This window comes from Acidiphilium sp. PA, assembly GCF_026191915.1.
Lineage (GTDB): Bacteria > Pseudomonadota > Alphaproteobacteria > Acetobacterales > Acetobacteraceae > Acidiphilium.
Window position 1 is genome coordinate 1 of record NZ_JAIMBY010000016.1, and the last position, 57,671, is coordinate 57,671.

The 57,671-nt window shown below is 63.4% G+C and carries 52 protein-coding genes and 2 pseudogenes (1 of these 54 running past the window's edge); 42 read left to right on the forward strand and 12 right to left on the reverse strand.

Annotated features, from left to right (window positions below; translation table 11 throughout):
- Positions 1-105: 105 nt before the first annotated feature.
- Entirely contained in the window at positions 106-465 is a 360-nt protein-coding gene (locus tag AruPA_RS15955; protein ID WP_265637760.1) for a hypothetical protein, read from the reverse strand.
- A gap of 808 nt (positions 466-1,273) precedes the next feature.
- Between AruPA_RS15955 and AruPA_RS15960 the strand changes: the two genes are divergently transcribed.
- The 34 genes from AruPA_RS15960 to AruPA_RS16125 all read left to right on the forward strand — a co-directional run bounded on the left by AruPA_RS15960 (position 1,274) and on the right by AruPA_RS16125 (position 30,611).
- Complete coding sequence (locus tag AruPA_RS15960) at positions 1,274-2,017, forward strand: hypothetical protein (RefSeq protein WP_265637761.1); 744 nt, start codon at positions 1,274-1,276, stop codon at positions 2,015-2,017.
- 112 nt (positions 2,018-2,129) lie between these two features.
- Positions 2,130-2,759, forward strand: a complete 630-nt coding sequence (locus tag AruPA_RS15965) for a DotI/IcmL/TraM family protein (RefSeq protein WP_265637762.1) — start codon at positions 2,130-2,132, stop codon at positions 2,757-2,759.
- Complete coding sequence (locus AruPA_RS15970; RefSeq protein ID WP_265637763.1) at positions 2,756-3,427, forward strand: DotI/IcmL family type IV secretion protein; 672 nt, start codon at positions 2,756-2,758, stop codon at positions 3,425-3,427. Before AruPA_RS15965 ends, AruPA_RS15970 begins: the two co-directional genes overlap by 4 nt.
- Position 3,428: 1 nt before the next feature.
- On the forward strand, positions 3,429-4,436 hold the full coding sequence (locus tag AruPA_RS15975) for a DotH/IcmK family type IV secretion protein (RefSeq protein ID WP_265637764.1): 1,008 nt from the start codon (positions 3,429-3,431) through the stop codon (positions 4,434-4,436).
- A gap of 2 nt (positions 4,437-4,438) precedes the next feature.
- Positions 4,439-5,620 (forward strand): DotG/IcmE/VirB10 family protein, encoded by a 1,182-nt coding sequence (locus AruPA_RS15980; protein ID WP_265637765.1) that lies wholly within the window; start codon positions 4,439-4,441, stop codon positions 5,618-5,620.
- A 57-nt stretch (positions 5,621-5,677) separates the two neighbouring features.
- Complete coding sequence (locus tag AruPA_RS15985; RefSeq protein ID WP_265637766.1) at positions 5,678-6,970, forward strand: hypothetical protein; 1,293 nt, start codon at positions 5,678-5,680, stop codon at positions 6,968-6,970.
- A gap of 24 nt (positions 6,971-6,994) precedes the next feature.
- Positions 6,995-7,534 carry a hypothetical protein gene (locus AruPA_RS15990; RefSeq protein ID WP_265637768.1) on the forward strand — a complete coding sequence of 180 codons (540 nt, stop codon included), beginning with the start codon at positions 6,995-6,997 and terminating at the stop codon, positions 7,532-7,534.
- Positions 7,531-7,983 (forward strand): hypothetical protein, encoded by a 453-nt coding sequence (locus AruPA_RS15995; protein WP_265637769.1) that lies wholly within the window; start codon positions 7,531-7,533, stop codon positions 7,981-7,983. Before AruPA_RS15990 ends, AruPA_RS15995 begins: the two co-directional genes overlap by 4 nt.
- Positions 7,984-8,094: 111 nt before the next feature.
- The gene (locus AruPA_RS16000; protein ID WP_265637770.1) at positions 8,095-8,553 is read left to right on the forward strand and encodes a hypothetical protein; all 459 of its coding nucleotides are present in this window, start codon (positions 8,095-8,097) and stop codon (positions 8,551-8,553) included.
- A gap of 6 nt (positions 8,554-8,559) precedes the next feature.
- Complete coding sequence (locus AruPA_RS16005; protein ID WP_265637771.1) at positions 8,560-9,285, forward strand: hypothetical protein; 726 nt, start codon at positions 8,560-8,562, stop codon at positions 9,283-9,285.
- A gap of 40 nt (positions 9,286-9,325) precedes the next feature.
- Positions 9,326-9,451 (forward strand): hypothetical protein, encoded by a 126-nt coding sequence (locus AruPA_RS16010; protein ID WP_265637772.1) that lies wholly within the window; start codon positions 9,326-9,328, stop codon positions 9,449-9,451.
- Positions 9,451-12,558, forward strand: coding sequence for an ATP-binding protein (locus AruPA_RS16015; protein WP_265637773.1), 3,108 nt, complete (start codon positions 9,451-9,453; stop codon positions 12,556-12,558). The genes AruPA_RS16010 and AruPA_RS16015 overlap by 1 nt, the downstream gene beginning before the upstream one ends.
- 13 nt (positions 12,559-12,571) lie before the next feature.
- On the forward strand, positions 12,572-13,288 hold the full coding sequence (locus tag AruPA_RS16020) for a hypothetical protein (RefSeq protein ID WP_265637774.1): 717 nt from the start codon (positions 12,572-12,574) through the stop codon (positions 13,286-13,288).
- Between the two features lie 70 nt (positions 13,289-13,358).
- Positions 13,359-13,985, forward strand: coding sequence for a DotD/TraH family lipoprotein (locus AruPA_RS16025; RefSeq protein WP_265637775.1), 627 nt, complete (start codon positions 13,359-13,361; stop codon positions 13,983-13,985).
- Between the two features lie 12 nt (positions 13,986-13,997).
- Positions 13,998-14,366 carry a hypothetical protein gene (locus tag AruPA_RS16030; protein WP_265637776.1) on the forward strand — a complete coding sequence of 123 codons (369 nt, stop codon included), beginning with the start codon at positions 13,998-14,000 and terminating at the stop codon, positions 14,364-14,366.
- 1 nt (position 14,367) lies between these two features.
- Positions 14,368-14,904: a hypothetical protein gene (locus tag AruPA_RS16035; protein ID WP_265637777.1), complete on the forward strand. Its 537-nt coding sequence runs from the start codon at positions 14,368-14,370 to the stop codon at positions 14,902-14,904.
- A gap of 14 nt (positions 14,905-14,918) precedes the next feature.
- Complete coding sequence (locus tag AruPA_RS16040; protein WP_265637778.1) at positions 14,919-15,917, forward strand: type IV secretory system conjugative DNA transfer family protein; 999 nt, start codon at positions 14,919-14,921, stop codon at positions 15,915-15,917.
- Positions 15,917-16,381: a hypothetical protein gene (locus tag AruPA_RS16045; RefSeq protein ID WP_265637779.1), complete on the forward strand. Its 465-nt coding sequence runs from the start codon at positions 15,917-15,919 to the stop codon at positions 16,379-16,381. Before AruPA_RS16040 ends, AruPA_RS16045 begins: the two co-directional genes overlap by 1 nt.
- Positions 16,378-17,544 carry an ATPase, T2SS/T4P/T4SS family gene (locus AruPA_RS16050; RefSeq protein ID WP_265637780.1) on the forward strand — a complete coding sequence of 389 codons (1,167 nt, stop codon included), beginning with the start codon at positions 16,378-16,380 and terminating at the stop codon, positions 17,542-17,544. The genes AruPA_RS16045 and AruPA_RS16050 overlap by 4 nt, the downstream gene beginning before the upstream one ends.
- 28 nt (positions 17,545-17,572) lie before the next feature.
- Positions 17,573-17,821 carry an IcmT/TraK family protein gene (gene icmT / locus AruPA_RS16055; RefSeq protein ID WP_265637781.1) on the forward strand — a complete coding sequence of 83 codons (249 nt, stop codon included), beginning with the start codon at positions 17,573-17,575 and terminating at the stop codon, positions 17,819-17,821.
- Positions 17,818-18,300, forward strand: coding sequence for a hypothetical protein (locus AruPA_RS16060; protein WP_265637782.1), 483 nt, complete (start codon positions 17,818-17,820; stop codon positions 18,298-18,300). The genes icmT and AruPA_RS16060 overlap by 4 nt, the downstream gene beginning before the upstream one ends.
- Positions 18,297-18,890, forward strand: coding sequence for a lytic transglycosylase domain-containing protein (locus AruPA_RS16065; RefSeq protein ID WP_265637783.1), 594 nt, complete (start codon positions 18,297-18,299; stop codon positions 18,888-18,890). Before AruPA_RS16060 ends, AruPA_RS16065 begins: the two co-directional genes overlap by 4 nt.
- A complete protein-coding gene (locus AruPA_RS16070) occupies positions 18,887-20,095 on the forward strand; it encodes a hypothetical protein (RefSeq protein WP_265637784.1) in 1,209 nt (402 codons plus the stop codon). The genes AruPA_RS16065 and AruPA_RS16070 overlap by 4 nt, the downstream gene beginning before the upstream one ends.
- On the forward strand, positions 20,095-20,655 hold the full coding sequence (locus tag AruPA_RS16075; protein ID WP_265637785.1) for a hypothetical protein: 561 nt from the start codon (positions 20,095-20,097) through the stop codon (positions 20,653-20,655). The genes AruPA_RS16070 and AruPA_RS16075 overlap by 1 nt, the downstream gene beginning before the upstream one ends.
- On the forward strand, positions 20,652-23,000 hold the full coding sequence (locus tag AruPA_RS16080) for a type IV secretory system conjugative DNA transfer family protein (RefSeq protein WP_265637786.1): 2,349 nt from the start codon (positions 20,652-20,654) through the stop codon (positions 22,998-23,000). The genes AruPA_RS16075 and AruPA_RS16080 overlap by 4 nt, the downstream gene beginning before the upstream one ends.
- Entirely contained in the window at positions 22,997-23,893 is an 897-nt protein-coding gene (locus AruPA_RS16085; protein WP_265637787.1) for a phosphatidylserine/phosphatidylglycerophosphate/cardiolipin synthase family protein, read from the forward strand. Before AruPA_RS16080 ends, AruPA_RS16085 begins: the two co-directional genes overlap by 4 nt.
- A 26-nt stretch (positions 23,894-23,919) precedes the next feature.
- On the forward strand, positions 23,920-24,096 hold the full coding sequence (locus AruPA_RS16090; protein WP_265637788.1) for a hypothetical protein: 177 nt from the start codon (positions 23,920-23,922) through the stop codon (positions 24,094-24,096).
- A 6-nt stretch (positions 24,097-24,102) separates the two neighbouring features.
- Positions 24,103-24,639, forward strand: a complete 537-nt coding sequence (locus AruPA_RS16095) for a hypothetical protein (protein ID WP_265637789.1) — start codon at positions 24,103-24,105, stop codon at positions 24,637-24,639.
- On the forward strand, positions 24,554-25,672 hold the full coding sequence (locus tag AruPA_RS16100; protein ID WP_265637790.1) for a hypothetical protein: 1,119 nt from the start codon (positions 24,554-24,556) through the stop codon (positions 25,670-25,672). Before AruPA_RS16095 ends, AruPA_RS16100 begins: the two co-directional genes overlap by 86 nt.
- Entirely contained in the window at positions 25,653-26,477 is an 825-nt protein-coding gene (locus tag AruPA_RS16105; RefSeq protein WP_265637791.1) for a hypothetical protein, read from the forward strand. Before AruPA_RS16100 ends, AruPA_RS16105 begins: the two co-directional genes overlap by 20 nt.
- Positions 26,474-27,175 carry a hypothetical protein gene (locus tag AruPA_RS16110; RefSeq protein WP_265637792.1) on the forward strand — a complete coding sequence of 234 codons (702 nt, stop codon included), beginning with the start codon at positions 26,474-26,476 and terminating at the stop codon, positions 27,173-27,175. The genes AruPA_RS16105 and AruPA_RS16110 overlap by 4 nt, the downstream gene beginning before the upstream one ends.
- 28 nt (positions 27,176-27,203) lie before the next feature.
- On the forward strand, positions 27,204-27,719 hold the full coding sequence (locus tag AruPA_RS16115; RefSeq protein ID WP_265637793.1) for a hypothetical protein: 516 nt from the start codon (positions 27,204-27,206) through the stop codon (positions 27,717-27,719).
- Entirely contained in the window at positions 27,716-28,483 is a 768-nt protein-coding gene (locus AruPA_RS16120) for a transglycosylase SLT domain-containing protein (protein ID WP_265637794.1), read from the forward strand. Before AruPA_RS16115 ends, AruPA_RS16120 begins: the two co-directional genes overlap by 4 nt.
- 25 nt (positions 28,484-28,508) lie before the next feature.
- The gene (locus AruPA_RS16125) at positions 28,509-30,611 is read left to right on the forward strand and encodes an ATP-dependent helicase (RefSeq protein ID WP_265637795.1); all 2,103 of its coding nucleotides are present in this window, start codon (positions 28,509-28,511) and stop codon (positions 30,609-30,611) included.
- A gap of 193 nt (positions 30,612-30,804) precedes the next feature.
- Here AruPA_RS16125 and AruPA_RS16130 read toward each other — a convergent pair whose 3' ends face one another.
- Positions 30,805-30,987, reverse strand: coding sequence for a hypothetical protein (locus tag AruPA_RS16130; RefSeq protein WP_265637796.1), 183 nt, complete (start codon positions 30,985-30,987; stop codon positions 30,805-30,807).
- Positions 30,988-31,147: 160 nt separating this feature from the next.
- Here AruPA_RS16130 and AruPA_RS16135 point away from each other — a divergent pair, with 160 nt between their 5' ends.
- From AruPA_RS16135 to AruPA_RS16145, 3 genes are read left to right on the forward strand one after another with little or no spacing between them, the layout of a single operon-like run.
- Positions 31,148-31,462 (forward strand): DUF1778 domain-containing protein, encoded by a 315-nt coding sequence (locus AruPA_RS16135; protein ID WP_265637797.1) that lies wholly within the window; start codon positions 31,148-31,150, stop codon positions 31,460-31,462.
- The gene (locus AruPA_RS16140; RefSeq protein WP_265637846.1) at positions 31,462-31,992 is read left to right on the forward strand and encodes a GNAT family N-acetyltransferase; all 531 of its coding nucleotides are present in this window, start codon (positions 31,462-31,464) and stop codon (positions 31,990-31,992) included. Before AruPA_RS16135 ends, AruPA_RS16140 begins: the two co-directional genes overlap by 1 nt.
- A 46-nt stretch (positions 31,993-32,038) precedes the next feature.
- Positions 32,039-32,755: a transposase gene (locus AruPA_RS16145; RefSeq protein ID WP_265637798.1), complete on the forward strand. Its 717-nt coding sequence runs from the start codon at positions 32,039-32,041 to the stop codon at positions 32,753-32,755.
- Between the two features lie 127 nt (positions 32,756-32,882).
- Here the strand turns inward: AruPA_RS16145 and AruPA_RS16150 are convergent, their stop codons facing one another.
- From AruPA_RS16150 to AruPA_RS21705, 3 genes and pseudogenes are all read right to left on the reverse strand, one after another.
- On the reverse strand, positions 32,883-33,479 hold the full coding sequence (locus AruPA_RS16150) for a UPF0149 family protein (RefSeq protein WP_322784408.1): 597 nt from the start codon (positions 33,477-33,479) through the stop codon (positions 32,883-32,885).
- Positions 33,476-33,631: pseudogene (locus tag AruPA_RS16155) on the reverse strand (transposase domain-containing protein); the annotation flags it as partial. The gene AruPA_RS16150 and the pseudogene AruPA_RS16155, both read right to left, overlap by 4 nt.
- Positions 33,632-33,686: 55 nt before the next feature.
- Positions 33,687-33,806: pseudogene (locus AruPA_RS21705) on the reverse strand (antirestriction protein ArdC); the annotation flags it as partial.
- Positions 33,807-34,152: 346 nt separating this feature from the next.
- Between AruPA_RS21705 and AruPA_RS16165 the strand changes: the two are divergent.
- From AruPA_RS16165 to AruPA_RS16185, 5 genes are all read left to right on the forward strand, one after another.
- Positions 34,153-34,755 carry a DUF433 domain-containing protein gene (locus AruPA_RS16165; protein WP_265637799.1) on the forward strand — a complete coding sequence of 201 codons (603 nt, stop codon included), beginning with the start codon at positions 34,153-34,155 and terminating at the stop codon, positions 34,753-34,755.
- Between the two features lie 15 nt (positions 34,756-34,770).
- Positions 34,771-35,187: a type II toxin-antitoxin system VapC family toxin gene (locus AruPA_RS16170; RefSeq protein ID WP_265637800.1), complete on the forward strand. Its 417-nt coding sequence runs from the start codon at positions 34,771-34,773 to the stop codon at positions 35,185-35,187.
- A 227-nt stretch (positions 35,188-35,414) separates the two neighbouring features.
- Positions 35,415-37,178 carry a hypothetical protein gene (locus AruPA_RS16175; protein WP_265637801.1) on the forward strand — a complete coding sequence of 588 codons (1,764 nt, stop codon included), beginning with the start codon at positions 35,415-35,417 and terminating at the stop codon, positions 37,176-37,178.
- The gene (locus AruPA_RS16180) at positions 37,175-38,725 is read left to right on the forward strand and encodes a hypothetical protein (RefSeq protein ID WP_265637802.1); all 1,551 of its coding nucleotides are present in this window, start codon (positions 37,175-37,177) and stop codon (positions 38,723-38,725) included. Before AruPA_RS16175 ends, AruPA_RS16180 begins: the two co-directional genes overlap by 4 nt.
- Entirely contained in the window at positions 38,722-44,124 is a 5,403-nt protein-coding gene (locus AruPA_RS16185; RefSeq protein WP_265637803.1) for an FtsK/SpoIIIE domain-containing protein, read from the forward strand. The genes AruPA_RS16180 and AruPA_RS16185 overlap by 4 nt, the downstream gene beginning before the upstream one ends.
- Positions 44,125-44,140: 16 nt before the next feature.
- Here the strand turns inward: AruPA_RS16185 and AruPA_RS16190 are convergent, their stop codons facing one another.
- From AruPA_RS16190 to mobF, 7 genes are all read right to left on the reverse strand, one after another.
- Positions 44,141-44,977, reverse strand: a complete 837-nt coding sequence (locus AruPA_RS16190) for a phosphoadenosine phosphosulfate reductase family protein (RefSeq protein ID WP_265637804.1) — start codon at positions 44,975-44,977, stop codon at positions 44,141-44,143.
- On the reverse strand, positions 44,974-48,276 hold the full coding sequence (locus tag AruPA_RS16195) for an ATP-binding protein (RefSeq protein ID WP_265637805.1): 3,303 nt from the start codon (positions 48,274-48,276) through the stop codon (positions 44,974-44,976). Before AruPA_RS16195 ends, AruPA_RS16190 begins: the two co-directional genes overlap by 4 nt.
- On the reverse strand, positions 48,273-49,193 hold the full coding sequence (locus AruPA_RS16200; RefSeq protein ID WP_265637806.1) for a DUF4007 family protein: 921 nt from the start codon (positions 49,191-49,193) through the stop codon (positions 48,273-48,275). The genes AruPA_RS16195 and AruPA_RS16200 overlap by 4 nt, the downstream gene beginning before the upstream one ends.
- A gap of 9 nt (positions 49,194-49,202) precedes the next feature.
- Complete coding sequence (locus AruPA_RS16205; RefSeq protein ID WP_265637808.1) at positions 49,203-50,477, reverse strand: cysteine desulfurase family protein; 1,275 nt, start codon at positions 50,475-50,477, stop codon at positions 49,203-49,205.
- 117 nt (positions 50,478-50,594) lie between these two features.
- Positions 50,595-52,601 (reverse strand): hypothetical protein, encoded by a 2,007-nt coding sequence (locus AruPA_RS16210; protein WP_265637809.1) that lies wholly within the window; start codon positions 52,599-52,601, stop codon positions 50,595-50,597.
- Positions 52,598-54,958, reverse strand: coding sequence for a sensor histidine kinase (locus AruPA_RS16215; protein WP_265637811.1), 2,361 nt, complete (start codon positions 54,956-54,958; stop codon positions 52,598-52,600). Before AruPA_RS16215 ends, AruPA_RS16210 begins: the two co-directional genes overlap by 4 nt.
- A 671-nt stretch (positions 54,959-55,629) precedes the next feature.
- Positions 55,630-57,671, reverse strand: partial view of a MobF family relaxase gene (mobF, locus tag AruPA_RS16220; protein WP_265637813.1) — the 3' portion only. 1,168 nt of this gene lie beyond the right edge of the window; the window shows 2,042 of its 3,210 coding nt (coding positions 1,169-3,210); its start codon lies off the right edge, out of view — the gene reads right to left on this strand; its stop codon occupies positions 55,630-55,632.

Consider the following 57,671-nt stretch of genomic DNA (forward strand, 5'->3'; position numbering starts at 1 on the left):
ATCGCGCAGTGACTTCGCCCAATATTCCAGCGTCGCTTCGATTGATGCACTCAAAATCCATGACCTCCGACTCATGGTCACCCATTGATTCAGAGTTCAACGCGTTTAGCAACTAAAAAATGCAACTGTAATGCTAACTTCGACGGGGGTGATCATCGCGCGCAGCCCGGCCGGGCCAAGAGCGCGCCGGAGCGCGATATCCCAGGGGACACCGCCATGCCACGATACGATCGTAGATCGGCTGACACCTTGGCGGACCACGACAAGGACACCGTGCGGGACGATTTGGCGGAGGGCGAAGGTCAGAGGAATCTCGTTTCCGTATCCGATGGCCAGCGGGTAGGCCGATCGCGCCCAAACGCTGCGATGGGACAGCGGCGTCGATGCTGGAGCCGTGTTCGTGGACATCGAGAAATCTGCGCGTGCTCCGATCGGCGTCAGCAGCAGTCCGATGATCGCGGCCACGCAAATCCTGCGCCATGAGTGACATATGACAATAGTATGAAGCATATCGGGCTCCTTGTACCAGGTTGTGCAGTATAGCGAGTTGGCACACTGCTGGATGCGAACAGCTAGCGCGCATTTTATTGCGTCCGGAATAGGCGCATCGCCTGGGCCGGTGACGCGATGGCAGCTGTAACATTCGCGTGAGGAGACCGTACCACGCGTAGGTGGACGGCAATGCGGTGCAGCCTCATCCAGGCTACTAATTAAACTGCCTGAAAGAATGCGGATTTATTCAATAATTACTGAGCGTGGTTTTCGCTGACTTAACAACGATTCGTAACGTATTGATTTCGAGTCTTTCCGCCGAAACCGGACGCATCGTAGGATCGCAATCCTAGGTAGCGTCGGCAATAAAACGATTTATTATTTGTACAGACAAACTGGCCCGATGGGTAGATAGATGAAAACGAGAAACGCTTTTTCTGCATGAAATCTGGTTGTGCAGGCGTGATTTTCCTCTTGCTCCATTTCGCAAGTGTGCAGCAAAACAGCCAGAGTTTGCGCGGTCGTGGGATCGGTATGGCCCGGTCATGGTGCTCCGCGCTTCGAGCGGGAGCTTGCTATGTCCTCATGCCTGGACGTGCGTGCTGATGTGCGTGGCGATGAACCGAAAGACAATTCTGGTCGCCTTTACTGGTTAAATGCTGATCCGTTACTGCCTGTGCAGCACTTTTCCCGGGGTAGGTCAACAGCGGTTCCCGCTGAGATCGCACCTGACAGATCGGGCAGCGGTTCGCCTTCGGTTACGGTCGATCCGGAGACGACAATGATCATGCGCCTGATGACCCTGCGGCAGTGCTCGGTGGCATTGATCGGGGCGACACTCGGGATGGCGGACGATGCGGTCCGAGACCTGGCCGCCTCGCTTGATCTTATGGCGCCCCAAAAGGGTATCGCACGGCTCGCTCCTGATAGAGTCCTCGAGCCTGGCACCCTTCGTACCACCACGCGGCTCTACACCCCGCGACAACTCGCCTTTCTGGCAAGAGCCTGGCTGAACCGTGTTCCCATACACGAAATGTCGTCCGAGCTGGCACGGAGCGAGAGCGCCATCAAGCGCAAGCTTCGGAAAATGGGTTTCTTGCAGCGAAAACGCGCAAAAGCCTGGACAGAGCTCGCGACCCTGACAGGAATCGCGACGCGGCAAGCCTCGGAGCGCGCCATCGACGACATGCTGTCCGCTCAAGGGTCACCGCCAGCCGAAACAAGGTCGATCTTTCGCTGGACGCTGGACCGTACAGCCACACTCTGCGCACGCTGGCTGGAGGGATGGACTCCCGCCGCGATCGCCCGCGACCTGGGGACGACGCCGGGATCGGTGTCGACACGAGCGACGCGGGCGTGTCTCCCTGGCCGGACCCGGGAAGCGGATGGACGCTTGCTGATGCGCGAGACGGGATATATCTGCCTGGATCGGGAGCGGGGGGAATATTTCTGGTCGCGCCGACAAACCGCGACCCAGTCGGCCTACCGGGCGGCTCAAGCATCCGCTTGCTTCGCGTTTTGCTAGCGTGAAGCTTGTTGCTCGGGCCCCGAAGATTTTTTGCCAGGCTCGATTTGCGATGCCTTCCCGTTTTCATCTTCCGGTCGTCGTCTGGCCGTGATGAGAAAGGATGGCCACCATGATGAACCGAAGCGAAGCGGTCTCGCGTAAGCTGGTCGACCCCAGTTTTCTTCTGCGTCTGATCAGGCTCCAGCAATATGGGAATCTAACGTTCGCGTCGACGCTTTTGTTGGTGGTTGCACTGTGGGGCTGGCAGCGGCTGCATCCACCCGCCATGATTCCGGTCGCCACCGGTCGTAACAGCCGTCCGGTCGCCATCGTGCCGCTCGATCGACCGCTGTTGTCGGATCGGCGGGTTCTGCAATGGACGGCGGATACGGTGCGCGGGGCCTATGCCATCAACTGGAAGAATTACGCGACCCATCTTGATCGGGTGGCACCGCGATTCACGACACCAGCGTGGAACTCTTTCGCTGCATCGCTGAAAAAGTCTGGAAATCTTGCGAAAATCCGGTCCGCGCGGATGGTCGGCTGGGTTGTGCCGGACGGTGCCGCCCGCATCATCGATAAGGGGGTGATCGGCCCCTACTACACTTGGGAAATTTTGGATCCGGTCACCGTCCGGTATGAGAACCAGACCGAGCAGATCAATGACGTGCTCAACGTCAAAATCTGGGTCCGCCGCGCGTCCTTTGGTCATGACAAAGCCGGTGTCGCCATCGAGCAGATCAACGCGGTACCGCAATGAGTCTCGCGCTGGACATCTCCCCATCCCGCAATATCGCCACGGCAGAACTGGCCGTGTCTGAAACCCATCTCGTCGTCGGCCTTTACCAACGGCTGGTGCGCGGTGCGGTTCTCTCGATCGCGCAGGGGATCGTCGGGTGCCTCGTCCTCGTTGCGGCAGCCCCGACCCTCCTATCCCCGCCAGTGCCGCCGGTCGAGGCGATCGGCACAACGGTATCCTTCCGCATCACGCCGCTTCATAATCTGGCCCTGAGCGAGGCCTACATCGCTCGCTGGGCGGCCCGGACCATTACCTCGGCCTATGCGATCGACCCGGTTGATTTCCAGGCGATTCTGACGCGTGTGCGCCAGCGGTTCAGCACTGCGGCGTGGCAATCTTTTGCTGCGTCCTACAAGGCAGGCGGCTCGGAGAGCGATCTGCATAAGCTGTTGGCGGAAGCATTGACCGGCTTCGCCCAGCGAGCCGCGGACCCGGTGGTCGTGCATCGCACCTTCGGTCGCGACGCCCGCTTTACCGTTGCTTTCCCGATGATCGTGACATGGCAGAACCCGAATGGCCTGGTGTCGCGCCGCTATGACGTCCACGTCGTGGTGCGCCGGACGTCAGTCATGCGCCACGCGGGCGGGCTCGAGATCATGAAATTCACCGCCATCAGCAAAGGATCCTGAAATGCGCGATCGTCCGACGATCAAACGGTCTGTATGGCTTGGCGCCGTCGCGGTATTGGTGGCTCTCCCGGTCGCTTCGTTCGGGCAGAGTGCGAACAACGGTCAGGCCGCGCCTCCGCCTGCCTTTACGGCATGGCCCGGTGCGAAACACCCGGCCTTCGATGCGGCGGAGCAGGCCCAGAGTCCACTCGCGCCCTGGATGATCCAGCGTCTGGCGCATCGCTATCATGAAGATGAGCGCGCGGAGACCCAGGCGGCCATTCCGATGCAAGCGGTACCGACAACGACGTCGGTTGCGGCCGGATTCGGGCCCGGCAGTGTCACCACGATCATTCAAACCGTGATCGGCTATCCGACCGCCGTCACGTTCGTGGACTCGACCGGCGCGCCATGGCCGATCGCCTGGACTGAATCGAGTGCGACCAAGGGAGGTGGTGATTGCAGCGGAGGCGGCGGGGCTGCACAGCAAGGGCCTCCGGCTGGCGGTGCGCCTGCCGTCATGTCATCCGGATTTCGGGTGTGCGTCCCATTCAAAGGATCGAACACGCTCGAGATCATGCCGCAATCGCGGTATCCACGTGGCGGCCTCCTGGTCAATCTCGTGGATGCACCACAGCCGCTCAGCTTCCTGCTGGTCTCCGGCACGAGGGCCTATGACTCGACGGTGGATGTGCGACTGCTCCAGTCCGGTCCTGACGCAAAGCCCCGGATCATCGCGCGGCAGAATGCCCCTGAGACCGGGGCGCCGTACCTCACCGCGATGCTTGACGGCGAACCCCCGGCATCGGCGGTGCCGTTGGCTGTCGTCGGGGGATCGCCCGAGAACATCCGCGCCTGGCGCTACCGTCATCAGCTGGTCGTTCGTACCCGCTACACGATCCTCTCGCCGGAATGGGATGCGAGCGAACACTCGGTCGGCGGGGTGACGATCTACGTGATGCCGCCCACGCCTGTGATCCTGATGTCTGCGGCGGGACATACTTTCTCTGTGAGCTTCAAGGAGGACTGATCATGTCGATCTTTCGGCGAATGCGCGCGAACCGCTCTGCAAGGCGCACCGGGATCATTGGCGGGATCATTGCCGTCGCCTTCGGCATCGGTGCCTGGCACGAATTCGGAGGAAAGGCAGCGCAGCCCGTTAAGGTCGCCGCTTCCGCCTTGCCGGACACCGATGCGTCCCCGGGCGGCGATCAGGCCACGCCATACATCCGTAACGTGACCACGGAGGAGATCAGGCGCACGGCGCTCGCCGCGGTCCACCAAAACCGCTCGGCAACCGCAATCCTTCCTCCTGCGGTCACAGCAACGCCTTCGGAGGTCGATCTCCCGGCGCCGGTGCCTCCTGCACCGCAGCCCGCGACAACGATTCCGATATCGTACCAGAAGCCATCGGTCGCGGGTGTCACGGATCCTCCGCCATCGCTCAACATCGCCCGCTACAACGCCTACAAAACCGCGCTGGGTTCTCTTCAGGGCGAGATGCCGGGGCCCTCTTACGCCACCCATGTCTACGTCAACAGCGATGCAAAGCCGCCGCGTCCTCCTGCCAGCGGCTTGTCCGGCAGATCGGCGAACGTGGCTGCCCGCGTCGTACCCACTGCTGCATCCGGTCCGGCGCCGACCCCGGCTGAGACGGTCCTGATCCCCGCGGACCGCGGGATCTACGGCGAGACCCTGACTGGCGTCAGCAGTGACCAGAGCGGCGGGACGGTTGTCGTCCAGGCCGAAAGCGGCCCGATCGCCGGCGACCGGATGAGTGGGCGCTTTACGACGGCGGGCGATCGGCTGGTCGTGAAGCTTGATCGGCTTTCGCTGCAGGACGGACAATCGGTGCCAATCGACGCGCTGGTCGTTGCCCCCAATTCCGTGCAGGAAGCGGTCGCTACCAGCGTCGATCACCATTATGCCGAGCGCTTCGTCCTGCCGATCGCCGCCGCTTTCGTCGAAGGGCTCGGTCAGGCGATCGAGTCGGCGAACTCGGTGATCCAGGAAAGTGCGTTGGGCGGCGTGACCCAATTCAATCACCTCAATCTCGGCCAGTCGCTCGGCGTCGCGGCCGGTACGGCGGGGCAGACGGCGGGGCAGCTGATCCAGAACACCGCACCGCACGGCCCGACCGTGGAGCTCGCCGCGGACGCCGACGTCGGCATTTTGTTCCTCAAACCCGTCAAGGCGCCGGCCGGCGAACATTGAGGTTTCTCGTTTGCATCATCCGCCGGGACGATCACGCTTCGATCAAGGAGACCAGCCATGGACACGACGATTGACCTGCCGCCCGAATTCACCGGACCGCCACTCTACCAACCGGCCGACGGCACCGGACCGGAGCATGTAGACGGACACGGGACCGCCGGACACGCCGCGGATGAGTGTGTCGGTGAGACCGCGAGCGATGGTGCATCGGGTGGAGGCAGGGAGGGGGGTGGTCCCGGTTTCTCGGGACCGGCGGCGCCGCCCGCGCGTGCGCCGGTTTCCGCTTCTCGAAAACCACGGCGGCAGGGGTTCCTGTTCGCCACCACGGCGATCGTCGTCGTGGCGGTTTCCGCGGGCGTGATCCTGCACAAACCGCTGCTCGCGACCATTGCCCGCCTGAGACATGAGACTGCTGCCACCGGCACTATCCCCCTGCCGAAAGCTCATAACTCCGCGAGCGTGCTCAACCATCCGACTGCTGGCAAGACACCACTGAACACCGCGATCCCGGGCCTTTCCGTATCGCCCATGTTCGGCAAGAGCCCCGCTAAATCAACCACCACACCGAAACCGCCACCGACGCCTGCACCGCCCGGACAGAGATCGTCGGCGATCACCACGGCCGCGACAAATGGGGCTCCCGGCGCGATCAGGGCGTCCGTAACCGGGATCGCGCCCTCCCCTATGCCGGGTGTCGGAACGGGCCCAGGCTCAACGACGCAGCTTGCGACACCGGCGGTTCCGGCGGATGCTGCCGTAACGAGAGCCACGCCGGCAAGCGCAAAAATTGTGCCGCCCTCGCCGCTCGTCGGACCCATCCCGCCGGCCGGCACGCTCCAGTCGGTCCCTCATCCCGTAAAGGTCGCGACACAGCTCATCGCCGCCCCGGCGTCGCGCACCTATGAGGTCAAGACGATGTCGCTGGTGGCAGCACTCGCCCGTCTTGTGGCGGAGCTGCGGAGCCAGAACGCCGCCATGCAAACCGAAATCTCCACGCTCCGCCATCAGGTGGATCACCAGATGCTGGCCTTCAACCAGCGCCTGACCTTCGACCAGGCGCACGACGCCCTCGCGCTTGCGGGCGCGTCGGACCCCGCCGCGCAGGCGCAGAGACCGTTGCCGGTCCACTCGGCGCAGATCTTCCCGGCGGCAGAACCGCACGTCGCACCGGTCAGCCCCGCTTCCTACCGCATCCAGGCCGCCAGCCCCGGCCTTGCCATGCTGATCCGCCACGGCGTGACCTACGAAGTCTCGGTCGGCAGCGTCGTGCCCGGCGTGGGACGGGTGATCTCGATCGTGCAGTACGGATCGGGATGGATCGTCACGACCGACCACGGCGTGATCCGCTGAGCAGGCGGGCGGGGAGGGGACGCCATGCAGGGCTTCGTGAATTTCAGCACGGACATCGCCAATGTCCTGAGTATCCTGATCCCGTTGATCTGCTTTGTGGTCGGGCTCTCCTGCTTCCTCCTCGCCGGGTACGGCGCATGGCAGATGATGAAGCCCGGCACCTACTGGTCCTCCCGGAAATATATGCCGCCCCTGCTGCTACTGTTCGGGACGGTGCTGGTCGATTTCAACAAATTCCTCAATTTCTCCAACAACACGTTCGGAGGGGGGACTCAGACCTCGATCCAGACGGGGTTTACCCCCTTCACCGCGCCGCAGGTCGGCGGAACCGGCATGATGGGATCGACGCCCGAGCAGAGTTTTCTCAACATCATCTCAGCGTTTTCCGCCTTCTTCGTGGCCTATGGGGCATTCAACGTGCTCCTCGCCTGGCTCGGCGCGAAGGCTGTCGCCGAGGGCAAGCGGCGGCACGGCTACTCCTTGCCAATGGTGCAATTCGTCTTCGGGATCGCCCTGATGAACATCGTGTTCATCTCACAGACGATCATGGGGTATTTCACATGATCTGGTCTCGCATGAACGGCTCCAACCTAAACGGATCTGGCGCTAAAGCCGGCGTACCCGATCTCCCGATCCCCGATTTCGAGACGCGGGTGGCGTCTCTGCGCATCGCCCATGGGCCGGGCTGCCGCGACCTGGCCCGCGCCGCGATGGCGGACCTGACGCAGGCCCAGCGCGACCGGGTCGTCAACGAAGCCGTCTGCCGGGCGCGCCGCGCGAAGGTCGAATGGGAAATCCAACACGGCCTGCGCCCCGATCACGAGGCGTTCCTGGACAATTTTGCCGCAGCACTTCTCCGACTGCCCGATCACGATCGCGGCCGGCGGCTGCGCCGCTGCCCCAAAGTGCTGCGCGAGCATGTCATGCCGCTGATCGCGGAATACCAAGTTGACGCCAGGAATTTCCTTGTCGCCGCAGGCCTCGTGAACCCGGCGACGCTGCCGGTTTCGTGAAGATTGTTTTTACGTGCGACGCTAATTTCCCGCGTGTCGTTTGCATCCTTTGCCCGCAGCATTGGCTTCACGAGAGGGAATTTCCCCTCCGTTTCAGGAGCCTGATGACTGATGGATACCATCAACACCCCGAAGGCACCGCGGCGGTTTCGCCGTCTTGCCAAAACCCTCAAGTCCCGGAACGCCCTCGCGTTGGGTCTGGCCACACTCGCGGTCGCAGCGGCGGTTCATCCGGCGTTCGCGGCCACGGCCGCAGGGGCCGGCGACACGCTCGGTGGCCGGATGCAGGCGGCGTCCACCGACCTGCTCACCGGCACAACGTATATCGGCGACCTTTTCAGCTACGGGCTTGCGCTCGTGGCGGCACTGGCGTCCGGCTATACGTTCTTCCATAACCGCAAGAACCCCAACTCGAGCGAGCACCGGCTCGGCTATGCTATCGCCGGTCTCGTGGCCACGGGTTTTTTTGCGACGCTCCCGAGCATCGTCAATTACTCGAGCCAGACGGTCTCGGCGGCGAACTCAACCGTGACTGGCCAGCAACAGCAGCTGACGTTCGGCCAAGGCTGAGTTGCGATGACGACCTCCGCGACCCTCTCGATCGGCGTTCACCCGTCCAGCCTCGGCGGTTACGGCCTGGGCTTGTGGGTTGCCAGTCGGAAGGTGGCGGAGACGTCCCGGTTGCATTGCCAACTCTGCGGATTGCCGTTCGCCGGCGATCCGCTGATTTTTTTCCGTGACGGCGATCGCCGTCGTTGCGATGCCGGCAATCTGCTCGAGGCGTGTCCGGCCTGCGTTCTCGTCCAGGGGGCAGGGCGACTGACCGCCGCGCGCGAGATCCTCCCGATCTGGTTGCCCGAGATGTCGCAGCGCGGGCTCAACCGCCTGACCTCCAGCCTGCACGAGCGTGCATACACGATCGGCCTGCCGGTCGATTTCTCCGGCGCACCACGCGAGGACAGCCCACACGCACGCCAGATCCTCAAAATCTGGGCCGGTCTTCTTGACCGCTGGATACTGCTTCGCGAGACGGCGGGGATCCGGACGGTCACGGATGTGGTCGATATCTGCCTCGCCCATGATCCGGTACGCGGCACCTGTCCGCCGCGCCTTGTCCCCGGACTGCGATTTCTGCACCGGGGTCGTTTTTATGCGGGCGGGCAGGATGTCTACCCGACGTTCATCGCCCGCAATCGTCAATTCCGTGAAGCCGCCGCACCAGCTGCGCCGCTGGCTGCAACCGCGACCTCACCGTCGGCATCTCGACCAGAGCCGGCTCTCGCCGTCCGTGCAGTCGGATGAGGTTCGCTGAGCACGCACATCAATGAAACAGGAGGGCTTCATGTCGGTTAAACACCCATCGAACCACAAAATCATGGCGATCGCCAAGGTCGCGGCCTGGCTCACCCCGGTCGAGCAGCGTCACGTCGCGCGATTCCGCAAGATGGTCGTTTCGGGGTACCTCTGATGTCGGTGTTTTCGGTATTTGCGAAAATCGCGGCGAAGGCGTCGTTCCTGATGCCGGCACCGCTCTACAGTTTTTGCGATCTCGAGACCGCCGACGATCGCTCCCTGATTACCCGCGAGGGCGATCGGGTCTCGCTCGTCCGCATCCACGGCCTGACGCGGATGATCGGCGAGGCGGGGATAGATCGGATCGTCGAGGAGTTGCGGATCGAACTTCAAGGATCGCTTGAAGCGAAAGGGCAGGGGATCCAGTGCTGGTTCGCGTGCGATCCGCACCAGACGGATTCCGTACTCGAGACAATGCTCGCGGGTCCGCGTGCGATTGCGCGCGAGCTCGGTATGTCGTTCGAGGACATCTTCGCCGAGCGGGCAAAAGTCTGGCCCCACCTGATGCGGTGGGAAGACGCCCATCTCGTGCTCTGGACCCGCAAATCGATGCTCTCGCGCGAGGAGGCATCGCAATCGCAGGCGGCGCAGGAAGCCGCCGCGAAGGGCGCGCCGCGGATCGGAACGACCGGGCTCAAGGCGCAGAACATCTTTCTCGCCTCCGATATCCTGGGGGTGAAGCACGCGGCCTTCGTCAACCGGGTGATGTCAGCGTTTGCCGGGCAGGGGATCATGGTCGAGGAAATCCCCTGCCGGGAGGCACTCGTGACCATGCGCGAAGCGCTCTATCCCGAGACCCGGGACTCCAACTGGACACCGCTGCTGCCAGGCGATCCCGTCCGCGTCCGGATGCCCGACGAGGGTGAAAAACCGGCCGCCGATCATGTGCTCTGGCCTAATCTGCCGAGCCAGATCTTTCGCGACGATGCCGAGACGATCGGCAGCCGGGTGGTCCGCATCGGCGATCACGACTACGCGGCGATCGAGGTTGTGCTCGGTCCGGAAATCCCACGCCCCTTCGCCGAACTCGTGGCCCGTCTCGCCCGCGCCCAGGTGCCCTGGCGCGCCGCGGTCTGGCTCGAGAGCGGCGGGCCGGCCACGATGATGATGAAATCCGTCTTCGCCGAACTGCTCGCCTTCGAACCGGACAATCGCAAGATGGCGAAAGCGTTCGAATCACTCGCGCGGATGCGGGAGGATCAGAGCGACATTCCGGTCCGCTGGCGGATGAGCTTTGCGACCTGGGTGCCGGCTGGCGAGCAGATCGCCCTCCGCCGCAACGTCGCCTTGCTCGAACAGCGCATCCAGGGCTGGGGCAATTGCCGCCTCGGCCTGACCGCCGGGGATCCCTTGCAAGCGGTGATGGGTTCGGCGCTCGGCCTGGCGTTCGGCTCGTCCGCGCCGGTCGGCTACGCACCACTCTCCGATGCGCTGCGGATGCTGCCGCTCACCCGACCAGCCTCGCCGTTCCGGGACGGGTCTGTTGTGTTCCGCACGCCCGATGGCCGGATCTGGCCCTACGATCCCTCCGGAAGCGGACGTCCAGCGGTCTTCATCGCCATCCTTGCAGCGCCGCGACGGGGCAAGTCGATGCTCGCCAATGCGATGAATTTCGGCCTGTGTCTCAGCCGCGCCGCGACCGGCAATCAGGGAGTCAAGCTTCCGCTGATTGGTAAGCTCGACATCGGCAACGGCGCGCTTGGCCTTGTGCTCCTGCTCCAGGAGGAACTGCCACCCGAGCGCCGCGGCGAGGCGGTGTTCATCGAGATGCAGTTCGGCCCGGGATATGATTTCAACATCTTCGATACCCAGCTGGGCTGCCGCTTCCCGCTGCATCTCGAGGAAGGGTTTCTCACCAATTTCCTGTCACTGGCGACCACCTCGCTCGAGAGCGACAAGCCATTCGAGGGGATGGATCAGTTTATCAGCTTCGTCGTGAGCGAAGCCTACCGGATGCGCTCGGACAGTGGGGCCAATACCGCGCCCGCCGTCTACCAGCGCGGGATCGAGCCCGTGGTGGACGCGGCGATCGACCGGATCGATCCTGGGCTGCACAACGTGCTTGGCACGGCATCGGGGGAGGGTGAGGCGACGGGTCCCGCGCCCGAGCCGTTCTGGTGGGAGGTCGTCGATCTGCTGTGCCGGGCGGGCGAGTACCGCCTCGCCGGGCTCGCCCAGCGCTGGGCGGTACCGATCCTCGAGGATCTCATCACTGCCGCCCGTTCGCCCGCGGTGCGCGACAATTTCGAGAAGATTCGCGCGCACACCGATGAGCCGCTGCCTGACGTGTTCGAGCGCTACATCAAGTCGCTGATCAAGATGCTGCCCTCGCTCAACCAGCGGACCTCGATCGATCTCGGGGATGCGCGGGTCATCGTGCTCGATCTCGACCGGGTGGCCCCCAAGGGCGACCGGCCGGAAGCGGTGCGGACCACCAGCCTGATGTACATGCTCGGCCGGCACATGATCGCGCGCAATTTCTTCCTGCGCGAACGCGACCTCGCGCGGGTGCCCGACGCGATGCGCGCCTATCACGCGAAACGGATCGCCGATGTGTCGGAATCGATCAAGCGCCTCGACTATGATGAATATCATCGCACCCGGGGTTCGAAATTCGTCCGCGCCCAGGTCGCAAGCGACGTCCTCGAAGGCGGCAAGCTCGGCATTCAGGTCGTGATCACGAGCCAGAGCATCAAGCATCTCGACGACGATCTGATCAGTTTCACCAACGAGCGCTACCTGCTCGGGGTCGATGACGAAATGGAGGCGAACGAGATCATCGAGCGGTTCGCACTGTCAGAGGAAGCCGCCTCGACGCTGCGGCGCAAGCTGAAGGGACCCGATCCGAACGGGGGCGGCGCGCCATTCCTGATGCAGATCACCGTGAACAACCAGCGCTACGAACAGATGCTGGTGAACTCCCTCGGCCCGATCGAGATCTGGGCGCTGAGCACGACGCCGCTCGACATGCAGCTGCGTCGGCGGCTCTATGAGCGGCTCGGGCCGACCGAGGCGCGGCGTCGTCTCGCGCGCCTGTTTCCCAAGGGAACCGCCGAGGCCGAGATCGAGCGGCGCAAGACCGATCGTCTCAAACGCGGTGAGGCGGACGATCGCGCCGAAGCCGGCGTGATCGACGAGATCGCAGGCGAGATCACCGATCTCTACGGCATGGCGTCATCCTTGCGGACGGGCGATCTGGTGGTTCGTCATGCGGCCGAGTGAAGCCGTGACGCCTGTGCGCCCGATGCCGCATCCCGGGCAGATGCTCATCCCTGTCGATATGCCGAATGATATGACGAGCTTTACTGATGATAGCATCGGGTCGTTTTATTCGATGTATGTCGGGCATTGGGACAAGCTCTACTATCTTGCGGAGTTTCATCTCGATCTGCTCGGCCGGCCACTGGCGTTCGAGCAGACCGATCCCGCGCCGTTCAATGACGCGTTCCAGGCATGGTCTGTCCTCACCGAGGATTTTACCATGCAGATCCTGCGGTTCGATGTGGGCAAGGGATACGATCTGATCGGATACCGCTTCCTCTCCAGCGGTCCGATCGGCGTCGATGTCCGGCTTACCGCGCCGGATCTCGGGACCGCCGCGTCCCGGCTACTCCGGCTTCGCTCCGCACGTGTGCGCACCGAGTCGCGGTTGTCGGTACGCCGGGTAAAATGGGATCAGGCCCTGAGGATCTACATCTACGGCAATCCCCGCGGGATCGGTCCGTACGCGCCTTTACTAACGCTGACACAGCCATCGGATGACCCCGGCGTCGTCTGGATGCGGCGGTTTATCCGTGACCCCTACATGATGACATTGCGCGAGATGCGGAACGGCTCGTGCAACGTCGTCATCCATGGTCACGATCTGATCCAGTTCGACGTTGCCAGTCGTCAGGAAGGTCTCGAACGGATCGACATGATCTTCGACAAACTGGTCATCCGAATAAAATAATGCGCGCCCCCGGAAAAAACCGATCCCGTTTGCATCGTTTGGCGGCAGCTTGCCGGCGAGGAGGATGACCATGCGTATTGGATCGATCATCGGCGTGGCAGGGATCATCGGACTGACCGGCTGTGCCACGGCGCAACCGCTCGGAGCACCGGCTGTTGCCACCCCTGGCATGCCGAACATCCAGACGGCGCTGAACCGGGCGATCGCGCGCACCGATGCGGCAGTCCGGCAACTCAACGGCGTGCCGGTCACCGAACTCGCCTCCGCCCGTCTGCCCGCCGTCGTTCCGGCCGAACTCCAGCAACCGATCGGCTGGACATATCACGGCCATCTCGTTCCTGCCGTGCGCGCGCTCGCGAAGATCGTCGGCTACCAGGCCATTGTCGAACGCGCCCGGCCGCACCACCCGATCCCGGTTGCGATCGATGTCCATCACGTCCCGGTCATCACCGTCATCCGCGAACTCGGCATCCAGGCCGGATCCAGCGCGGATGTGTCGATCGACCCGCGGACCCATACGATCTCGGTCATCGAATCTCCTCCTGGCAACGCGGCGACGGGCGCGGTCACGCCGGTTCCGGCTGCGGCTCCCACCAACCCGGCTACGCGCGATGTCGATCCCGGTGGCCCCATGATCCGCGCCCAGCCGGTGCCTGCCTTGTCCGGCACCGTCCCGCAACAGCTTCAGTCCGAATGAGAGGCATGAGATATGGAAATTGAGTCCCGCCCGTCCGACCACCCGGTCGATCTCGATCCGCCCGGCTCGGTAACCCGGTTTTTCGAACCCGTTGGCGAGCTTGCCGCATTCGCCGGCGATATCGCGCTCTCCGGCACACGCTACGGGATCGCGGTCGGCGGTTTCGTGGCGATGAGCTACGCGGTGCATGCCGCGTATTTCAGGAATTCATTCTCCACGCTCCTGTCGCGCCAGGATATACGCGATGTCGTCCTGAGCATGGGCGTCGGCGTCCTGATCGGCATTATCCGCGCGGTGCGCGACGAGCGCCTCGGCGCCGGGGCGGTCACCGTCCGCTCCGCATACGTTATGGTAAAAACACGTCCGGATCGGGAGGATTGAGATGGCAACGGGGGTAAAGCCGCCGATCCTGTCTCGCCGCAAACCCGCACGAGGGCGGTGCTGGCTCGCCGGCCGGATCGGATTGTTCTCACTGATCACGGTCACCGCCACCATGACCCCGATCCCGCGCGCCGCGGCGAACATGCTCTATGACCCGCATGTCGTCATGTACACCTTCATGTCCTCGGGGGTGGATTACTTCGTCTCGGAATCCACAGATGGAATGCCCGCGGTCGCGCGAGACGTCCGCTCCTGTTACGCGGTCAATGATCATCCCGGCTGGTTCGGGCGGTTCGTGACCTGCAATGCCGAGGACGATGCGGCTTATCTCTACAGCCAGTATCTCCTGAAGACGCGGGGCATCACCCCGGTGCCGTACTTTGAGCAAACCGCTTACGAACGCCGGCAAAACCAGGTGCTCGAGATCTATCAGATGCCGCAAGCGCAGTGGTCGTCATGGATCACGGCGATGCGCCATCGGGTCTGGCGCCTGCTTGTCGTCAAAATCAACGGTGGCCTGGACGTACCCCCCTCATGAGAACAGGAGGAACCATGCCGTCGACCCCGCATCTGCGCCGCATCGCCGGTCTCGGGATCACCTTGCCGATCGCCCTGTTCCGGGTTCACGCGGCTTGGGCAGGGCCGGGACCGGCAAGCGTGCCCCCTTTCCCGCAATACGGATTGTCCCCATCGGCCGGCGCGGTTGATCGCGGCTATGCCGCGAACGCCAATCCGCTCAACACGCCGATCGCCGGCGCACGGATCAACGGGCAGATCGTCGGCGGTCAGGCCCCGCCATCGCTCGCGGCCTTGCAGGCGGCACGCCCGGGCCAGATCCCCGGCAAGACGATTTCCCCGCTTCGTCTTCACGCGCTGCGTCAGGCTGCGCTCTCCTATGGCGCGCGCGGTGGGCTCGCGGCGGAAAGCTACACGATCAATCTCGACCTCTCGCAACACCGCCACACGCTCGACAAGACGTTCGATTTCAGCCGGATGGTCCAGCCGATCGACAACAATCAGACGCTGCTCGTGCCGCCGATCGTGACCGAGGCGCAGTTCGCCTTCGCCCTCGCTCCGGGGGGGCAGGTCGCGAAGCAGACGGACAAGGTCTACCAGATCACCCAACAGGCAAGGCTCGCCTCCGCGGTGCCCAACTGGCGCGAGTTCCTCGTGCGCAGCTGGTCGGCACCGACACCACCCCCCCGCAATCTGATGCCGCACAACGCGACGGAAGCGGCCGACTGGTCACGCTGGGTCGCGCAGGGCTGGGCGCTCGGCGAGCAGCAGGCGGTGCAGATCTTCCTCGACGATCTCGGCCGTCTCCAGACGGATTATATCGGGATGCTGCGCTACGCCGTGCTGCTCCGCGCCGGGCTGGTCGAGCCGCCCGACACCGAGAGCCATCGCCACTACGTCTCCGGCGGGCGTGACCGCATGCTCGTCGGCAACCAGGTGGTTCGTATCACCGACCAGCCCGGTCTCAATCCGGACACCGCCGACTGGCACCCGGGCTATCTGCCGTCCGGTGGTCCGATCGGGGAGGCACCGTGATGGCCTGGATCCGTCAGACCGCGATGGTCGCCTTCTTCACCGTTCTGCCCGCCCTCATACTGGTTCCAGGAGCGGCACGAGCACAATTGGCGGTCCATCCGATCGCCCCACCGACGCAGCATGGTTCGCCGATGGTGCCGCCCTCGTGCCGCTCCACGGTGCGATATTTCGGTAAAGGGTCACTGACGGCGGACTATCCGCTTGAACATGTGGGTGGTGAGTATCCCTGGGTGGTGCCGCCACACGCCTTGGTCCGCCTCATCGGCCACACCGGGCCGATGTGGGGCGGCGCTTTCTTCCAAAGCCAGCACTGGCAGATGGTTCGTCAACTCGGCGCCGGCGCTTGCCGGTTTCTGAGCCGGCGACGCCCGGTCATGCACATGACCGTCACCGACCGCCATGGGCGTCGGGTTGGCCTGATCATCGCCCTGCTGCGGGGCGATGGCGAGGAGACGACGCCATGAACGAAATCATCACGATTGTACCGGACCAGGAACCGCCCCGCCGGAGCGGTCTCCTTTGGCCGGGTGAGACGATCCGGACCACGGGATCGGAATTCGACGATCTTCTGGCCTGGGCGACCGCACAGGGCGCATCGGATATCCGCCTGCAGAACAACCAGCCTGTCTGGATCAGGATCCACGGTCGGGAAATGCCGGTTACCAGCCGCACCCTGATCGACGCCGAGGTCGAGGAGGCGATCAACCGGCTCTACGGCGCGGATGGGCAGGCAAGGCTGCGTGCGGGCGAGGATTTCGACGTCAGCTACGAGTTTCGTCCGAGCCGCCGGCACCTGCTCCGCTTCCGGGTGAATGCGACCGCGGTACGCGCGCGCGGCAATGATGGCGGGTCGGTGACCCTGCGTACCCTGCCCGCCGTGCCGCCGCGACTGGCCGATCTCGATGTCGAGCCGGACATCCTCGCGAACTTCAAGATCCGCCAGGGGTTCGTGATCGTCAGCGGCGGGGTCGAGAATGGCAAGAGTACGCTGCTCGCGGCGATGACACGGGCGATCCTCGAAGATCCCGAAAGTAATCGCTGGATCATCGAACTCGCAGCACCGATAGAATTCGTCTACGACTCCATAGTCAGCGTCTCGTCAGGGATCAGCCAATCCGAGATCCCGCGTCATCTGCCGAGCTTTGCCGCCGGTGCGCGCAATGCGATGCGACGTAACCCGAAAATGGTGATCGTCGGTGAGTGCCGCGATTCCGAAACGATGGTGCCCGCCTGCCATCTCTCGATCGCCGGATGCGGCGTCTACACAACCTTGCACGCCGGCAGCATGGTCGAGACGATCCAGCGTGCGGTCAGCTTCTGCCCGGTCAACGAACGCGAGGCGGTTGCGGTGCAGTTGGCACAATCGCTCCGCCTCGTCGTCAACCAGCGCCTCGTCCCCTCGGCGGACGGCAAACGCACGGCATTGCGTGAGTATCTGGTGTTCGACGACGCGCTGCGCCGCAAGTTGCTGAGCGCAGCCCCCTCGGTCTGGCCCGAGATCGCCCATGATGCGCTGGCCAGGCATGGCCAGTCCTTCCGGGTGGCAGCCCAGCGCGCGCTCGCGCGGGGCAAGATCACCGAAGAGACCGCGTACCTGATCGGCCGGGAGTTCGGCGATGTCGGCTGATGTCATTCCCGCAGAAAGGAGGTGATCCGTGTGGCGCTATACCATGTCGCCCTTCCGGTTGTTCGTGATCGACGCGCGCGCTCTGGTGCCGCTGATGATCTTTCTTGTCCACTGGAGCTTGCTGACGTTGAAGATTGCCGGCGTTGGTGTGCTGATCTTCGCCGGCGTGGAATATGCCGGCGTCCGGTTCACGGCCGCGTTCCGTATCATCCGGGGCTGGATCTTCGGTCCCATCCGGCCGGCCCGGCGCGATAGCTGGAAACGGTATCACGCATGAGTGCGGCGCTCGATCTCACCCGGGTCAGCCGCGTCCTCGAGGCGGTGCTCGACCGTGACTCCCGCCCGGTCATGCTGCGCAGTATGGCGAGCTGGCATCTCCACCGGGTACCGAGCCACGTCGCGGCGGCCCCGGCCGGGCTGCTACCGGCCTTTCTGGTCGCCGGCGATGCGCTGCTGCGCGAGGCGACCGGGCAGGGGGTCGAGACCGATCTGAAGCCGGAGCGGGTTTCGCTACTGGGCTACCGGGTCGCTGCGGTGCGGCATCAGCGCTTCAGCGACGTCATCCTGGCAATGATGGAAGCGACGGATCAGATCGCGCGCAATGGCCGCCTGATGGCGGACGATCTCAAGCTCGTCGTCGAGTTGTCGCGGACACGATTGATGCGGATGGCGGGACCCGCGGGTCTCGAAGCCGGTTCCAGTCCCAGCGTCGAGCAAGGTCCGGAACAATCCCCTTTGTCAGGACCCTCGCCATGAGCAGGCAGCCGCGCGCCGCGTGGCAGTTGCCCCCGATCAGGTCATGGTTGGTGGCGATGGCCTTAGCGGGTTGCCTGCTCGCCTCTCCCGCCTCGAGCGCATCCACCGCGATCGCATCACAACCGCTGCCGCCTCCCGGCTCGTCAGCCACGGTCTCCAGCACGGGCCGGCACATCGCGGCCTGCATCGAAGCCGCCGCTTCGACCTGGCATATCTCGCCCGTCGTCATCGTCATTCTCCTGCATGTCGAAGGCGGTTCGCTCGGCGCGGTCCACCCGAATGCCAACGGCACCGTCGATATTGGCCCGATGCAGATCAACCAGATCTGGTTGCCGACGCTAGCCCGTCATTGGCACGCAACGGTGCCGCAGACCTATGCCGAGCTCGAGAACAGTTTCTGCGCCAACGTCATCGCCGGGACCTGGATTCTGCACAAGGCGATCAAGGCGGCGCACGGCCATCTCTGGCGCGGTGTCGCCTACTATCATTCCCACACGAGAGTTTTCGAGGGCGAGTATCTCCGCGCGGTGCTGGCCGAAGCCCGCCACCTGCGGGCGGAGATGCGCGCGCATGAAAGCGGGGCATCATGAGCGGCAGTCTTCGCACCCGGCAGAATTCTCTGGAGGAGGCAGGGCTCGCCCTCGTCTTCATGATCATCCTGGTCGGCGGTCTGCTGTTCTTCGGCTGGTTCAAGGCGCACGCCCTGATCTCACTCCTTGTTCTGGCGATCCTGCACGCCGAACTCTGGCCCGCCTCCCTCTGGACCCACAGCGTCGACCAGGCGCGCCAGGCCATGGCAACCGCCCATCCCGCGACCGTGACCCTGCATCAGATCGTCCTCGCCTGCGCTTTCGTCGGGCGGGTGTACCGTATTCCGGTCACCCTCTTCCTCGCCGGCCTCGCTGCCCTGACGATCTGGAAGGCCCCCGGCGAGCGCTTCGCGCGCCCGCTGGATTTCGAGGGGTTGATGAAGCTGCAGGTGTTGAATTTCCCCTCGATTGCCGCCTTCCTCGAACGGCGGCACAGTCTCGTCCGGCCCGGCACGGAGGCGGTCAGGCAGGCGGATTTCGCGCTGCATCTCGGTGAGTGGATCGGCCTGTACGCGCTCGATGCCGAAGGCCGCTACGATCCGATCGCCGCCCATGGCGCGCTGGTCGCCCAGCTGGGACCGGTATGGCGCGGTCTCGATGGGGCGACCCCGCAAGTCCGCGCGATGGTCGCGGTCTTTGGCCTGCATGCCGCGCGCGAACGCGACGAAGCCCGCGTTCTGCTCGGTGTCCTCTCCACATCCCTCGCCCCCCTCACGCCCGAAGAGGCAGCCCAACAGGATAGGAAGGCCGATCCGCTTGCCCGCACCGGCCCGACAGCCCCGCTCGTCCTGTCGCCCGACGCCGTCGCCGCGGTCGATGCGGTCCTGCATCGTCCCGAGATCGTCCACCCCGCCCTCGCGGAAATGGCGACCTACGCTTTCACCTCCACAGCACTGATGGGTCTCCTGATGCACGCGAGGGCACGCGCCGGGGTTCTCGCACCCGGCCAGTTCGCCTTTCTCAAACTGGTCGATCGCCCGCTCTGGTACGCGCTGCACAGTCTCGGGTTTCCCCTGACCATTACCGATTATGGGCCCCAGCCGAACCCGAGGATCGAGGCGCTCGGCAGTCGCGCCCATTGGGAGGCCGAACGGGCGGTGCGGCAGAGACTCCCGCGCCCCCGGATGGAGATGGCGATGGAGGCGATCAACCAGCGACTGCGCGATGCGACCAATCGCGGCCGGCCGATCAAGGAGATACGCTGATGCTGATCCACCTGCGCTCGATCGACGGGAAACCCCAAATCACCATCGACTCCGAAGGTGAGCCGTTCCCCTGCATCGAGACCTTGCCGTGGCGCGACTGTTCATTCCGTCTCAGCTGGCCTCCGTCAGGCGGGGGCGAACGGGATTGGTATTCCGCCGAACAGCACGCACCCCGTCCCCCGGACGCTCCGGCTCAGGTCGCCGCGTCCGCGACGCAAGCCACACCCGCGGCGTCTGGCGGTCGCTTCGGTCGTTTTGCCGCCATGACCGCCACCTTTGCCGGGATGCTTGTCATCGGCATGGTGATCGGTTCGGTCTTCCGACTGGGACCGTCGCGGGGCAGCGAATTGATCCCCCGCGACATCGCGGCACCCGCACGGGGCCCAGACATTCCCTCGATCGTCGCGCCCGCTCGCTCGGCAGAAGTCGCCGCTCCGTATGTCGCCCCCTTGGAGCCACACCTGCGGGTCGCACTGCCCAAACCCGCCCGCGTCGCAGCACCGCCTCAGCAGCTACCGCCGCCCCCCGATCCGGGCGCGCTGTTCGGATTGCACTCATGAGCAAGCGGGTCGTCATCGGTCCGGACAACAATACCGAGCGCACCGGCGCGCAACTCTATCGCGACGTCCGCCCGGGATCGACGCGCTTCCTCGATCTGGTACGGACCGCATTCGGTGGCTTCCTGATCATCGGGCTTGGCTTCATCGGCGTGGTCGAACCGGCCTCACTGAACCTCGTCCTGGTCGGCAGCCTCGGCATCGCCCTCTACACGCTCTCCGGCGCCGTCGTGCTGCCGTTCCGCCTGCCCGTCCACTCCAAGCTGAAGGACCGCAACCATCCGCTGCCCGGCTCGCGCAAGCCGCGCCCGGCCGCAGGGACCTACTATCTCGGACATATCTGGAACTCGCTGAAGCAGGTCTGGGCCGCGGATGACGATATACGCCAGGGCATCCCGATCCTCGGCACCACCGGCGCCGGCAAGACCCGCGGCATCATCAGCATCCTGAGTAACTCGCTCCTGCAGGGCAGCGGCTTCACCATCGTCGATGGCAAAGCGCAGAACCGGCTCTACGGCGATATCATCGCGCTCGCCCGCCGCACTGGCCGCGAGGACGACGTGCTGACCCAGAACTACCTCGTGGCCAGCGGCAATCGCGATACCAACACGTTCAATCCCTTCGCCACCTGCAACGCCGACGTGCTGCGCGAACTCCTGGTCAGCCAGATCGAGGAAAACCCCTCGGGCGGCGGTGACAGCAACGGCGTCTTCCGCGCCGGCGCGATCGCTCTCCTCGGCTCCCTCGCCCCCGTCCTCGTCTGGGTCCGCGACAACAAGCAGATCCCGATCGATATCGAGCGCATCCGCTACGCCACCGAACTCCGCTCGGTCGCCACCATCGCGGCCAAGAAGAAATTTCTCGTCCGCATCTCCGACCGTGACGAACCGCACGCGATCGACATCGCGGATATTCCCGATGCGCTGCTCTATCCGCTCCGCGCCTATCTCGGCGAGACCGGGGATTTCGATCTGCAACTCGACTGGAACCGCCAGAAATCCACTGAACCCTCGCGCCAGCACAGTTTCGTGCTGCTGCATTTCCGGCAGACATTCACCCAGCTGGCCGTCACACTCGGCCACATCTTCAAGTGCCAGAACGGCGACATCGATATGCGCGATATCGTCCTCAACCGCCGCATCCTCGTGGTCAACCTGCCCGCCCTCGAGAACGCCGGCGAAACCACCGCGGCTCTCGGCAAGATCGTGGTCTCGGCCATGCGTAACATGATGGCGCAGGTCCTCGGCGTGAACCTCGAAGGCGACATCGCCGATATCATCGATAACGATCCGTCCTTCTCCCCCTCCGCCTATCCGGTCGCCCTCGACGAGGTCGGCTATTACGCCGTTGCCGGCATGGACAAGATGCTCGCCATGGGGCGCGGGCTCGGTTTCGCGTTCATGCTCGGCTTTCAGGAGATCGCCGGCATCCGCGCCCGGATCGGCGATGCGCTCTATTCCTGGCTCGGCAATCTCAATCTCCAGATCCTGATGCGGACTCAGGAAGGCGGCCCGACCCGGGACTATGTCGAGAACACCGCGGGGGACAGTTTTGTCACCCAGGTCGCTGGCTATGATTCTTCGGGGGTCGGCGGATATCTCGAAACCTCGCGCGCCGACGTCCAGCGCACCAAACGGGTGGATTTTGCGGATCTGCGCGGGCAGATTGAAGGCGAGGCGGTCATCCTGTTCGGTGCGATGCGGATGTACGCCAACCTGATCTACGTCAATCCCGCCCCGAAGGGCGTCTCGCGGATCAACCGCCCGATCCAGATGGCGATGGCCGATCGTACCGCGCTGATTGCCTCCTGCGAGATCGCCGAGACCGCCATCCGCAGAGCCGGCCGGGAGTTCGACCCCTTTGCCCCGCTGCCCCGGAGCAACGCGCTCGATGCAATCCTCGCCGGCATGCGCGAAGCCGTCGCGACCGGCAAGATCATCGACGGGACGGATGTCGCCGACACGCTCTGCCGCCACGTGCAGGATCTGCCCGAAACCCAGGTGCCCGCTCTCGACGACGGGGCGGGTTTCGAAACGGTCGCTGGTCCCGATGAAACGCCGAAGACGATCCTGCAACAGATGTTGAAAGCAGCCCCGGCCGAGATTGCGGCATTGCATCAGGAACCTATGGATCCCGTTCTCGACGCGGCCTGCCGCGCGATGATCGAACAGGCTGAGGCCTGGGCGCGCGGCGATGCCGCGGCGGCATCGCAGGCGGTCGAAGCGATGCGGGCACCGCAGCCGCGTCGTCAGCGCACCAGATTGCCGCCAATGTCACCGGTGGAATTCCATCAGATGATCACCGCGCTCAACCAGCGGATCGAGGCGATCGCGCGGGGGAGCAGATGAGCCTCTTCATCGAACCCGGCGCCGGTCCCGCCCCGATCGTCCGCTTCATTGAGACCGCCCGGCAGCCGGTCGATATCGAGGTCTACTACCTGTCCAGCCGCGCGATCCTCAGGGTGATCGCAGCGGACCACGAGCGCGGCATACAAGTGCGCGTGATCGTCGATGCCAGGCCCTACCGGATGGCACACCGTCTCGTCACGCGGGAGATCGCGCGGCTGCGGTCCAGCGGTGCCGATGTGCGAACCGCACCTACGCGGTTCGAGGGAGGTTACCGGTTCGATCACGCCAAATACGCGGTGTCCGGTGGCAAGGTGCTGATCGGCACCGCGAACTGGGATTACAGCGCGTTCCACCGCAATCGGGAATATCTCTGCACCAGCGACGATCCTCGCCTCGTTCAGGCTCTGCACCGGGTGTTCATGGCCGATTGGACCGATCGCCGGGCCGGTTCGATGGTCCGGGGGCTATCGCGCCGTCTCGTGCTCTCGCCCGGTGCCGAGCCGAAACTCGCCGCGATCCTCGGCCAGCCCGGTCCGATCGAAATCGAGGCCGAGGAATTGGGCGACGATCCCGCACTGCTACACGCGATCGCGCGCAAAGGGGAGCTCGCCCGGATTCTGCTGCCCGCAAAACTGACATCGACCGATCGGGCCAATGTGCTTCGGCTCCGCCGCGCCGGGATGCAGGTGCGGCTGCTGGAGGTCCGGCCGATCTATCTTCATGCGAAACTGATCGTGGGCGGCAGTTACGGGTTCATCGGCTCGGAGAACATCTCGCGATCGAGCCTCGATGCCAATCGCGAGGTCGGGGTGGTCATGACCGCACCCACCACGCTCGCGTCGTTACGCGGGGAATTTCGTGCGGATTGGAGACGTGCCAATGTGGGACGCTGATTTGTCCGGATCAGGGGAGGAAAGACATGCATTCCCTGATCGTGCTGGTGCTGCACGCGATCGTCTATGGCGTGGTATTTCATCTACTCCGACATCTGACCGAACCGGACCTCGTCGGTCTTGGGGTGGCTTGCCTTGCCGGCCTGCTCCTCTCCGGCCGAACACCCATCATGCGTCGGCGATATCGTGGGCAGCGCTGGTAGGCCGTCATGACGAAGCATCTCTTGTACGGCCCACGGCGCACCGCACGGATCGAGACATACTTGAGTCTCAATCCGAACGATCGCCTGATCGGGTATCTGGGCAAGAATTACGATGTGATCGAACGGATCATCGCCAAGACGGAAAGCATGGACTTCATTCTGGGCGTGATACGCAAAAACGGTATCCGGGATCGCGACGGCAACGAGGTCACGCTGGAGACGCTCACAAATGTCTGGGAGACGATGAACGCGGCTCTTTTGAGCGGGTTCGGAACTCAAATACCATCCCCAGGCTTGCCCGATCTTTCCAACCCGACGCGCCGCTTCAAGGAGCGGAAGAGTTACAAATGGCCGGTCGTGCGGCGAGGGAGACGTCGCCACGACGATGCGCCCGGGGATCCATCAGCCGGGGAGACCGGTCATGAGACCGCAGGAGATGGCGGGACCGGATCGGACTGTGTCCAACCTGAGCCCGGAGAGGGCGAACCCCGCGATCCCGAACCCGGAAACGACGAAACCGGAGACGACGAACCGCCCGACTGATCACGCCGGAGGCGAGGGCGGCCATCACAGTGCGGGATCCGCGCTCGCTCGCATTCTGGACGAAAATTACGAGACGATCGCCGCCCGACGTAGCCGGGGCGATTCCTGGCAACCGGTGCTCGACTGGCTGGCCCACAACGGCATCACCGACACGCGGGGCAGGGTGGTCACACCGCAGCTACTGGCCGCCACCTGGGCGAGAGTGGGGGCGATCCGGGACGCGCGCGGTCTCGGCCGGCCCCGTTCGTCAAATGTCCGCCATTCGATATCAGAAGGGAGTGCAGCCATGGCTTCGACCGAGGTTCCGCGACGTGTGGCGTTCTCCGAGGCTTTTTCGCAAGCCCTCGAAGACACCGACCGTCATTCACCGCTCTACCGTTTTATGGTCGAAAACCACGACGCCATTGCCGAGAAGCGGTCGCGATACGGCAGCTGGGACAAGTTTCTGGAACTGGTCAACGAAGCGGGCATTCGGGATGGGCAGGACAGGCCGGTGACCGTTCGCATCCTCTATCGCACCTGGGAGCGTGTCACTCGGGCTGTGAAGGCGTCGCGGTCCCGCCCGGCCGCGCGGATCGTCACGCCTGCAAACACGCCAAGCACGCCGCAGACGCCAGATCCTCCGGCGCAGACGATTGCGACGCCCGCAACAACCCGACCGCCCCCGATGGTAGGGAGCGTCGTTTTCCGACCGGGAAAACCGCCGATGATCGTCACGAAGAAGTGGCAGGCGCACATCGCGCCACTGGAGCGCGAGACACTACCGCCCGGAAAATCGGCCGAATATTCCTACGAACGGGCATGGGAAGCCCAGAACTTCCGCAATGATATTTACCTCGACGAGCAGCGTCAGGCGTTTGCGACCCTTCAGCAGGACCTGGTCAACGATCTCACCGACGCGGGATTTGCCGTTTACATCGCGCGGTTCGACGCTGATGCGACCGGCGAGCGCGTCCTGGCACACCTCGCGGACAGGCAACGCATCATGGATGAACTGAAGAAAGACGAAGCTCATGGACGGACCAACCCCTGACATTTCAACCGAACTCGCAATCCCGACGTCGCCGCTTCGACCGCCCGTTCTCTTTGTTCGCCGCGGGCGCGGACGAACGGGAGGCAGTACCCTCTGCGACTGGCTGATCCAACGCGCGCGCCGAAATGGAAGACGTGCCCAGGCACTCGACGGCGATTTGCGGAGCTGCACGCTCAAGACTTTCTATCCGTTGACCAATGCGGACGGAACAGCGATCGAGGACGGCGCGAGTTTCCCGGACGGCGAGGCGCTCGGCACGATCCGCGAGTGGCTGATGGCCGAACTTAACGCAATGGCCGAAGACCGGGTATCGCGTGTTCTCGATCTCGGCGGGGGCGACCGCGTCATTCAGGAATTCGTCCAGGACCTCGATCTTGCGAGTTTCGGGGAACGGTTCGCAATCGTGCTGGTTCAGGCTTTCTTCCTTGGCCCCGACGAGGAGGATTTCCGGCACGTCCTTGCGACCATCGACGATGCTCATTTCGACAACCGGCGGACGATTCTCTACCTGAACAGCGGCGTCCTCCGCAGCGGGCAGAACCCGAGTTCAGTCTTTGTACCGGTCACTGAAAGTCAGGAATTCAAAGACCTCGGAACGGCGGGCATCAAGACAATTCGTGTTCCGCGCATCATCTGCCTCGAAGAAATGCGGGGGCTCGGTTTGTCGATCAACGACGTGCTCGCGAACCGTCCGGGTCCGACCGGTCGCCGTGCGCCACCGACGATGCAGATCATGGTCGAGGACTGGAACCGCAAGCTCGAGATTGAACATCTTAAAGCCAGCGTCGGGGACGTGCTACCGTGAACGCGATCAATCCCGCCGACCAAACTGTCCCACCGCTCACTTCGCAGGCCAGGTTGGCGCAACATCTTCGGGCAGAGGCAATTCAACTCGTCGAGGATCTCCGTGCGAAGGGGGTAACCGAAGACGATGCTGTATTCACCTGGTCGAGCGGAATTGCCGCCAGCTTCATCCATTTGGCGGGTCTTCTCGACGGCGTCGGAACGGAACTCGGTACCATTGCGACCACTTTTGCCGACAGCCGCGCGGCGTTCCGCCGGGATGTCGTCGACGCATCCCGCGCCCAGCATGAGATCCTCCGCACGGAGATCGAGAGACTGCGTCTGAAACGCGCAGAGATGGAAACCGACCTGCAGGCGAAGATCGATGCGACCGTCAAGAAACTCGGCCAGCAGATCGTCGAGGCGAACAAGAGTGCCAACGTGATCTTCCAGAGACGCTGGAACCTTCGACACAACATCATGGGCGCAGCCATCGCCGGCGCGGTGCTCCTCGCCTGCGTCATCGGCGGCTATGCGTGGCGTTCCGTCCAGGAAGGCAACGCGGTCTCCGGTCGATATGCCTGCGAACAGGCGCCTATGACCATCGCAACGGCCAACGGAGACTTACTGACTTGCCCGCTTCGCGATCTCGTCAGCGCCACGACACTTACCCGCCTCAATCATCGTTTTCTCAAAGAGGCAACACCGCCCGCCCCTTAACCTCAAACTTAACCATGGGAGACGGAGTATGAGCCCGAATAAAACGAAACTGCTCGCCGCCCTGCCGGGTCTCGCGCTGCTCGCATCGACCGGGTGCGCGCTGGCGCAATCAGAGACTCCGCCGCAGCCGATCCAGCCGCATATGGGCCAGGAGATGAAACAACTCGATCAGCTTTCCAAAGAGAACAACGCGCTGGTTCACCGCAACTGGGGGCCACCCCCGCCGCAGAGTTCGATTCCACCCATCAAAGTCACGCCAGCACATGGGTTCTGGGGATGTCTCAGCGTCGATGATTACAAACATGTCCATAGTGCTCCTTCTGCGGCGAGCCCGGTGGTGGGTATTACTTATGACTGGGTGGCGGCAGGACCTGCGACTGGACAGTTTACCAAAATCCACATTGCCCGCGGGAAAATCGGCTATGTCCGAACGTCGTATCTTCATCCGTTCCACGACAAATTCGCACCGAAAGCCATCTGCACGTTCGAAGGGGATCAGCCGTCAGGTCTCAACCTGTTCAATATAAGGACGCCAAAGCCATGAAACGGAAGGGCTTCCGGATACTGGGCATCGCTATCCTTTGTGCAACATCAGCAAGTCCTTCGGTGCTGGCCCAAAGCCTGGGGCCAGTCGTGAGTCAACCCGCCATGGTGGTTCCCGTCTATCCCGAACTGGGAACGGGCATCGTCGTGCCAGCTCCGCAGTCGCCTTATCAGAGTTCATCGGGCCAGGGAGCGGGAGGCACCGCAACAGGCAGCATTGGATCCGGAGGTTCCAGTTCCGCAATGGCGCTCTACGAACAGGCCGGGTATGCGGCCGGCGGTGAAGCGATTGCTTCCCAGCTTGGTCTTAACGCTGAAGCGCTGGCCGGGATTGCTGAAGCGGAGAGCCATGACATGAATGTAGCTGACGCGAACGGTAGCACGTCGGCATATGGGGTCTACCAGATTACGCAGCCGACCTGGAATACCACCGTCTCAAAGTATGGTTTACCCTACACCGCCGCAGACATGACCAACCCAGCCGACCAGACGGTTGTCGCAGGCTATATCCTCCAGAACTATTCGCAAAGCGTCGAGACAGTAACAGGGACGCCCCCTACCGTCATTCAAAGTTACGGCGCCTGGGTGTTCGGCTCAGGTCCCGGCAGCGCAATTGCGGTTGCTCCGCCCGAAACACCGCTTTCCCAATACGTCTCCGCGCAGGATCTTGCCAACAACGGCATGCAAGGTTGGACGGTCGGCGAGTTCCAGCAGAACGTGGCGCAGCGTCTTGGCGGCACGGCCAACGATCTGGTCTTTGGTTGAACCATGAAGGGAGGGGCATTCACCGATGGGTAGCCTCCCCTCAGCCGCCGGCAACGACGATCACCCGATTACTTCGGGCGATCGTGACCCGTTCGCCGATCTGACCGACTCCCAGCGGGACGCGGTCTGGCAGGACGGGCCGGTTCTCGTGCTGGCGGGGGCCGGGACCGGCAAGACGAAAACGCTGGCCGCCGCGATCGTTCGCCGGATCCGCTACGGCGGGATTTCACCATCCCGCGTTCTCGCGGTGACCTTCACCAACAAGGCAGCGCGAGAGATGACCGCGCGGATCGAGAAAGCACTCGGCGCCGGGACCCGCCCGAAATGGATCGGCACGTTTCATGGACTCTGCGCCCGGCAGTTGCGGGCCGAACCGGAAGTCGCCAGCCTGCGGCCGGATTTCGAGATATACGACGCCGATGACAGCCGCCGTGTCGTGCGACGCGTGCTCAAGGCCAGGAATATCGAGGCTGTGGATGGGGCGGGCGGCTCTGATCCCGATCTGCTCAAGCAGATCTGCGGCAGGATCGCTCGATTCAAGGATAATCTGATCGCGCCCGAGGACGCCGCTGTACGGGTTGAGGGGCTGATCGCACAGGCGTCGCGCGAGGGAAGCCCCGTCGATCCGATCGGCATGCGCGCGGCCGTCGGCATCTATCAGGAGTACCAGCGTTACCTGCGCGACGCGAACGCAGCGGATTTTGGGGACCTTATCCTCTGGCCGACACTCGCCATGAGCCGCAACGCCGCGTATCGCGCACGATGGGCGGACCGGTTCGATTGCGTGCTGGCAGATGAATATCAAGACGTGTGTTTCGCCCAATACCGCTGGATCTACCTGCTCGCCGGTACACACCGCCAGCTGTTCTGCGTGGGGGACGATGACCAGGCGATCTTCGGCTGGCGCGGCAGCGACATCCGGTATCTGCGGCGGTTCCTAACCGACTACCCGCGCGGCTCGCAGGTCCGGCTCGAAGAGAACTTCCGGTCCACCGGCCTGATCATCGCAGCGGCCAATGCCGTGATCGCCCACGACCGGGAACGGATGGGCAAGACCCTATTCACCCGGAAGCCTGCCGGCCATCCGATCGAGGTGGTTCGCTTCCGCGATGGCACGGCCGAGGCTGACGGCATCGTGGATCGGATCCTCTGCCGGCATGGCGAAGGAGCCCGGTTTGGAACGATGGCCGTTCTCTATCGCAGCAATTTCCAGTCACGGGCGATCGAGGAGTCGCTGATCCGCAGCCGGGTGCCCTATGTGCTCGTGGGCGACGTTGGGTTCTACCAGCGCGCCGAGATCAAGGATGCGCTCGCCCTGCTGCGGATCTCGGCATCGCCGGATTCCGTCCAGTCCGACGAGGCGGTCAGGCGGATGATCAACGTGCCAGCGCGCGGTTTCGGAGAGAAGGCGCTCGCCTGTCTCGAAGGCGAGGCGAGCTGGCGGCAATGCTCGCTGCTCGCGGCGATCGAGACCGCGCCGCTGCCGCCGCGCAACCGTGCAACAGCGCTCGCGTTCGCCGATGCGATCCGCGGTCACGGGGAGGCCCCGCCGGACACTCTCGCCGACCGGCTGTTTACTCTACTCCAACGCACGGGATACTGGCAGATGTGGCGGGACAGCCGCGCCGAGGAAGCCGCCGAGCGGATCGAAAATCTACGCGAGCTCATCATGATCGCCGGCGGATTTCATGGGACGCGGGATCTTCTCGATCATGCCGCGTTGGCGAGTGGTGGTCCGGGGGATGAGCGCGACGTCGACGACCACATCCAGATGATGACGTTGCACAAGAGCAAGGGGCTCGAGTTCGACCATGTGTTCCTGCCCTCCTGGGAACAAGGCGTATTCCCGCCTTCGTTCGGCGACCTCGCAGAGGAACGCCGGCTTGCCTATGTGGCGCTGACCCGGGGTCGGCAGCTGGTCACGGTGTCCCATGCCGGATTTCGTTACGGGAAAATGCAGCCCTCCATGTTTCTCGACGACATCCCGGCGACCTGCCGCGTGGATGGATGGCACGGCGAAAATGGAGGCTTCCCGTCCTCCTCCGATGCATCGATTGCCGCCAAGGGACAAGCATTCCAGAACGGGGCCGAGCCAACGTCCTCACTAAATTTGTCGTTCCGGTGGTAACGAGGGGCGTGAACGAGAACGTGTCGTGCGAAAGGTCTTATCACTCTCTCCCTGACGCTCATCCAGATGGTCACGCTACAGGTCATACGCTGTCAGGATGTGTCCGTTCGGCAAGTACTGTGAAAAAGTCAGCCCCTTGACCAGCTACGAACTATGCATTCGCGATATTGTTCCAGGGGCAGGCGAGTTTCCCCTATGCCGTCATCGGTGACGGCCAGAACGCGGTCTCATCATCGAGGCCGTGAACCCAGATGACCCCATTCTCGCATTCCAGGGCGAGGGTGGGGTTGTAGATTAGGACTTCATCGGCGCCCAGTTGCCTGGCGGCACACGCGACGGTGTGAACGTGGCGGATTTTATTGCGCTGCGTGGTCATGCCGCCGTCGGTTCCGATGCTGGTTTGGCTGGCGTCCAGTTCCAGTTTAGTAACCAGTCGAGCTGCCGACCGAATCTTCTCGAAAACAAGGCGACGTAGCCCATGATGGATGCAATCGCATTGTATTGCAAAATAAGCTACAATCGGCTATAGACGTCGCATGACAAAAGCCCCAGCGATAACCGCCACAGACAAGCGCAGGGACTACCCGCTCTCGATGCGGCTACCAGAAGGTGACATCGCCATTATCGACCGTGCCGCCGATTTGCGCGGACGCTCGCGGACGGATTTTGTGCGTGAGGCTGCGGTGCGGGCCGCCGAGGAAGTGCTCATGGAAAGCACACTGGTGCGTATGAGCGCAGAGGGGTTCGAATCCTTTATCCAAGCCGTCTCCGCACCTGCTGCTCCCGTGCCGGCGATAGTGGCATCCCTTGGGCGCAGAGCACCATGGGAGAAGTCAACGGCAAAGCGCTGATGGCGGAGCCGCCGCCCTCTGCGCCGGAACTCCTGAATTCCGGTCATGATGTATCCCAGTTCTCCTGCGGCAAGCCCTCGCTCGACCATTGGCTGAAAACCCGGGCGCTAGCCAACCAGCAAAAGGGCTTCACGGTGGTCATGGTCGTCCATGTGGAGGACCGTGTGGTTGGCTATTACGGCTTGGCGCCTACGGCAATTGTTCCAGCGACTCTGCCGCGCGCAATCCGCACTGGCCAGCCACCGACTCCGGTGCCGTGTATTCTGCTCGGGCAGCTTGCGACGGACCGTGCCTGGAGTGGGCAAGGGATTGGCCTGGGATTGTTCAATCATGCTCTTGCCCGCAGCGTGAACGGTGCCGCGTTGATCGGCGGGCGGGCGCTTATCGTCAATGCCATTGATGACGAGGCGGCCGGGTTTTGGCACCGCCGTGGCTTTTTACCGTCAAAGGATGACGCGCTGGTGCTATTCCGGTCGATTGCCGATATCGCAGCTTCGTTACAGGTAGCTGGTGATCACGACGAGGAGTAATCCTCACTCATCCCCTCATTACGTCGCCGGCTTGGAATTGCCGAATATGCCGCTGCTGCGTAGCATTTCCGTGAACTGCCGCATCAGAGGCAGTAGCACCTTCGAATTCGCCATGCAGATCGAGCGCGAACGCTTCCACCACGCCAGTCACTACGAGCGCAACCCCGATCGTCAGCGTTACGCCAATGGCTACAAGCCCAAGCGGATCGATACCCCGGTCGGGTCGATCACCGTCGCTGTCCCCAAAACCGCCGGTCACGTGGGCGAACCCTTCTACCCACAGGCCCTCGAACGCGGCCGACGCTCGGTCCGCGCGGTCATGCTCGGCGTCGTCGAAATGTACATCAAAGGCGCCTCTACCCGCGACGTTGAAGCCGTCATGCGCGAATTCGGCATCGAAAGCCTCTCCTCCGCTCAGGTCAGTCGCGCCAGCAAACTGCTCGATGACCAACTCGTCGCCTGGCGCACCCGATCCCTCGCCGAGATCCGTTACCTCATCCTCGACGCCAGATATGAAAAAATGCGCGATAATGGCGTCCTCCGCGACGCCGCCGTGCTCTCGGCCATCGGTATCGGACCCGATGAACGCCGCCATGTCCTCGGCGTCTCCGTCGCCCTTTCCAAGGCCGAAGTGCAGGCTGCATGGTGCGGTTTTCGGTTATGCCGGCATCGCGCAGCAGGTTCCGAAAGACCCCAGTCGGGAAAGGCCGGCGCCCGGAAGCCGGTTCATTATCCCCGGCGCCCTTACCATCTGTTCTCCTGAACATACCCGATGAAGGCGCGGAGAGGGGCGGGCACATGCTCGCGCCCATGATAGTAGGTAAGCGATGCGACAGCCCCACCCCCCGTTTTTGTTGTTCTGATCAGGGTTTGGCGAAGCGGTGAGGCATCTAGAATTCTCTGATTACGGGAACGACGATTGGGATGGCGTGATAGATTTCGCGCAGGGCGGGATCTGCGTCGCGGCTTGTGTGTTCAGCGGTGTTCAGAGGCTCATCGCCGGCGTCGATGCAGTGGAAGAGGATTGGCATGGTGAGGCGGAACTCGCTGCGGGCGGGGTCACGCAGTGGCTTCCAGGCTGCCCAGCGCAGATGCATGGCGGTCAGGAAGCCGAGGCACCAGGGTTCGGCGAAGACGGTGCCGTCATCGGCTCGTTGGAAGATCGGCGCGTAGGTTTGCGGGGTGGTGGCGAGTGCGTCGCCGATCGCGTTGTGCCTTTGGATGATGGCCTCGATTGCGGTGAGCGTTCTACCGCGGGCGGATGCGATACGACCCTTGTTGCCGAGCAGGTCGACGAACCACTCGTCGGGCGGGATTGAGACCGGGCCGACAACAATGGCGGTGACATAGCCGTCGAGCATGGAGACGTTATGGATTTTTCCCTCCGGCTGTGCGCGTTGCAGCCAGCGATCCAAGGCATCGAGATCCATTGGCGCTGAATTCGGTTCGGCGGGGCGGTGTGTCCGGCGCGGTTGCCGCTGGGTCATGCGGCGAGCGCCGGTCCGGCCTGCAGCACTTTCCAATTCCAAGGCAACAATTCGTGCAAGGCATTCGCCTTGGTCGCGCCGGAGACGATACGCTCGAGCACATCGACCAGGTAGGCATGCGGGTCGAGACCATTCAGACGCGCCGTGTTGACGGCTGGTCGCGGCGTTCTTCGGCATGGCGAGCGGCGCCTTCGCCGTCGCCGTGCCCCAGGGCTGGACCCAGGGCACACGGCCGCCCTCCAACTCGGCCATGATCTTGCCGGTGATTTCGTCATAGAGGCTCGCCCGGTCGTTGCCGGGGCGCGCTGAAGCGGTCTTGTTGGACATCGCGGATCTCCGCGACGGGCGCCGGAGGCCTCTCCTCCAGTTCTCAACCCGTCACGGAAACCCGGTCCGCACTCTCACTCTAGGGGGCGTTGCGGGGACCGCCCCGCTGAAGGGGGTGTGTCGGCGACGCCGGCGCCGACCAGGGGGAAGGCTTTCCCCTCTAGGTGTTAGCTCGCACATGCCTCACGATGAGTTCCAATTATCAGGGCAGCGACTTCCAATCAGCCGGAGAGTCGGAAACCCTGAAAGCCTGGTCCACGCTTTTCCGGCTTTGCAGATGGGCGAAGGGCATCCTTGACGGCAAGATAATACGACCCTATTTTAGGGGTCATATAAGGAGGTGCGAATGGCCCATACCGCCCAGTTCACCGCTGCCGAAGCCGCATTCATCCTGCGCGAGCCCGTCCGCGCCGTGAAGAAGGCCCTGGACGCCGGTCCTGTCCGTCCGGTCCTGCTGCGCCGGGCGGGCGCATCCGTGCGAGCGATCGGGTGGAGCGATCTTTTCTATCTCTACGCCGTGCGCGCGCTGCGCGACGAACTCACACCCAAGGCACGGACGAAATTCTACGAGGCCCTTCAACAAACCCCGATCGACCGCCGCGACGAAGTCCGGTTCGGCCGGTTCCGCATTTCGGTCACCGATCTGGTGGAGGAAGTCGAACGGCGCACGACGGACCTCACGGCGCTTGCCGAGAAGGTCGCGTTTCGGGCCGATGGTGAGCCCCTCCTGAACGGGTCGGAGATCGAGGTCTATCGGATCGCCGCACTGATTGATGGCGGCGCGTCGATCGAGCAGGTCCTGGAAGACTATCCCTCGCTGTCCCGCAAGGAGATCGAGACGGCCCAGGCTTATGCAGATGCCTATCCCAAGGCAGGCCGGCCCTATCCGCGCAGCAGCGTCAAGCGGGCCTTGCAGGGTGCCGGACTGGAAGCGCTCGACGATGCCTGATACCAGCCCGCGCGGATGAAATATCTTCTCGACACGAACGTCCTGCGCGAACTCGGCAAGACATCGCCGCACAAGAATGTCGCCGCCTGGCTCAAGAGCGTCGATGACGCCGATCTTGCGATCAGCGCGCTGACGGTGCGCGAGATCGCCAAAGGCGTCGCCAAGCTCAGAAAGACGAAACCCGAGGCGGCGGCGGCGCTGGACGTCGCCGTCTCAGCGATCTTCGATGCTTTCGAGGGGCGGATTCTGCCGATCAACCGGCCCGTTGCCGCAGCCTGGGGCGAAGCGTTGGGCGAGAGTGACAAGCATGTCGATGATGCCGGCCTTGCCGCGACCGCGCGTGTGCATGGCCTGGTCGTCGTCACTCGCAACGTCAAGGACTTCGAGGGACGCGGGGTGACGCTGCTCGATCCATTCAAGGTCGCGCGCTGATAGCTTGCCTACGCTACCTTCGATCCGCAATTCCATCGCTCGGGTCGAAGTGTATGATCGTTTCTGAAGCATTATCGAGGTATGGTCCACTGCGTTGCGTTCGGTGGTCAATAGCCTATGCTCGTTGAGCGTCATGGTCGGGGGAAAACGGCTTGTCAGAACCGTCATTTACAGCGGCTTGGGTGAAGTTTCTGCGGAACTACGGACCGATTCCTACAAACGACAACATGTACGACGAGTCGATTCAGCGCGCGCTGAAGCGGCACAAGATCAAACCGATCGTCTTACCCGCGCAATTCCTGGACTTCTTGCTGTCCTCGTTCCGCAGTGAGCGGCCCGTTTCGCAGATCATCACCGGGACCGCGGGCGACGGGAAAACCTATCATTGCAGGGAAGTGTGGAAAGAGCTCGGTGGAGACGAAGCAACCTGGAATCGGGGGGCCAAGATCCAACGCCTGTCGGTTGGCGCACGCACGCTCGTCATCGTCAAAGACCTGAGCGAGCTCCGAGATGACGAAAGTGCCGAGCTGATCGAAGCGGTCGCTCGTGACGTCGTCGATCCCGACGCCTCAACGGTCTATTTGCTGGCCGCCAACCACGGGCAGCTGCTCGAAAAGCTGAAGACCGCGCCAGACACAAGCGAGGTCAGGCGCCTCGCACGCGTCGTCGAAGACCTGCTGGTGACTGGTGCCAGTGACGATGAGGGCGTCTTCCTCAAACTGAGCGATCTGAGTCGCGCACCCGCGGCTCAGATGACCGCTGAGATCATCGACGCGATCACCGGGCACGAGGGATGGGCCGGCTGTGACGGTTGCCCCGCGGTGAGCGAGGGCAGCGTCTGTCCCATACTCGAGAATCGGCGGCGCCTGATCGGTGATGGCGCACACGACCCGTTTCGGCGCCGCCTTACGGCGCTGATCGAGCTCAGTGAGCGCAATGGCGGGCATTTCCCAGTGCGCCAACTGCTCGCGCTGATTTCCAATAGCCTCCTCGGTCATCCGGAGGCGCGGGATGGGCTCATGTCTTGTAATGAGGTCCCGGCTATCCAAAAGAGCGGCCGCGGCGACCAAGCCAGCGTCTATCGAAACATCTTCGGGGAAAATCTGAAGCCCAGTAGGGCCGAAAAGACTGAGTTGTTCAAGAAACTCAATATGTTCGGTATCGGCTCAGAAACCAGCAATCGGGTCGACACTCTCCTCGTCTATGGCGCCGATGATCCGGCCTACAAGGAGGCCTACGAGCGACTGGTGCTGCGCGACGCGATGTACGGCGCGACGCCTTTTTACACCCAAGGTCAACGCGCCTATCTCGAGGGCGGCGAAGGCGCCGATCGCGCCCAATTCCTAACCGCGCTGAAATCCCAAAGGCAGCGCCTATTTTTCACAATGCCCGACGACCAGATTGGCGCCTATGACCTTTGGGATCTGACTGTTTTTCGCTACGCCGGCCTCTATCTCGATGTGGCCGCAAAGCTCCGCGCGGCACAGCCGCTCCCACGCGGGGCCCTAGCAATGATCGTCCGGGGTCTCAACCGGGTCTTCACCGGCATGCTGGTGCAGAACCAGGATGAACTCGTCCTCGCCACCTCGGGAAGCTATTCGCAGTCCAAGCGCAGCCCGCTGCTCGATGAGTTGATCTCGGTGCCGCGCCAGGGCGGGGAGGAGGTCACTCTCGTCCCAAACCCGAAGGGTGGTTTCGATATCGCGGTGCGTCTGTATCGCTCGGAGACGACCGCGCCGGTCAGCCTTGAGCTGTCACCCACCCGGTTTGAGTTTTTGGGCCGCGTCGCGGAAGGTGCCCTGCCGAGCAGCTTCTCCCTTGAGTGCCACGAGGACCTGCTGGCGTTCAAAGCGCGCCTATTGCGAGAAACTGAAAATCGCCGTCGGCTGGACGGCGACGAACAGGGCGCCGCAGGCGAGTTGGTTTTGCGCTTTATCGAATTGAGCAGTGACGGCCGGGCGACTCCACGGCGCGTGATGGTAAGGGCATGACGATGGAGATCCTCGACCGCCCTGCCCAATTTGAAGATCGCACCGGGCCGACGATCTGGGTCGACGAGGCTATCTGGGGCCATCGTCTTCACGACGAGCAGTCGCCCTGGCTGACCTTCCTCGAGTTCCTCACGGTGCTGCTGGCGGAGCACGGCGCCGGGCGCGCCTTGCAGGAGGCCTCGCTCAACAGCCTCAGCTATAGGCCGCAGACACAGCTGAAGCTACGCAACCTGGTGTTCAATAACCCGCACATCATGACTGTTCTGGCGGAGGACAGGGCTGATGAGCTGGCCTGGGCGGTCTGGCTCGAAAAGATGGCTCAGTCGGCGGGCGGATTGGAGTCGACTGATTTCACCTATTTGCGAGAGCGCTTCGAGACCTTCCAGGACTTCGCCGCAGTCATCAACTTTCTCCAGGGTTCGGCGATCGAGGGCGACAGCAACAAGCGCTGGAGCTCGAAGTTCGTCTTCCCGTTTGGCCCGCACGCCCTCTATGAGGATGTTAGCGTGAGCCCAAAAGGCGGCGTGTCGACCGATCGCCGCTTCTTCGCCCGCACCGGTGAGGTGCTTTACTTGATGCTGTGTCGCAGCCAGCGCGCATCGGAACTACGGCAGCTGTTGGTCAGCCGGTTCCTGCAAAACCCGGCGCCCTACGACGGCATGGCGCAGGCGCTGCAAGGTGAGCCCCAATTCTCCAAGGCGGAGCGGGGCGGAGCGTTCCTGCCGTGCTCGACACACCCCGTGTTCGACCGGCTGGCGGACGACTGGCTGGCGATCCTCTCGCTCCCGATCCCCGCCTATGATGCGATCCCCCACCTCGTCGCGATCACGGGCTTGAACCTGATTCTCTATCAGCTGGACCGCGCTCGCGAGGTGCTGGGCCGCGAGCCCAGCACCCTCGTCTGCGAGATTGTGGCTCCCAAGAAGTCGGTCGTGCGGGACCTCTCGGCGGACTCCTATCAAGCCAACAACGCCCTGCCGCAACAGGCCCTCGAACGCTTCATCCGTTCGACCACTCAGACGGCCCAATGGGGTGCGGCGCTGGCTTCCGATGACGCTGCCCTGGAGGCCGCGGAAATCCTGCAACAGGCATTCGATTGGCCCGACCCTGATGATCCTGACGAAGCAACTGGATCGCCCCAAGACCTCATCGACAGTTTGGTCGACAAAGCGGTTGTCCGCCACAAACAGCACGTAGGCAAAATCCACATGACCTGGGCGCGGGCCATCGGCCTGTCGTCCCGGCGATCGAGCCGGCGGGTGCGCTATGCGCCGACGGATCGCCTCCTCAAGACGTTGGTGGTCACCTGCGTTCCTCGCCGCTTGGAGTTCAAGGACTTCCTGGCGCTGCTTGCGGACCGATATGGGTTGATCATCGGCGACCATCAGGCGCAGGCCTTCATCGCCAGCGGCGACGCGGACCAAGAGGATTTCTCGGACAACGCCCGGCGGCTAGAGGAACGTCTCGCCAGTTTGGGTCTGCTGAAGCGGCTGTCGGACTCCTGCGCCTATGTCGAGAACCCCTTCCAGCGGGCGGAGGCGGCGTGAAACCTTCCGACCTGATCGGCGCCGCGGGCGCCACGTCATTGCGGCAGCGCCTGCAGGCGCTAAGCGATGACGACGGCGTTGCACGCTTCTTGTTGGATCGCCTGACGGGTGATCAGGTTGCGGCGATCACGGCAGCATTGCTGCTGGACCCCGACACTGAAGCGCTGCTGAAGATCGCCATACCGAGATCCCTAGTGGAGGGTCATGGCCTGCCGGAAAGCGTCGTCACCGACGACCGAACCGTTGCCGTTCGCAACGCCGAGTGTGACCGACCCGCGCTGCTGCTTGCGAACACGGACGATGACCAAGGCGCATCGCTGCAGGACGTCACCCTCATCGGGGCCAAGCAACTCACCGAAGATTCCGCGCCCTGGGTCGAAGCCGCCAGCGCGGGCTTAGGTCTGCCCGACAATCAGCTCGTCGCCTGGCGTACGGCCCTGCGGGGCCTCAACGAAGCCGATGATTGGACGCTGCATCAGATCTCCCACTACGTTGCGCTTACGCGAGAACGCATCGCGAATGAGTCAAAGCCCGTCCAGGAAGCCCTTGGATGGGCGTTGCCCGCGCTCCATCTGCCCCGTGATAGTGGCTATTTCCGGGGGCTGAGAGACAAGGATCTCGACCAGCCGCGCCGCTGGAAACGTCTCTACGGAAAGCTGGTTTCCGACCGCAAGCCGTTGTTGGCGAAGCAGCGCCCAAACCGGCAGGTGATCGAGGCCGATGAGCTGCAGTCACAGTACGAGCAGGCGCGCGAGGATATCGATCCGCGCGGCCACGAGGCCATCGAAGCCTTCATCGTCGCGCCCCCCGGATGGAGTCCCGCGGCCGAAGCGCTCTCGCAGTTCGAATGGGAAATCGACAGCGTCCTGCTACTATTTTCCGGTTTGAAGCTCAAGAAGACGACCCTTCCGGAAGAAACCGCCATCTTCTTCGAATTCGAGATGCCGGGGCGCCTCAGCGAGGCCGATTCCGAGTATCTCAAGGTCCTGAAAACACGATCTTTGAAGGAGACCCGCGACGACGACCGCGAGTTCTTCGAAGCCCATCGCGACGACCTGGCTCAGGACAAACCGCTGCGGGCCAAATGGGAACGCTTCATTTTCGGGCGCCCCATCGAATGCACGGATTTCTCCGAAGGCCTGCTCCTGGCGATCGAACGTCTGTTTGGTCAGGTCAATCCGACTGACTCCAGGCGCAATCTGACGATCAAGTCCGCGCGTCGAACCATGGGCCAATGGCTGGATATCAACGCTGATATCGGGCTCGCCTTCGGTCTGAGATACCGGGGCCTTCCGGCCCTTATGGGCAAGGCCATCACCTGGGACGTTCCCCACCTCTTCGAATACGAGGCGCTGCTCGATCGAGCGAAGAAGCGAAAGAAGTATCGCCGCAACGAGTCGGTCTCCAGAGCCAGCCTGCAGATCAAGTTCGACATCGCCCTCGCGGTGGGCTCGGGGCCGGGTGCGGAGCGCGCAGTGGTGCAGCTCGTGTGGATGGGTCAGCCGAACGCGATCGGTCTTGAATTGCCGAAAGATCTGGGCCGGTTGCTCGGGCGTCCGCTGCTGCGCACCAACGTGGCGCGCCTGCCCGTCAGTCGAAAGGGCGCCCTGCAGTCGGTCTCGCTCGCGGACGTGGCCACGCTGCAGCCAGCTTTCGGCCAGGATGCGGGGTCGCTCATTCCGCGGACCAATGTCGGTGAGGATGTCGGCAAGCTCATTCCTCGCCGGCTGAAAGAGGCCAAGCAGAGCGGTCGCCTCACCGCTGACGCCGTCGACGCCCTCGCCGTCGTCTGGGCGGCCTTCGCGAGCGCCTACTCGGACGCCTTGAAGGCTTGGCAGACCTCCGGTTACGGCTCGCCGATCTTGCTCCAACAGGCCGATGCCTATGGCGCGCTGCTGCGTTGCCTATCCACCCAGGCCGGGGGTGATATCAACCGACGCGATCTTTGGGAGCCAGTGCTTGGGCTTGGCACGGTCATGATCACTGGTGCGGCGCCGTCCGCGATCGTCGCGCCGTGGCATCCCATGCGGCTGGCGGCAACGGCGGTGAAGATGCGGTCCATCGGGGGGCTGGCGGACTACCTACTGTCTGACAATGACGTCAACTTCGGCGACTCCCGGCTTTTCTTTTCCGACCTCCGCGAGGAGCTGGCGCACCCGCTCTATCCGGAGATCGCCGTCGGTTACGACGGCGCCGAACCGGTCCTGCTGGCCGAAACTAGCACGACGAACGACTACAGTCTGTTCGAGCGTCCGGTGCGCGATCCGTCAGAGGCGGGCACGGACGTGGATCCGGGCGAGGCCGCCCGCCAAATCCGCAGCCTCCTCGAACGCTACTTGGATTTGCAGCCGCATGAGGGCTCGAACCTCAGCATCATGCTCTACAATTGCGACGCCGCTGGCCTGCCGCTCGCCGCGGTCAATGCGCTGAGCACGGTCCAGGACGAGGATGAAGTCCACTGCAACGTGCTCGTCCGCCATCGCGACCGCACGAAGCTCGGCCGCGTCTACACCGAGTTGCTCGAACGCTCTGAGGGCGACCCCGACGCTATTGTCGTCAGCGAGACCTCTCGCAATTTCATGTCGAAGCTTCGGATCGGCGTCATGCTCGACAGCGGCCGCGCGCCGAAGGATTCGACCGGCCGCGAGATCGACGTGGCGTTCCTGCATGACGTTGTCTCGCGCCAAGCCAAGGTCCAATGGTTCTCGGTCCCGGCGAGCGACCACAATCCCTCGCTGCTTGAACATGTTCCAGCACGATGGTCCTATCGCCGAGTGACGGCCGAAGACGAGCTGAAGGCCACTAGCTATCTCACCTGTCCACGGCAGCCGGAGGCTGGGTGGGCCTATGTCGATGCGGTCGCCGGCGTCATCCGGCGCCAGTCTCACGGCGCTGGCGAACACTACTTGCCGGCCCGACAGATTTCCTTTCAGGACCATGGTCTGAAATCGATGTTCGACGAGGTCCACGGCCTCGCCGAATGGGTCGCGACCTACGACGATCTGCTCGACAAGCGCCAGTTGGCAGCGCAGGGAATCAACGTCATCCGCTACCGCCGGCAGCGGACGCATGGTCGCAACATGGTCGTTTCATCCACGTCCGAGCTGAGGATGCTCCACGTCCTGGTGCGTCGCCGTCTGTCCGAGCTCTCCCTGGCCTTGTCGGACGACCGTTTGTCCGCCCTGGCCCGGCGGATGATTGACGAGGCCGCGGCGATCTCTGGCGATATCGTCCTTCGGGCGGCCAAACGGGGCGTCTCGGCCGGCGAGCTGATCGGGCTGGTGCTCAGCCGGGCTTTGGTGGCCGAGGAGCTGGGCGCGAGCGCGACCGTCGCGTGGTTCCTGCTGGATGACTATGCCGAGTGGCTCGGCCAGCGCGAGGAGGGCATCGCCGACATTCTGGCCCTGAGCGTTGGCGCGGACTACACTGGCGCCCCGCAGCTGCGCGCCGTCGTCACCGAGGCCAAGTACGTCGACGCCTCCGGGCTGGCCGAGGCCACGCGAAAATCCCGCCAGCAGCTGCGCCACACCGTCAGCCGCGTCGATGACGCCCTGTTCGGCGATCCGGGCCGCCTCGACCGCGACTTGTGGCTCTCACGGATCGCCGACCTCCTGCTCGACGGCACGGCGGCGCTCGGTCAGTCCGCACTGCTCGAACGGGTGCGCGATGGCATTCGCCAGGGCTCCGTCGCCATTGATTTGCGGGGCTATTCCCACATCTTCACCTCCGGTCCGGCCGATGACGGCAGCTCCCTTGGGGAGCAGGATCCGATCACCGATATCGCCAGCGGGCTCCAGGAGATCTTCACCCGGGAAGGCCTGCGGCAATTGATCAAGGCCTACGAGGCCGGCGGGTCCCTCATGGCGACGCGAGGCGCGCTGGGGGGCGAGCATCCTTGGAACAAGCCCAGCTACCGCAGCCCCGCGCCGCGGGTGGATTGGACCAAGTCCATCGAAGCCAAACCCAAGGCCGCGCTTCCGACCAAGACCATCGTGCACAACTATGATGAGGACGACGACGGCGCCGACGACGCCAAACCCCCCGCACCTCCGCAACCTCGTCCCGCCCCGGAGGGGGCAATTGCAGCGGAGCGCCCGGCCTCTCCGCCACCGGCTCCCCCGCCTGCGCCGCTCGACGCTCAGGTCTCGCCCGAGATTGCAACCGACACAGCGGCGCTGGACGGCCCGCCGCGACCCGATGTCGAGGCTGCGCCGAGCGGGCTGTCCCTTGAGGATCTGATCCAGGCCAAGGCGGCGCGATCCCGGGAGGATTCGGCGGAGGAGCAAGCTTGGCTGGAATCGACCGCACAAAAGCTTCGCAGTGCCCTGCTCGGATATTCACTACAGGCCAAGATCGTCGGCACGCGGCTCACCCCCAACGCCGCCCTCGTCCGCTTCATGGGCAGCGACCGGCTTCGAGTGGAAGACATTGAGGCGCGGCAGTCGGCCCTGCTGACGACCCACGGTCTGCGGCTCATTTCGATTTCACCACTGCCCGGCGAGATCGTCGTCGGTGTCGCGAGACCGCAGCGCCAGGTCGTGTCGCTCTGGGACGTGTGGGCGAAACGGGCGCTCAATCGCAACGCTGCCGGCGTCAACACCTCCTTCGTCCTGGGGCTGAAGGAGCTAGACGGTGAGATCCTCTATCTCAACCTCGGTGGCGCTTTCGCCGGCGGCCAGCCCCATGAACCGCACACCCTGATCGCGGGCGCCACGGGGAGCGGCAAGTCGGTGCTGATCCAAGCCCTACTCCTCGATATCGCGGCGACCAATCCCAGCGACCTGACTCACATCCACCTCATCGACCCGAAAATGGGCGTCGATTACGCCGCCGTGGAGCGGCTGCCGCATTTGCAGGGTGGCGTGATTGTCGATCAGACACGCGCCACGGAGGTGATGGAGGGTCTCGTTGCGGAGATGGAGCGCCGCTACGAGCTGTTTCGCCTGCACGGCGCCCGGGATATTCGGGCCTTCAACACCAAGGCGGACCGGTCCAAACGCCTTCCGCTGATTTTCCTCGTCCACGACGAGTTCGCCGAGTGGATGCTCACTGAGGACTACAAGGAGGCGGTGACGGCCAATGTCTCCCGGCTCGGGGTCAAGGCGCGCGCGGCCGGCATCCACTTGATCTTCGCCGCGCAAAGACCCGACGCCAACGTCATGCCCATGCAGCTGCGTGACAATCTCGGCAACCGCCTGATCCTCAAGGTCGCCAGCGTGGGGACCTCGGAAATCGCGCTGGGCGTAAAGGGGGCGGAGCAACTGCTGGGACTGGGCCACCTGGCCGCGCGTCTGAGCGGCGAGCCTAGCATCATCTACGCCCAAGCGCCGTTCCTCTCCGACGACGACATCGACCGCGTCGTCGATGCAATTATCGCGGGCGACGCCGAAGCCGGCTAAACCGCGACCGCGGGGCCTACTTGTGGCAGATCACACAGCCGCCTTCCGCCTCGTCGATGCCATAGACGTCATCGACGGTCTCGGCGGATCGGGCCGACAGGGGGTTGACCCGCCGGTTTCGGCGCAGCCGTTCGCGGCGCTTGTCGTAGTCGCTCTTGATCTGCGCGACCCGCGAGGGCACTACCAGATCGTTCAGGCTTTCGCCCTGGCTCCAAGTGAAGGGCGAGCCGTCCTTGAGGGCGGTCTTCTCGTACTCGATCGCCTCCGCGTAGCGGTCGGGATGATGCTCGGCCAAGCGGACCCATTCGATCTTTTGCTGGAAGAAGCAAAAGGTGCATCCCGAGCGCGAGCGCCAAGAGTAGTAGCCCGGCTCTCCCACATCGGCCTGGTCAAGGATCTCGATCACGCCGGCGCGGTCGATGCCGGCTTCGCGAAGGGGCAGGTGGACCTGCATGTTCGCGTGCGTGGCCTGATAGCCTTCGCGGGTCGGTTCATCGGACCGGATCGCGACGTAGGAATGGACCACGACGCCGGCGTCTAGGTCGTTCCGGAGCCAATGTTCCAGCGGTCGCAACTTGAGTTGGCGCGTGCACCAGCGCGTCCGCGGCGACGGCAGAAAGTTGCGATACTCCGCCAGCCAGAAGTCAAAATCGCGGTCCGGATTGAGCCGCAAGATCGGGCGGCCCAGGAAGCCCTCGAGCTTGTCGAGGAACTCGTAGACTTCCGGCAGCTCCTTGCCCGTGTCGGTGAAAAAATATTCGATCGGGAGGTTTGGGAAGTGCTGGCGCATGTAGATGGCCAGCGCCGCGCTGTCCCTGCCGCCGGACAGGCCGAGAATATGGCGCTCGGTCATGCGACCTCCACGTCCGTGTCCGCCGCGACGCTGGCGACGGCGCGGGCGAGCGCCGCCAACCGCATTCGGCCGCCATCGGGGTCATTGCCCAGCATGGCGAGCAGACGATCGGCCATCCCGGCCGCCTGCTCTTTTTCACCGTCCGACAGCACGAAGCTCCGGAGGAGGGGCGGCGTCAGAGGGTCGAGGCCGACCACCAGCGCCAGGGTCTCGGTGTGCGACCGTCGATTGCGCACGACCGCCAAGGCCTCTAGCTCCCGGAAACGCCGTCCATATCGCGCCACTTCCGTGAGCGCCTGCTCGCGGTCACGATCGGACCAGCTGTGCGCCGGTCGGTGGAGCAGGACGCTGAGGGGTCCTTCGATGTCGCCGCCGGATTCAAGCGCAGCGACACGATCGGCGAAGGCTTCGAACGCATAGTCGTTGGTCAGGTCCTTGAGCGTCGCGGCCCGCTCGGTCAAACCCGCGAACGAGCCCGGGTCGACCCCGAGTGCGCGGGCCATCGCCAGGCGCAACTCTGCCAACAAGGCCGAATAGCTGTTCTCGCACTCGACGAGGGCTTCAAACACCAGCTCCGGAGAGAGACGATTCTCCAAGGCGGCGGGCAGCTCATCAAAGAGCAGCGCTTCCGGATCGGTCGACTTCAGGACGGTTCGACGCACCACGCGAGCGTCTTCACTGATCCTGTTGGTTCGCGTGGCATGCGTGGTGAGGGCCTCGAAACGCTGGAATAGCGCTTGGGCGACTGGCAGCGAATTACCCCCGTCCGAGATTCCGAACAAGGCCGCCAACCCGCTCAGGAAGGCCGTCTCGCGAACAGACCGGTCGATCCTGCGCAGCTTAAAATCGCCGGGACGCTGAAGAAGCTTGTCGACCAATACGTCGTCGATCGCCGTCTGGAACACGCCGTCTACGTAAACCGCCACGGTCTCGCGTTTCGCCAACATGTAGGCGAGTGCCAGGGCCGGCATGACCCCGGCTTTGACGCCATACGGCGGCGCCGCCCAGCGCTTGAAGACCGCGGAAAGTTCGACCTCGCCATCGGCGTCAATCACCCGCCAAGCCGGTTGGAGCGTCGCACCTTGCCCCGTCATCTCCGGATCGGCGAAACCAAACCGACCAGGTTCGACCTCACGGTGAAGGCCGAACGGCCTCAAGACCGTCAGATACAGACCAAGCTCGGCCGGATAGCCGCTCATGCCAAGCTCGGGCTTGGCACCCTGGCTGACCATGGCGTAGCACAGATCCCGAAGCGCGGCCATGGAATTGGAGGATGGCTTGTCGCGCTGCAGGAGCTCGCTCTTCAATACGGGCGCATACGGATAGCCGGCGTCCGCTAGAGCGCTGGCAATGATGGCTAGCGGTTCACGCCAGGCCTTCACGGGTGTCGGGGCCAACCACCACTTGGCGCTTTCCAGCGACGCCTCGATGGTACGGTGCAGCAGGTCGATACAGTGGGAATGCCGCGCCGCGAGCTCGCGGCGGGCGATGCGATCCCCTTCCAACTGCGGGTGGTCCCGGAAGACCCGTTCGACCGCGATCAGTTCCGCCGCGCTGGCGCGCAGCGCGTATCCTTCGGTTGCGGCGCCGATCGCCACAACGCGCCCCGACTTCTTCAGCTGCTTGGCCGCGCCTTTGCAGATCGCCGCGACTTCGGTTTGATCGACTGACCCATTGCCGAGCACCAAGGCCACCAACCCGCTGGCTTTGATGGGCTTGGCAAACACCGCTGCCGCCAAGCTCTCGGCTGTGTCGCCTTTGCCAACGATCTGCAGGCCAATCTGGAACGTCCTCAGCGCGCCCGTCACGAAGTAGTGCCGCTTCGCGGTGGCGAACCCGAAGCCGACCCGTTGCGGAAGACCGTCGAGTTGGGCCGTGTCGACCGGCGCCGTCGCCCGATTAATCGCCTCATCAAGGTCGAAGTCGCTGCCGGCGAAGAGGGCGTATCCGCCGAGCCGCGGCTGACGGATCAAGACTGCCCAGTCCAGGAGATCTGTGATCGCGTCGCGACGCGAGGCCTCATCAGCTTCGGGAACGGCCTCGATAAGGAAGTCGTCAGCGAGCGCCAACCCCGACCCGTTTCGGAAGAACTCGATGATTGCCGCCGCCTTGGTCAGAGCGACGTGTACCGCTGTCCCCTTTGCCGCCGCCCGTTCAATCGCCTCAAACGCTAGGCTGAATCGACTGCCGTCGTTTCCGCTCGCTAGCGCCATGCCGAAGTTCGAGGCGAGATAATCCCAAAGCCTGGCGGGGTCATAGGTGCCCCCCGCTGCCTCCGCGCTTTTCAAAAACTCTTGGAAACCAGCCGGCTCAGCGGAACTCAGGAACCCAAAAACACTGCGCTCGTTTTGCGCGAAGCGCGCGCGTGACACCGGACCAAGCAGCAGCGCTGTGATCGGGTTCAGCGGCCATGTGGCCGCCAAGGCCTGTGCGAGGGCGTCCACTTCCGTTGGCCGCCTCTGTGCAACCGCGACCGCGACCGCTGCTGCTCGATCGAGCGCGCTGGCCGGAGGGCACGCGGCGGAGATCGCGCGACCGAGGAGGGCGACCGTCTCGTCGGCGCCGCTGAGGAACGCGATGTCCTGGAACCGGCCTTGAACCTTGGCCCACTCCTGCCGCGCGTCACGCGCGGCGCGCGCCGCGTATTGCTCAAACGACTGGTGAAGGATCCCAATAACGACTAGGCGACCCTTACTTCGGGTCGCGTGCTCAGCTAGATCCTGCAGTAGGTGAACATCGCCGCCCTCCAAGGCCTCGTGTTCCAACAGCTTCCCGAGTTCGTCGAGGATGATCAGGGTCCCGCTGCTGCGCGAACCGCCGGCGCGTTTGATGGCGCTGATGAGCGCGACATCGCTAGCCGCGGCCTCGCCCCGCCGCACGTTGTCCCAGCCGAAACAAGCGGCGGCGGCGGCGGCGACAGCATCTCGCAGCCGCACCCGACTTCCGGTGACAGCGACGACATTCCACGGCCCATGGTCTTCGGGGAAGGCCTTCCTGTACGACTCGGTGAGCGGCCGACCCGCGATTCCTCGCGCAATCTTCCTGTTCTCGCGGGCGCCCGCCACCAAGTTCGCCACGAGGAGGGCAGCGCTCGATTTTCCGCCGCCATAGGGCCCGGTCCAGGTGAATGCGCCCTGGCGACTCTCCTCTTGGCTTTCGGCGAGGGTCGTCAGAGCCTTCTCTACGCTGGCCTGCAAGACATAGCCAATCAGCGGCGGCGTTCCGTTCAGATCGGCGTCGATCCGGGCCGACCGAGCGAAGCGGCGATCGATCTCAACGGTTTCGGACAATAGGGTCATGTTGCGGCACCAACTGCCCGGCCCGTTACATAAGCCGTCTCGATCAACGCCAGCGGGGATACGTCGCCGCGGCGCTGAATCTGGCGGAGACCTGCCGTATCGGTCCATTGCCAAGCATCGTTGGTCAGATCATCGAGCCGCATGAGGCGGGTGATCACGCTGTCTTCGTCGAGCTTGAAGACGCGCCCCGGTGAGCCGGGCGCGTAGCAGACTTGCTCGGCGGAGATGGCGGTCGAACCGCCTTGGCGTTCCCAGAATTCCGCGAGGGCGTAGGCGAACACGCCATCGGGAAGGTTTGGCTTGGGCCCACGCACAAATTCGTACCACCCGCCTAGCCTAGCCTCCCGAACCAGACCGAGCTCCGCCAAAAGCGGCTCGGCCGCATCCTCGTTCAGGGCGTCGCCTCGCCGGACGTAGCTTCTCAGGAAGACCTCGACATCCCGCTTTAACGTGCCGCGGGTCGCCCGCCATCCTCGCGCGGTCACGAGCGCCAGCAACTCATCGATCAAGGTCGAAGGATCAAACTCAATCGCCGCCAATGCGTTAAACGCATAGTAAGCGGTCGTCGTCATAGCGGGGGTGCTGGCGACGTGCCAATGGCATAGCCACACCGTCGCCGCGCGTTCGACGTAGGGATCAAATCCCCCATCGGCAAGAACGAGCCTCCCCATATCCGTCGGACTGATCAGGCGGTCGCTCTCCTCAAACAACCGCGACGCCAACGCCCAATACCGCATTGAGGCTGCCATGTTGCGGCCGACGCCGAAGCGTGCGATCGCATCTTGTTCCTGGAAGGTTCCGGTCACGGCTCCGCCTTCTACGGCGTCGTAGGCCTTCTTCAGCCAGAGCAGCCGGAGCGGGAAGGTCTCATGCCCCGCAAATTGGCCTCTGAAATCGGTAGTGAATGCATCCCGCATGCGGGAAGCTTACTGGCGAACCTCTCCAGTAGCAAGCCGGGAACCGACCGCGGCGGCCGCAATATAACCGGCTGCGGCGGTCACGTCAGGTATAGAGGTGTATCGACCACAGAGGAATCGGACTACGGTTCGGGCATCCTGCTTAGAAAAGCCAATAGCATCAAGGACATGTGAGGTCATCAACTGTCCAGAATTGCAAGCGGAGCCAGTCGAAATAGAGACTTCATGAGCAACGGCCAAGCATAGCGCGTCGGCATCTATCCCGTCGAAACTGATCGCCGCGCTGCCAGGCACGACGTCATAACCACCCGTGACTCGACGGAATCGGAGCTGGCGATCGGCGAGGCCGCGAAGAAGCGCCATCACAACTGAGTCGGCATGGGCCTCGTCTGATAGCCGTCGTTCGACAGCGACGCGTGCTGCCGCGCCGAAACCCGCAATCAAAGCCACGGGTTCAGTGCCGGGACGAAGGCCTCCTTGCTGCCCACCGCCGAACACGAGCGGCGATGGCTGCGGCGCAGTGGCCGCCACAAAGAGGGCACCGACGCCCATCGGGCCGTAACACTTGTGGGCGGATAGGCTGACATAGTCGATGTCGAGGCCCATCACATCGATGGCAACCTTGCCGAAAGCCTGCGCGGCATCGCTATGAAACAGGCCGCCACGACCGTGGGCGATCGCTGCCGCCTCGGCAACCGGCTGAATCACGCCCGTCTCGTTGTTGGCCATCATGAGCGAGGCGAGGAACAGCCCCTCGGCGCACAAAGCCTCGAATCTGGCCAGGTCCAAGCGGCCGTGGGTGTCGACCGGAGCGACAACAACGTCGAACCCGCGCGCGGACAAAATGCGCGCGGGTTCCAATACCGATTTGTGCTCGATCGCGGAGACAATGACCCTCCGGCGATCTGGGGGTGCTTTTGCCGTAATTCCGAGAAGCGCCAGATTGTTGGCTTCGGTGGCACCCGACGTGAAGATGATCTCGCTCGGAGCCGCCCCGATCACTTCCGCCACCGCGCTTCGCCCCTCAGCGATAATTCGCGCTGCCCTCTCGCCGGCCTGATTTGGCGAGCCCCCGTTTCCGGGAAGGGACCACGCGGCGAACATGGCATCTCGCGCTTCGGGCGCCAACGGCTGGGTTGCAAACCCGTCGAGATAGATGGGCGGAGCACTCACGCGCAACTGATCCTTAGGTGGGACTTCGGCACACGGTCTCGTGTGGCCTATAGGATGGCGAGGCGGCGCTTCAAAGTCGAGCCCCGAGGAGTGGGTGCAACTTTCCGCCATCCAGGCTCGCTCGTTGGTCCTCGCGGCCGTCGTGGGTCTGCGCTCCCCAGGTCCTTTTGTGCGGCGCGGACGTCCTAATGTGGCCGGATAGGGGGCTGCCCAAGGCTCAGCGTCGCGCTAGCCACCCGCCTCGGGGGCCGGCGGGTCGATCGCATCGGATGGGATCAGTCCTTCGCGAATCGCATCCGCACGGTGCGGCGCGTCAGCTTCGGGCTTGTCCCTGATGTGGATGATTACCCCAGCCTTACTGAGGTTGCCTCGGGCTAGTGCCTGATCGGCGTCAGCGAGGTTCCAGCCGACGAGAGCCATATGCGGCAGGCCCTGACCGCCCGTTTTACATGTGATCCCGGACCATTTTGCCCCAACGCCGTCGAGGCTCAGTCCTCGGGCGATCTTCTGTCTGAGCTCCGGCTTGGACCGAACATGATCGAAAGCCGCTCTCGCGCTTTGGTGCACGTCGGCGCGCTCGATCGCAGCAAGCCTCTCTTCAACCCCGTCCCAGGCACCTTCCGTCATCACAAGCCTAAGTGCTGGCTTGCCCCGGTCGTCACGGCCGACGAAGCACACCGCACCCTCATTCAGCGCCCCGACCTCCAGGCGTTGGGGCTGTCCTCCTTCTCCGACGACGAAGACGTCGATGTCCACGGGGAAGGTCGCCGGCATCGGCGCCAGTAGGCCGACGCGGCCGAGCCCTGACAATAATTTTTGCTGCAGCTCCAGGGCGTGCGCTTCCCGCAGACGCGCGACGATGCGCAGCTCATCGCTATCGAGCGCCTGCCTAAGCTGATCCCAGGAAACGGTATCGACGTGCTTGGGGTTCCACTTGATCCAGCGGAGCTGCCCATCGATCTCAATCACGGCCGTCCGCGCGTCCGATCCGTAGGTCCAATCTTTGAGTCCAAACGGGCGAAGATCCCCCACCATCAGAAGTATCCGCGGCGCTCCATCCCGCTGGAGGTCGCAGATCGGTGTCATCACTAGCAGCACCTGGTCGGCCGTCAGGTCGACCAACAAAGTCCGCGATACCGCTTCGTCGGCGGCTGCGTCTCGAGGGAAAAGGATATCCCCAAACGTGACTAATCCGCCGGTCGAGCCCGGAAGGCCCAATCGTCGCACGTTTTGGGTCAGGGTTCGAAGAACAAGGTTTTGCAGGTCGGGAGATCCCGCGACATGGGGTGGCGGATAGGACGCAGCCGAAAAGGCGTTGAGTTCTTTTGCGGCGTTGATGATGCCTTCTTCCGCCTCAAGTTCGTGGGCGAGAACCCGGTCAAAGACATCGACCAAGTAGCTGCCGGTGGGCTCGCCCTCCACGTCGAGCAGTAGGCTTTGGATCTGACCGAGGTCCGAGAGCCTAAGGCGGCGAAAGTGGGTTAGGGTTCGCTGGGCGGCGTTGTCGATGCCGGCCGCTAGGGCGCCCACGAAGTCGGCCAGCTTCCGAGTATCCGCGAGGTGTTCGGCAAGCCGCTCGATCTGCCGCTCCAGCAAATCGCCGCCTTCCAAGTCAGCTTTACGGACGATGCGGAATCCGGAATCTAGAAGGCCGACATCGTCGCGGAATTCGTCGCGTTTAGTCTCGAGCCGATTGCTGCGGGACATCAATATCACGAGGGGAGCGGGTGGGCCTTTAGCCGCTAACGCCTCCCGAAGCAGTGCCTTCGACGCTTCCACGTCGTTGTCGCCCTGACCATGGCCCATAAAGAGGTCGATGAGAATGAGGTCGGCTTCGCCGGCGGCATCCTGGAACCGGCGTCCGGCGGTGCGCACCTCAAGTCCGAGCGCTTCAAGTTTTCCCTTTGCCTGATCGAGGTAGCGTTCGTCCGCGGCGCGGCCGCCGCGATACGCCTCGAAGAGCGGGACAAGCAGATCGGGGAATTGATCGCTCAGGCTCCAAAGGGCGGCGACGAACAGGTCATCGCCGACTAGGTCATCAAGCCGGCGATCCCGAGCGTCCGCATAGAGTGCGACCACCTGCTCGCGGACTGCGTCAGTCCAGTCGTCGCCGAAGATGGCCCACTGGGGATTGCTGACGCCTATGTCTTGCGCCCGCGGTGTCTCGTCGTAAGCGTCATCGACGATCAGCGCACGCCTGACTCCTCGAGCCTGCAGCAGCTCCGGGAGGCTCATTGCTGAGCTCCCTGCGGCAGTTCAAGGACGAAACGGTGCAGCCGGCCAGTCTCGGCGTCAGCCATATCTTCCAGGTAGAGGCGTCCCCCGTGATGCGTCGCCGCTTCGCGGGCGATGAACAGGCCAAGACCCCGCCGTCGTTTTGAATCCCGAAGCGAAAAAAACAATTTGAAGATCGTTTCACGGTTTTCGGGCGCGACCCCGCGGCCGTTATCCTCAAAAATCAGTGTCGGCGGATCGGACGAAACGGCGATACGGATTTCTGGAGTGAACCTGTCCCGTTGCCCGCGGATGTCTAGCCAGTAGACGGAATTAGAGATCAGATTCTCGATGATCTGCACCATCATACCCTTGACCGCGCGGATTCGGACGGGCCGCTCAGGCAGCGACAGGATCGGCGTGATTCGATGGCGGGAAAATTGCGCCTGGTGGGCCTCCATAGCGTCCTTCACGATCTCGTTGAGCGTGAACAGCTCGGTCCGCTGGCGACCTGAAACACTCATCGGATCGAGTACTCGAACGCGCTTGTTCACACTCTTCATCTCGGCTTGAAGATTGGCGAACTGGCCGCGCAGCCGATCCGGGACTTCCGGGCCCTTGAGGCCGTCTAGCGTGCGCAGGGCGTTCTCAGTGGCCCGCGCTAGTTCGTGGGCGACCACCTCGACCATTAGTCCGACGCCGGCCATCTCGATCATCTGGCGGGATTCCTGCTCCACCTGCTCGATGCGCACCCGCGCCTTAGCGGCGAAATCGGAGAATTCCGCCAAGGTCTGCTGCAACTCCTCCACATCGGTCTGGGCTGTGTCAGGCGACAGGCGGCGCAAGCGCGCAATGGCGGCTTTTGCTCGATCCTCAAGGCTTTTGACCCGAGTCTTGGCGTCGGAAAGGTCGATCTTCTGCCCCTTATACTGGCGCTCAACCTCCCTTAGGAACCCTCCAAGTCGATCCTGAACGGCGTAGTGCAGAACCTTAAGCATGACCTGCTGTTCCGGCGTGACCCGCAACCCCTCGCGATTGGTTTGATCGACGAGGTTGGGGTTACCGACCCGGCTGATGTTGACCCGACCGACGAACTGCGTCTTGTTCAGGGTGTAGCCAGAGCGCCTTAACGCCGAGCGGTCCAGATCGAGCCAATCGTCGTCGTCATCGCCGTAGGGGAAGACACGGAACCGATCGCGGAACAGGAGAATCCCTGACCAGCGGTTCTGCTCTTCACGAAGGGCCATCAGTTGACCCGTTGTATCGGTTCGCAGCAAGCGGCGCCGGTTGAACCAGTGGGCCTCGAAGGAGAAAGGCCCGACGCTGTCCAGGGCAGAGTCGTCGATATCCCCGTCTTTGCCGATCACGAGCCCCTCGAGATCGGCGCGCGAGAGGGTCACGACCTGCGTTTCGGGCGGATGTTCAAAATCCAGGTCGAGTGCCTCGCTAGTGATCACAAGTTGAGGCTCCCCCTTGACTACGGTGTACTCGCCGCGGACGCGTGCGTGGGCCGCGGCGAGAAGTTCGCGCGGCATGGTCGCGATAGGGATGCGGTTGTCGTTGTTCCAGAAGAGTGCAATGCGAGGCCGCCCCCCAGCGTCCGCGAACGGATCCGTCAAGCGGGCAAGGTCCTTGCCCGCCATCTCGCGCACCCGCGCTTCGGTCCAGTTCTCCGTCAGATCCGAGATGATGATGGAGGTGCCGGACCAAGCTTCCGACGGCTTGGCTCCTCCGATCGTCGGCGTAACGGGGATGTCGTCGAGCATGGCGTCGACGTTGTTGAAGTCCTTCCAGTTGATTACGAGAAAATTGAGAGCCGGGTCCGATTGCTTCGCCGTCTCGACCCTAAGATGATCGCCAAGCCGCATCGCCGACAGGCGGCCGATGCCCTTTTCGCCGAGAAAGGGGCTCTTCGTTGCCCCGCTGGCGAGCGCCGCCTCGATGGCCCTCTTTCGTGAGCCTGTGCCGATGACGAGGAATGTCTTTTCCAAGTCCTCAGCCGACATCCCGGTTCCGGTATCGCTGACCCGGATGGTGTTGAAACGACGCTCGGCCTCCCAGAGTGCGGAAAGAAGCTCTTCCGGGTCCGTGACCTGATTGATCAAGGCGCGGAAGCCATCCTTGGCTGCCGCGCTGGCGCTTTCCATGATTTCTGAGTGAACCGCCAGACGCAGGGTTTCGATGTCGCCGCCTTTGACAATCTGCTTTGCCAATGTCGAGACAGCGTGTTTGGGCACGACGATGTCGAACCTGACCTCGACGCCGGTCTTGGACTGTGCATCAAAGCCATTCTTGATAAGCTCATAGAACGCGATAATGTCCGAGCTGATTAGCTCAGAGCCGAGTTCAAGAACGGTTCGGGCGGTAATTCGAAACAAGGTGGTCAGTACTCCTTAACGGTAACCAAGCTAGTGCACCGACTCTGTCAAAAGATACAGGCGCCCGCCTGAATCGCCCAGAGTTTGTGGGAGCCCCAGGCTGCGTAGGTGAGTTTTTTGTCCGCGCCGGTGCACTAGAGATGCTCGACGCCCGAGCCAAGAGCGCTCACCTCCTTAGGAGGCATGGGGAGTGCCCGTCACAAACGCCGACCGATAGAGCGCACAAGCTTCAAGTTAGTGCACCCCATAAGCGGCCGAGGTGTGGATATCTACGACGCGCCAGCCGCGCAGATCCTCGACAACATTCTCTATCTTGTCTCAGTCCCTTGCGGCGGTCTACGTTGAACGCCTGAAGCGAGTTTGAGCTCAGACAGACCTGTCAGATGCTTGAGGTCTCGGAAATCCTGGGCCGCCTTCCTTGGGAAGGATTGGCGGGGCTTACATCACGGTGGACACCATGTGGACATCACGACGGAAAAGCGAAAGGCCGCCTTGCGGCGGCCTTCTCATAACGCTCTAATTTCCTTGAGGAAATTTGGAGCGGGCGAAGGGATTCGAACCCTCGACCCCAACCTTGGCAAGGTTGTGGTCTTATGTTCACTTTCATTTCGAAAGAGGGATGCGCCTGCGTTCGGTATAGATTGTCTAGTCGGTCTGCGAAAGTGTTGGTATCATTGGGGTGTCGGCCCATTCGAAGAGAAGCGTCGACCAGCCAGGTCGGCTTGGACGCCGAAGGCAAGGTTTTGCAACGTTTCTGGAAATTTGTCCAACGCGGGGATGAACCGCCTTTCGATGTCAGTTCCGAGTCTTTCTTGCCTCTCGAGTGTCTCCCGAAATGCGGACGCCTGATCCCTGAAGGCTTCAAGGCATAGATCGCTTCGGCGGCGCGCCATGTTATTCCGGCTGATGCGCCTGCCGTTCTGTTCCGCCATCTCGAAATGATGGCGCAGCCGGAACAGCGTGGTCGTTTGCCGGACGTCGCTGTCCTCGCGATCCGCCTGCTCCACATCGCTCGCATTCGCTTTGGCAGGGTGATCAGCCATATCGGCGGCAACCCGGCTCCAAAGATCTTCGATCGTGATCGGTTTGTTGTCGCCCAGGGCGCGGCCCAGCTTGATCGATTCCATCACCGCCGCCTCGGAGATCATCGTAAAGGATTGCCTGACGTGCCGGCTTTCGGCGGTGTACCCTTTGAAGGAGGTGATGCCGCTGCTGCCGCGGGGCAGGGCGTTGATATGCTCGTCGGACGTGACCCCCTGAGCGCTGTCGATGGTCAAAGCGTGGCCGTGACCGAGCATGACCCGCCCGGAAGCCTGGTCGGTCAGAAAATCCCACGGCACGAAGGCGCGGCGCCGCTTCATTCCCTCGAGGACCAATCCTTCCGACCTTCGCTCGATTACGTTCACGATCGTACCATTGTTGCCGATCGCCACCGTGCCGCGCGACCGACCATTTCGTTGGGGCGCGTCGACCGGGGTGCCCCTGACGCGTCGGAACAACCTGAGCTTATCGCCTGTCGCGATCGGTAGGTCATGATGTTCGCCTTTGCCGTCTCCTGTCGGCATGATCGCCGGCACGATGATTTCATCCTGTGCGACCTCGCCTCGTGCCTTCAGGCGTTCACGTACGGAGCGGCTGATATTGCCGGCGTCCTCGTTGGTGAGGGCGGAGATCGTGATCCCCCGGCGTGCGCCGGTCGCGCGCAGAATATCCCGCCGTTCGATGTAGAAATCCGCGATGCGCTGCACGACCTGATCGTAATCACCGCCGACCAGGCGCGCCGTCCCGTCCTCGCGTTTCATCGTCAGGGCTTTCGCCGCCATGCCGTCTCGGAACAGGGTGGCGATCTGGCGTTCCCGCACGGAGTTCTGGCGGATCGTGGTGTCGATGTAGGGAAGGCTATCGGGCGGCAGGATCTCCTTCAGCAGCTTGATGGTGTTGCCGGCATCGATCGTCTGAACCTGTTCGGGATCGCCGATGCCTTTGATGACCATGCCGGTACGTGCTTGCAATTCGAGGAGTTTCAGGAAGGGTTTCGGGCCGATCTGGCTGATCTCGTCGAGGATGAGCACCGTTTTGTCGTTGACCGCCAGTTCGCCCCGCTCGATCGCGCCGAGGAACGGGGTCAGCGCCATGCAACCGCCGGCCATCAAGCCGGCTCTATCGACGGATCGTTCGATGCCGGCGTCGGCGAGGGCGTCCGCCTGCCGCCAGGCGGTGGCCACACCGAACACCGATCGCCCATCCTCTTTGTAAGCCTGCACGAGTGGCGCCAGCAGGGCGGTCTTGCCGGAACCCGCCACTCCGATGAGGATCGAAAGATCGCCTCCGGTGCCAAGGGCGTACATGGCCGCGATCTGCGCCTTCGCTTGCTCTGGTTCACTGGTCAGATCGAGGTCTGAGCTGGCGATCGCGCTCTGGATCGCTGCCGTTGTCAGCGCGCCGGCGCGACTCGATGCAGCACTCCGCGCCCGTTCCATCAGCGCCTCCTCAAGTCTGAGTTGGGCGGAGTGGGTCACCCGCAGGGGCGAGGGCGTCTTTTCGGCGGGCTTGCCGGGAATTTCCTTCATCTCCCGGCCGACGATCAGTTCCGATTGGACGCCTTTGACCTCAATCCCCCGGTCGATCAGCAGGTTCACCACTTCATCGATATCGTGCGGCCCCCTGATACCGGTGCCGATAAACCCGCGCGCGGCGTGAATGCGCAGTTTCT

Excerpts from the sequence above, each read along its gene's own strand:
- AruPA_RS15960 (WP_265637761.1), top strand. The coding sequence starts at position 1,274 with ATGATCATGCGCCTGATGACCCTGCGGCAGTGCTCGGTGGCATTGATC.
- AruPA_RS15965 (WP_265637762.1), top strand. The coding sequence starts at position 2,130 with ATGATGAACCGAAGCGAAGCGGTCTCGCGTAAGCTGGTCGACCCCAGT.
- AruPA_RS15970 (WP_265637763.1), top strand. The coding sequence starts at position 2,756 with ATGAGTCTCGCGCTGGACATCTCCCCATCCCGCAATATCGCCACGGCA.
- AruPA_RS15975 (WP_265637764.1), top strand. The coding sequence starts at position 3,429 with ATGCGCGATCGTCCGACGATCAAACGGTCTGTATGGCTTGGCGCCGTC.
- AruPA_RS15980 (WP_265637765.1), top strand. The coding sequence starts at position 4,439 with ATGTCGATCTTTCGGCGAATGCGCGCGAACCGCTCTGCAAGGCGCACC.
- AruPA_RS15985 (WP_265637766.1), top strand. The coding sequence starts at position 5,678 with ATGGACACGACGATTGACCTGCCGCCCGAATTCACCGGACCGCCACTC.
- AruPA_RS15990 (WP_265637768.1), top strand. The coding sequence starts at position 6,995 with ATGCAGGGCTTCGTGAATTTCAGCACGGACATCGCCAATGTCCTGAGT.
- AruPA_RS15995 (WP_265637769.1), top strand. The coding sequence starts at position 7,531 with ATGATCTGGTCTCGCATGAACGGCTCCAACCTAAACGGATCTGGCGCT.
- AruPA_RS16000 (WP_265637770.1), top strand. The coding sequence starts at position 8,095 with ATGGATACCATCAACACCCCGAAGGCACCGCGGCGGTTTCGCCGTCTT.
- AruPA_RS16005 (WP_265637771.1), top strand. The coding sequence starts at position 8,560 with ATGACGACCTCCGCGACCCTCTCGATCGGCGTTCACCCGTCCAGCCTC.
- AruPA_RS16010 (WP_265637772.1), top strand. The coding sequence starts at position 9,326 with ATGTCGGTTAAACACCCATCGAACCACAAAATCATGGCGATCGCCAAG.
- AruPA_RS16015 (WP_265637773.1), top strand. The coding sequence starts at position 9,451 with ATGTCGGTGTTTTCGGTATTTGCGAAAATCGCGGCGAAGGCGTCGTTC.
- AruPA_RS16025 (WP_265637775.1), top strand. The coding sequence starts at position 13,359 with ATGCGTATTGGATCGATCATCGGCGTGGCAGGGATCATCGGACTGACC.
- AruPA_RS16030 (WP_265637776.1), top strand. The coding sequence starts at position 13,998 with ATGGAAATTGAGTCCCGCCCGTCCGACCACCCGGTCGATCTCGATCCG.
- AruPA_RS16035 (WP_265637777.1), top strand. The coding sequence starts at position 14,368 with ATGGCAACGGGGGTAAAGCCGCCGATCCTGTCTCGCCGCAAACCCGCA.
- AruPA_RS16040 (WP_265637778.1), top strand. The coding sequence starts at position 14,919 with ATGCCGTCGACCCCGCATCTGCGCCGCATCGCCGGTCTCGGGATCACC.
- AruPA_RS16045 (WP_265637779.1), top strand. The coding sequence starts at position 15,917 with ATGGCCTGGATCCGTCAGACCGCGATGGTCGCCTTCTTCACCGTTCTG.
- AruPA_RS16050 (WP_265637780.1), top strand. The coding sequence starts at position 16,378 with ATGAACGAAATCATCACGATTGTACCGGACCAGGAACCGCCCCGCCGG.
- AruPA_RS16060 (WP_265637782.1), top strand. The coding sequence starts at position 17,818 with ATGAGTGCGGCGCTCGATCTCACCCGGGTCAGCCGCGTCCTCGAGGCG.
- AruPA_RS16065 (WP_265637783.1), top strand. The coding sequence starts at position 18,297 with ATGAGCAGGCAGCCGCGCGCCGCGTGGCAGTTGCCCCCGATCAGGTCA.
- AruPA_RS16070 (WP_265637784.1), top strand. The coding sequence starts at position 18,887 with ATGAGCGGCAGTCTTCGCACCCGGCAGAATTCTCTGGAGGAGGCAGGG.
- AruPA_RS16075 (WP_265637785.1), top strand. The coding sequence starts at position 20,095 with ATGCTGATCCACCTGCGCTCGATCGACGGGAAACCCCAAATCACCATC.
- AruPA_RS16080 (WP_265637786.1), top strand. The coding sequence starts at position 20,652 with ATGAGCAAGCGGGTCGTCATCGGTCCGGACAACAATACCGAGCGCACC.
- AruPA_RS16085 (WP_265637787.1), top strand. The coding sequence starts at position 22,997 with ATGAGCCTCTTCATCGAACCCGGCGCCGGTCCCGCCCCGATCGTCCGC.
- AruPA_RS16090 (WP_265637788.1), top strand. The coding sequence starts at position 23,920 with ATGCATTCCCTGATCGTGCTGGTGCTGCACGCGATCGTCTATGGCGTG.
- AruPA_RS16095 (WP_265637789.1), top strand. The coding sequence starts at position 24,103 with ATGACGAAGCATCTCTTGTACGGCCCACGGCGCACCGCACGGATCGAG.
- AruPA_RS16105 (WP_265637791.1), top strand. The coding sequence starts at position 25,653 with ATGGACGGACCAACCCCTGACATTTCAACCGAACTCGCAATCCCGACG.
- AruPA_RS16115 (WP_265637793.1), top strand. The coding sequence starts at position 27,204 with ATGAGCCCGAATAAAACGAAACTGCTCGCCGCCCTGCCGGGTCTCGCG.
- AruPA_RS16120 (WP_265637794.1), top strand. The coding sequence starts at position 27,716 with ATGAAACGGAAGGGCTTCCGGATACTGGGCATCGCTATCCTTTGTGCA.
- AruPA_RS16125 (WP_265637795.1), top strand. The coding sequence starts at position 28,509 with ATGGGTAGCCTCCCCTCAGCCGCCGGCAACGACGATCACCCGATTACT.
- AruPA_RS16130 (WP_265637796.1), bottom strand. The coding sequence starts at position 30,987 with ATGACCACGCAGCGCAATAAAATCCGCCACGTTCACACCGTCGCGTGT.
- AruPA_RS16135 (WP_265637797.1), top strand. The coding sequence starts at position 31,148 with ATGACAAAAGCCCCAGCGATAACCGCCACAGACAAGCGCAGGGACTAC.
- AruPA_RS16140 (WP_265637846.1), top strand. The coding sequence starts at position 31,462 with ATGGCGGAGCCGCCGCCCTCTGCGCCGGAACTCCTGAATTCCGGTCAT.
- AruPA_RS16145 (WP_265637798.1), top strand. The coding sequence starts at position 32,039 with ATGCCGCTGCTGCGTAGCATTTCCGTGAACTGCCGCATCAGAGGCAGT.
- AruPA_RS16150 (WP_322784408.1), bottom strand. The coding sequence starts at position 33,479 with ATGACCCAGCGGCAACCGCGCCGGACACACCGCCCCGCCGAACCGAAT.
- AruPA_RS16165 (WP_265637799.1), top strand. The coding sequence starts at position 34,153 with ATGGCCCATACCGCCCAGTTCACCGCTGCCGAAGCCGCATTCATCCTG.
- AruPA_RS16170 (WP_265637800.1), top strand. The coding sequence starts at position 34,771 with ATGAAATATCTTCTCGACACGAACGTCCTGCGCGAACTCGGCAAGACA.
- AruPA_RS16175 (WP_265637801.1), top strand. The coding sequence starts at position 35,415 with ATGTACGACGAGTCGATTCAGCGCGCGCTGAAGCGGCACAAGATCAAA.
- AruPA_RS16180 (WP_265637802.1), top strand. The coding sequence starts at position 37,175 with ATGACGATGGAGATCCTCGACCGCCCTGCCCAATTTGAAGATCGCACC.
- AruPA_RS16190 (WP_265637804.1), bottom strand. The coding sequence starts at position 44,977 with ATGACCGAGCGCCATATTCTCGGCCTGTCCGGCGGCAGGGACAGCGCG.
- AruPA_RS16195 (WP_265637805.1), bottom strand. The coding sequence starts at position 48,276 with ATGACCCTATTGTCCGAAACCGTTGAGATCGATCGCCGCTTCGCTCGG.
- AruPA_RS16200 (WP_265637806.1), bottom strand. The coding sequence starts at position 49,193 with ATGCGGGATGCATTCACTACCGATTTCAGAGGCCAATTTGCGGGGCAT.
- AruPA_RS16205 (WP_265637808.1), bottom strand. The coding sequence starts at position 50,477 with ATGGCGGAAAGTTGCACCCACTCCTCGGGGCTCGACTTTGAAGCGCCG.
- AruPA_RS16210 (WP_265637809.1), bottom strand. The coding sequence starts at position 52,601 with ATGAGCCTCCCGGAGCTGCTGCAGGCTCGAGGAGTCAGGCGTGCGCTG.